The 55597-nt window shown below is 60.7% G+C and carries 53 protein-coding genes (1 of these 53 cut by a window edge); 21 read left to right on the top strand and 32 right to left on the bottom strand.

Annotation, left to right across the window (positions count from 1 at the left end; all coding sequences use genetic code 11):
* The 4 genes from ACP7BN_RS21990 to ACP7BN_RS21975 all read left to right on the top strand — a co-directional run.
* On the top strand, positions 1–302 hold the 3' end of the coding sequence (locus ACP7BN_RS21990) for a methyltransferase (protein WP_426206058.1). It extends 448 nt beyond the left edge of the window; 302 of the gene's 750 nt are visible here — the last part of the coding sequence; the start codon falls outside the window, past its left edge; it ends in the stop codon at positions 300–302.
* 12 nt (positions 303–314) lie between these two features.
* The gene (locus tag ACP7BN_RS21985) at positions 315–941 is read left to right on the top strand and encodes a DUF4136 domain-containing protein (protein ID WP_420647112.1); all 627 of its coding nucleotides are present in this window, start codon (positions 315–317) and stop codon (positions 939–941) included.
* A 27-nt stretch (positions 942–968) separates the two neighbouring features.
* Positions 969–1526, top strand: coding sequence for a DUF4136 domain-containing protein (locus tag ACP7BN_RS21980; RefSeq protein ID WP_426206057.1), 558 nt, complete (start codon positions 969–971; stop codon positions 1524–1526).
* A gap of 73 nt (positions 1527–1599) precedes the next feature.
* The gene (locus ACP7BN_RS21975) at positions 1600–3582 is read left to right on the top strand and encodes a pilus assembly protein TadG-related protein (RefSeq protein ID WP_426206056.1); all 1983 of its coding nucleotides are present in this window, start codon (positions 1600–1602) and stop codon (positions 3580–3582) included.
* On the opposite strand, the gene ACP7BN_RS21970 is transcribed toward ACP7BN_RS21975, so the two are convergent.
* On the bottom strand, positions 3552–6317 hold the full coding sequence (locus ACP7BN_RS21970; RefSeq protein WP_426206055.1) for an ATP-binding protein: 2766 nt from the start codon (positions 6315–6317) through the stop codon (positions 3552–3554). The two genes, ACP7BN_RS21975 and ACP7BN_RS21970, sit on opposite strands and share 31 nt — an antisense overlap.
* Positions 6314–6754: a TadE/TadG family type IV pilus assembly protein gene (locus ACP7BN_RS21965; protein WP_426206054.1), complete on the bottom strand. Its 441-nt coding sequence runs from the start codon at positions 6752–6754 to the stop codon at positions 6314–6316. Before ACP7BN_RS21965 ends, ACP7BN_RS21970 begins: the two co-directional genes overlap by 4 nt.
* A gap of 75 nt (positions 6755–6829) precedes the next feature.
* Here ACP7BN_RS21965 and ACP7BN_RS21960 point away from each other — a divergent pair, with 75 nt between their 5' ends.
* Both ACP7BN_RS21960 and ACP7BN_RS21955 read left to right on the top strand, forming a co-directional pair.
* The gene (locus ACP7BN_RS21960) at positions 6830–7300 is read left to right on the top strand and encodes an A24 family peptidase (RefSeq protein ID WP_426206053.1); all 471 of its coding nucleotides are present in this window, start codon (positions 6830–6832) and stop codon (positions 7298–7300) included.
* Positions 7301–7391: 91 nt separating this feature from the next.
* Complete coding sequence (locus tag ACP7BN_RS21955) at positions 7392–8186, top strand: response regulator transcription factor (RefSeq protein WP_426206052.1); 795 nt, start codon at positions 7392–7394, stop codon at positions 8184–8186.
* Positions 8187–8681: 495 nt separating this feature from the next.
* Here ACP7BN_RS21955 and ACP7BN_RS21950 read toward each other — a convergent pair whose 3' ends face one another.
* The 8 genes from ACP7BN_RS21950 to cpaB are packed head-to-tail and all read right to left on the bottom strand — an operon-like array spanning position 8682 to position 16149.
* Positions 8682–8954, bottom strand: coding sequence for a DUF3613 domain-containing protein (locus ACP7BN_RS21950; RefSeq protein ID WP_426206051.1), 273 nt, complete (start codon positions 8952–8954; stop codon positions 8682–8684).
* Positions 8955–8965: 11 nt separating this feature from the next.
* A complete protein-coding gene (locus tag ACP7BN_RS21945; RefSeq protein ID WP_426206050.1) occupies positions 8966–9655 on the bottom strand; it encodes a hypothetical protein in 690 nt (229 codons plus the stop codon).
* 10 nt (positions 9656–9665) lie between these two features.
* Complete coding sequence (locus ACP7BN_RS21940) at positions 9666–10556, bottom strand: type II secretion system F family protein (protein ID WP_420647121.1); 891 nt, start codon at positions 10554–10556, stop codon at positions 9666–9668.
* Positions 10553–11437, bottom strand: coding sequence for a type II secretion system F family protein (locus tag ACP7BN_RS21935; protein WP_420647122.1), 885 nt, complete (start codon positions 11435–11437; stop codon positions 10553–10555). The genes ACP7BN_RS21940 and ACP7BN_RS21935 overlap by 4 nt, the downstream gene beginning before the upstream one ends.
* Before the next feature lie 10 nt (positions 11438–11447).
* Positions 11448–12719, bottom strand: coding sequence for a CpaF family protein (locus tag ACP7BN_RS21930; protein ID WP_420647123.1), 1272 nt, complete (start codon positions 12717–12719; stop codon positions 11448–11450).
* Positions 12716–13906, bottom strand: coding sequence for a pilus assembly protein (locus ACP7BN_RS21925; RefSeq protein ID WP_420647124.1), 1191 nt, complete (start codon positions 13904–13906; stop codon positions 12716–12718). Before ACP7BN_RS21925 ends, ACP7BN_RS21930 begins: the two co-directional genes overlap by 4 nt.
* The gene (locus ACP7BN_RS21920; RefSeq protein WP_426206049.1) at positions 13903–15177 is read right to left on the bottom strand and encodes a type II and III secretion system protein family protein; all 1275 of its coding nucleotides are present in this window, start codon (positions 15175–15177) and stop codon (positions 13903–13905) included. Before ACP7BN_RS21920 ends, ACP7BN_RS21925 begins: the two co-directional genes overlap by 4 nt.
* 21 nt (positions 15178–15198) lie before the next feature.
* Positions 15199–16149, bottom strand: a complete 951-nt coding sequence (gene cpaB / locus ACP7BN_RS21915; protein ID WP_426206048.1) for a Flp pilus assembly protein CpaB — start codon at positions 16147–16149, stop codon at positions 15199–15201.
* A gap of 337 nt (positions 16150–16486) precedes the next feature.
* On the opposite strand from cpaB, the gene ACP7BN_RS21910 reads away from it, so the two are divergent.
* The 3 genes from ACP7BN_RS21910 to ACP7BN_RS21900 all read left to right on the top strand — a co-directional run bounded on the left by ACP7BN_RS21910 (position 16487) and on the right by ACP7BN_RS21900 (position 18344).
* A complete protein-coding gene (locus ACP7BN_RS21910) occupies positions 16487–16687 on the top strand; it encodes a Flp family type IVb pilin (protein WP_420647127.1) in 201 nt (66 codons plus the stop codon).
* An 84-nt stretch (positions 16688–16771) separates the two neighbouring features.
* Positions 16772–17164 carry a response regulator gene (locus ACP7BN_RS21905; RefSeq protein WP_420647128.1) on the top strand — a complete coding sequence of 131 codons (393 nt, stop codon included), beginning with the start codon at positions 16772–16774 and terminating at the stop codon, positions 17162–17164.
* An 817-nt stretch (positions 17165–17981) separates the two neighbouring features.
* A complete protein-coding gene (locus ACP7BN_RS21900) occupies positions 17982–18344 on the top strand; it encodes a DUF6124 family protein (RefSeq protein WP_426206047.1) in 363 nt (120 codons plus the stop codon).
* A 133-nt stretch (positions 18345–18477) separates the two neighbouring features.
* On the opposite strand, the gene ACP7BN_RS21895 is transcribed toward ACP7BN_RS21900, so the two are convergent.
* From ACP7BN_RS21895 to ACP7BN_RS21880, 4 genes are all read right to left on the bottom strand, one after another.
* Positions 18478–20145, bottom strand: a complete 1668-nt coding sequence (locus ACP7BN_RS21895; protein ID WP_426206046.1) for a ShlB/FhaC/HecB family hemolysin secretion/activation protein — start codon at positions 20143–20145, stop codon at positions 18478–18480.
* A 133-nt stretch (positions 20146–20278) separates the two neighbouring features.
* Positions 20279–21913, bottom strand: coding sequence for a collagen-like triple helix repeat-containing protein (locus tag ACP7BN_RS21890; RefSeq protein ID WP_426206045.1), 1635 nt, complete (start codon positions 21911–21913; stop codon positions 20279–20281).
* Between the two features lie 305 nt (positions 21914–22218).
* Positions 22219–23073, bottom strand: a complete 855-nt coding sequence (locus tag ACP7BN_RS21885; protein WP_426206044.1) for a MaoC family dehydratase — start codon at positions 23071–23073, stop codon at positions 22219–22221.
* Between the two features lie 2 nt (positions 23074–23075).
* Positions 23076–24428 carry a 3-oxoacyl-ACP reductase gene (locus ACP7BN_RS21880; RefSeq protein ID WP_426206043.1) on the bottom strand — a complete coding sequence of 451 codons (1353 nt, stop codon included), beginning with the start codon at positions 24426–24428 and terminating at the stop codon, positions 23076–23078.
* A 315-nt stretch (positions 24429–24743) separates the two neighbouring features.
* On the opposite strand from ACP7BN_RS21880, the gene ACP7BN_RS21875 reads away from it, so the two are divergent.
* From ACP7BN_RS21875 to ACP7BN_RS21860, 4 genes are all read left to right on the top strand, one after another.
* Positions 24744–26021, top strand: coding sequence for an acetyl-CoA C-acetyltransferase (locus ACP7BN_RS21875; protein WP_426206042.1), 1278 nt, complete (start codon positions 24744–24746; stop codon positions 26019–26021).
* A 291-nt stretch (positions 26022–26312) separates the two neighbouring features.
* Entirely contained in the window at positions 26313–26612 is a 300-nt protein-coding gene (locus ACP7BN_RS21870; protein ID WP_426206041.1) for a hypothetical protein, read from the top strand.
* A 433-nt stretch (positions 26613–27045) separates the two neighbouring features.
* Complete coding sequence (locus ACP7BN_RS21865) at positions 27046–27942, top strand: PA4780 family RIO1-like protein kinase (protein ID WP_426206040.1); 897 nt, start codon at positions 27046–27048, stop codon at positions 27940–27942.
* 384 nt (positions 27943–28326) lie between these two features.
* Complete coding sequence (locus ACP7BN_RS21860) at positions 28327–29541, top strand: MFS transporter (RefSeq protein WP_426206039.1); 1215 nt, start codon at positions 28327–28329, stop codon at positions 29539–29541.
* On the opposite strand, the gene cueR is transcribed toward ACP7BN_RS21860, so the two are convergent.
* The 3 genes from cueR to ACP7BN_RS21845 all read right to left on the bottom strand — a co-directional run bounded on the left by cueR (position 29495) and on the right by ACP7BN_RS21845 (position 32555).
* Complete coding sequence (cueR, locus tag ACP7BN_RS21855) at positions 29495–29908, bottom strand: Cu(I)-responsive transcriptional regulator (RefSeq protein ID WP_426206038.1); 414 nt, start codon at positions 29906–29908, stop codon at positions 29495–29497. The genes ACP7BN_RS21860 and cueR overlap by 47 nt on opposite strands.
* Positions 29905–32100 carry a heavy metal translocating P-type ATPase gene (locus tag ACP7BN_RS21850; RefSeq protein WP_426206037.1) on the bottom strand — a complete coding sequence of 732 codons (2196 nt, stop codon included), beginning with the start codon at positions 32098–32100 and terminating at the stop codon, positions 29905–29907. Before ACP7BN_RS21850 ends, cueR begins: the two co-directional genes overlap by 4 nt.
* Positions 32101–32171: 71 nt before the next feature.
* Entirely contained in the window at positions 32172–32555 is a 384-nt protein-coding gene (locus ACP7BN_RS21845) for a hypothetical protein (protein ID WP_426206036.1), read from the bottom strand.
* Between the two features lie 146 nt (positions 32556–32701).
* On the opposite strand from ACP7BN_RS21845, the gene ACP7BN_RS21840 reads away from it, so the two are divergent.
* Positions 32702–32899 (top strand): heavy-metal-associated domain-containing protein, encoded by a 198-nt coding sequence (locus tag ACP7BN_RS21840; RefSeq protein ID WP_426206035.1) that lies wholly within the window; start codon positions 32702–32704, stop codon positions 32897–32899.
* A 99-nt stretch (positions 32900–32998) separates the two neighbouring features.
* The gene (locus tag ACP7BN_RS21835) at positions 32999–34201 is read left to right on the top strand and encodes a multidrug effflux MFS transporter (RefSeq protein WP_426206034.1); all 1203 of its coding nucleotides are present in this window, start codon (positions 32999–33001) and stop codon (positions 34199–34201) included.
* 5 nt (positions 34202–34206) lie between these two features.
* Here ACP7BN_RS21835 and ACP7BN_RS21830 read toward each other — a convergent pair whose 3' ends face one another.
* The 3 genes from ACP7BN_RS21830 to ACP7BN_RS21820 all read right to left on the bottom strand — a co-directional run bounded on the left by ACP7BN_RS21830 (position 34207) and on the right by ACP7BN_RS21820 (position 35885).
* Entirely contained in the window at positions 34207–34380 is a 174-nt protein-coding gene (locus ACP7BN_RS21830; protein ID WP_426206033.1) for a hypothetical protein, read from the bottom strand.
* Positions 34381–34545: 165 nt separating this feature from the next.
* Positions 34546–35559, bottom strand: coding sequence for a zinc-binding alcohol dehydrogenase family protein (locus ACP7BN_RS21825; RefSeq protein ID WP_426206032.1), 1014 nt, complete (start codon positions 35557–35559; stop codon positions 34546–34548).
* 32 nt (positions 35560–35591) lie between these two features.
* Positions 35592–35885: a putative quinol monooxygenase gene (locus ACP7BN_RS21820; RefSeq protein WP_420647143.1), complete on the bottom strand. Its 294-nt coding sequence runs from the start codon at positions 35883–35885 to the stop codon at positions 35592–35594.
* A gap of 117 nt (positions 35886–36002) precedes the next feature.
* Here ACP7BN_RS21820 and ACP7BN_RS21815 point away from each other — a divergent pair, with 117 nt between their 5' ends.
* Together ACP7BN_RS21815 and ACP7BN_RS21810 are read left to right on the top strand one after the other, a co-directional pair.
* Positions 36003–36932 carry a LysR family transcriptional regulator gene (locus ACP7BN_RS21815; protein ID WP_426206031.1) on the top strand — a complete coding sequence of 310 codons (930 nt, stop codon included), beginning with the start codon at positions 36003–36005 and terminating at the stop codon, positions 36930–36932.
* A 317-nt stretch (positions 36933–37249) separates the two neighbouring features.
* The gene (locus ACP7BN_RS21810) at positions 37250–37984 is read left to right on the top strand and encodes an ArsR/SmtB family transcription factor (protein ID WP_420647145.1); all 735 of its coding nucleotides are present in this window, start codon (positions 37250–37252) and stop codon (positions 37982–37984) included.
* Positions 37985–37994: 10 nt separating this feature from the next.
* Here ACP7BN_RS21810 and ACP7BN_RS21805 read toward each other — a convergent pair whose 3' ends face one another.
* The 3 genes from ACP7BN_RS21805 to ACP7BN_RS21795 all read right to left on the bottom strand — a co-directional run bounded on the left by ACP7BN_RS21805 (position 37995) and on the right by ACP7BN_RS21795 (position 41244).
* Entirely contained in the window at positions 37995–38948 is a 954-nt protein-coding gene (locus ACP7BN_RS21805; RefSeq protein WP_426206030.1) for an adenosine deaminase, read from the bottom strand.
* Positions 38949–39030: 82 nt separating this feature from the next.
* Entirely contained in the window at positions 39031–39996 is a 966-nt protein-coding gene (locus ACP7BN_RS21800) for a 2-oxoglutarate and iron-dependent oxygenase domain-containing protein (protein WP_426206029.1), read from the bottom strand.
* 174 nt (positions 39997–40170) lie between these two features.
* On the bottom strand, positions 40171–41244 hold the full coding sequence (locus ACP7BN_RS21795; protein ID WP_426206028.1) for a BMP family ABC transporter substrate-binding protein: 1074 nt from the start codon (positions 41242–41244) through the stop codon (positions 40171–40173).
* A 242-nt stretch (positions 41245–41486) separates the two neighbouring features.
* Between ACP7BN_RS21795 and ACP7BN_RS21790 the strand changes: the two genes are divergently transcribed.
* Positions 41487–42578 carry a calcium:proton antiporter gene (locus ACP7BN_RS21790; protein WP_420647149.1) on the top strand — a complete coding sequence of 364 codons (1092 nt, stop codon included), beginning with the start codon at positions 41487–41489 and terminating at the stop codon, positions 42576–42578.
* A gap of 103 nt (positions 42579–42681) precedes the next feature.
* Here ACP7BN_RS21790 and ACP7BN_RS21785 read toward each other — a convergent pair whose 3' ends face one another.
* From ACP7BN_RS21785 to ACP7BN_RS21775, 3 genes are all read right to left on the bottom strand, one after another.
* On the bottom strand, positions 42682–44040 hold the full coding sequence (locus tag ACP7BN_RS21785) for an 8-oxoguanine deaminase (RefSeq protein WP_420647150.1): 1359 nt from the start codon (positions 44038–44040) through the stop codon (positions 42682–42684).
* A 139-nt stretch (positions 44041–44179) separates the two neighbouring features.
* Positions 44180–44863, bottom strand: coding sequence for an SDR family oxidoreductase (locus tag ACP7BN_RS21780; RefSeq protein ID WP_426206027.1), 684 nt, complete (start codon positions 44861–44863; stop codon positions 44180–44182).
* 25 nt (positions 44864–44888) lie between these two features.
* Positions 44889–45239 carry a MerR family transcriptional regulator gene (locus ACP7BN_RS21775; protein ID WP_426206119.1) on the bottom strand — a complete coding sequence of 117 codons (351 nt, stop codon included), beginning with the start codon at positions 45237–45239 and terminating at the stop codon, positions 44889–44891.
* Between the two features lie 83 nt (positions 45240–45322).
* On the opposite strand from ACP7BN_RS21775, the gene ACP7BN_RS21770 reads away from it, so the two are divergent.
* On the top strand, positions 45323–45769 hold the full coding sequence (locus ACP7BN_RS21770) for a hypothetical protein (RefSeq protein ID WP_426206026.1): 447 nt from the start codon (positions 45323–45325) through the stop codon (positions 45767–45769).
* A 58-nt stretch (positions 45770–45827) separates the two neighbouring features.
* On the opposite strand, the gene ACP7BN_RS21765 is transcribed toward ACP7BN_RS21770, so the two are convergent.
* From ACP7BN_RS21765 to ACP7BN_RS21740, 6 genes are all read right to left on the bottom strand, one after another.
* Positions 45828–46754 (bottom strand): ABC transporter permease, encoded by a 927-nt coding sequence (locus ACP7BN_RS21765; protein ID WP_420647152.1) that lies wholly within the window; start codon positions 46752–46754, stop codon positions 45828–45830.
* The gene (locus tag ACP7BN_RS21760; protein WP_426206025.1) at positions 46754–47860 is read right to left on the bottom strand and encodes an ABC transporter permease; all 1107 of its coding nucleotides are present in this window, start codon (positions 47858–47860) and stop codon (positions 46754–46756) included. Before ACP7BN_RS21760 ends, ACP7BN_RS21765 begins: the two co-directional genes overlap by 1 nt.
* 11 nt (positions 47861–47871) lie before the next feature.
* On the bottom strand, positions 47872–49431 hold the full coding sequence (locus tag ACP7BN_RS21755) for an ABC transporter ATP-binding protein (protein WP_426206024.1): 1560 nt from the start codon (positions 49429–49431) through the stop codon (positions 47872–47874).
* 537 nt (positions 49432–49968) lie between these two features.
* Entirely contained in the window at positions 49969–50550 is a 582-nt protein-coding gene (locus ACP7BN_RS21750) for an IMPACT family protein (protein ID WP_426206023.1), read from the bottom strand.
* Positions 50551–50558: 8 nt separating this feature from the next.
* Positions 50559–51209, bottom strand: coding sequence for a TetR/AcrR family transcriptional regulator (locus tag ACP7BN_RS21745; RefSeq protein ID WP_426206022.1), 651 nt, complete (start codon positions 51207–51209; stop codon positions 50559–50561).
* 107 nt (positions 51210–51316) lie between these two features.
* The gene (locus ACP7BN_RS21740; protein ID WP_420647157.1) at positions 51317–52237 is read right to left on the bottom strand and encodes a LysR family transcriptional regulator; all 921 of its coding nucleotides are present in this window, start codon (positions 52235–52237) and stop codon (positions 51317–51319) included.
* Positions 52238–52376: 139 nt separating this feature from the next.
* Here ACP7BN_RS21740 and ACP7BN_RS21735 point away from each other — a divergent pair, with 139 nt between their 5' ends.
* On the top strand, positions 52377–53726 hold the full coding sequence (locus ACP7BN_RS21735) for an aspartate aminotransferase family protein (protein WP_426206021.1): 1350 nt from the start codon (positions 52377–52379) through the stop codon (positions 53724–53726).
* A gap of 75 nt (positions 53727–53801) precedes the next feature.
* Positions 53802–55295 (top strand): CoA-acylating methylmalonate-semialdehyde dehydrogenase, encoded by a 1494-nt coding sequence (locus tag ACP7BN_RS21730; RefSeq protein WP_426206020.1) that lies wholly within the window; start codon positions 53802–53804, stop codon positions 55293–55295.
* Positions 55296–55597: the final 302 nt, after the last annotated feature.

Genomic DNA, 55597 nt, shown 5'->3' with positions numbered 1-55597 from the left:
TGATTTACCGCAATCTGCTCAAAGGCCATTTCAAGAAAATGCGCAAAAACGACATGGCCGGCGAGAAGCAAAGCCTGACCCCGCAGCAGCCACTTGATCCGCGTGAATTGGCAACGCAACTCGCAGGGTTGTGGCAGGTCGAAAGCCAAAGCGGGGTGCGGGTTTTCCACGATTACATGCCGGTGGAATTCCAGAACCGCGTCGAACTGGCGGATTTGCTGGAGATGGAGCTCGCTCACCGTCGCCACCCAAGCTTCGCCGGGCTTGGGCGTTACTTGCACTGGATCTGCCGGCCGATCTGATCGGAGCGCGAAATGAAAGCTCATGCTGGATTGTTGCTGATCTGTCTGGGGTTGGCTGCCTGCCAGGGCAGCAACCCCTATGTCGCGCAGTCCCGGCCATTGCCGCCGGCACCGCCGCAAGCCGCGAACACCTTCGACCGCAGCGCCTACCCGGCACCGCCCCGCGATTACGGGCGCTATCGCAGCTGGGCGTGGCTCAACGGACGCATGCCGCCGGGCACGGCGTGGGCGGATTCGGCGCAAGTCGCCGAGGCGGTCAGCAGTGCCCTCGATCAACGCGGCTTGCGCCCGCTGCATGACAATCGTCCGGCCGACCTGTTCGTCAGCGCCAACCTGCGGCTGGAAACCCGTATGCGTCAGGTGCAGGACGATTACGGTTACGGCGGCGGGTACTACGGCGGCGGTTATGGCGGCTATGATCGTTATGGCCGCGGTTACGGCATGTACAACTCGGTGCCGATCGTGCGCACTTACCAAGAGCAGGTCGTGGTGGTGCAGGTCGATCTGTTCGATGCCGGCACCGGCCAGCCGGTCTGGAGTTCGAGCGCTGAAACCGCCAACAAGGGCAGCCAGACTGATCGTACCGATGCGATTCGTGAGGCTGTGGAAAAGGCGATGTCGGCGTATCCTCCGAGTTAGCTTCCCGCCTGTGAGTGGAGAAAAACCATGTTCCGCCGTCTCGCTTTACTGGCTCTGGCCGCGCTGCTCAGCGCTTGCGCCTCCAACCAGGTCAATCACGACTTCGACGCCAGCCGCGACTTTGCTGCGTATCGCAGCTGGAGCTGGAAAGACCCCGCCCTGCAATATCGCCCTGATGATCCGCGGATCAAGAGTGATCTGACCGAACAACGCATCCGCCAGGCCGTGGCCGATCAACTCGACCAGCGCGGTTTGCGCCCGGCAACCAACGGCGCCAAGGGGGATCTGAATGTGCAGACCTACCTGATCGTCGAGGATCGCCAGCAACAGGTGACCACCAACTACGGCGGTGGGTGGGGCGGTCCATGGAACGGCTACTACGGCGCGCCGATGTACAACGAAACCCGCAACATCACCTACAAAGTCGCGACCATTCAGGTCGACCTGCTCGACGGCAAGGACGGCAAACTGGTATGGCGCGGCAGCGATGAACAGATCATGAGCAGTTCGCCGAACCCTGCAGATCGCAGCAATGCCGTTCGCGAAACGGTGGGGCGGATCCTCGCGAACTATCCACCGCGTTAATTCGCAACCGTGTCTACACTCAACTGCACCAATGGAGGTAGCGCTCGGCTGTGCGCCGGCAAAGGAGTGCGCGATGTCGCCTCGTTCTCGATTTTGCGGCCCGGCTCGGCAACGTGGGGCGATCGGCTTGACCGCCGCGTTGACCCTCGGGATGGCCCTGATGTTCATCCTCGTGGTAGTCGACAGCGGCCGTTTGTACCTGGAAAAACGCAACCTGCAACGGGTCGCCGACGTGGCTGCCCTTGAAGCCGCGACCCGTGGCGGCAATTGCAGCGCTGGCGCCACGGCCAATGCCTATGCCCTTGCCAGCGTCATCCGCAACGGCTTTGCGATTCCCGGCGCTGGCCGTACGTTGGCCGTGGCTTGCGGCGGACTGACGCTGGATGCGAGTAATTTTCGTGTGTTCACCGCCAACGCCGCCAGCACGCAAGCGATCCGCGTGATCGTCACGCACGCCGTGACACAAAGCGTCGCCGGCGGGATTGGCGCGCTGTTCGGCGGGGCAGGGCGCAGCGCGACCGTCACCCTCAGCGCCACTGCGGTCGCCGCGTTGCCGCCGCCGCTCGCCTCATTGACCATCCGCAGCACCGCGCTGAGTGTCGATACCGCCAAATCCGCCGCGCTGAATGCGTTGTTCGGTGGATTGCTCGGCGGCAACCTCAATCTCAGCGCCGTGAGCTGGAACGGCATGGTCAACACCAACATCAATCTGCTGGGCTATCTGGACCGGTTGAAGGTCGATATCGGCTTGAGTGCCGGCGGCTACGATCAAGTGCTCGGCAACACGATCGCCGTCAGCCAGTTGATCCAGACTGCGATCAACGTCCTCGACCCCAACGGCACGCTCGGCGCCACGGCGACCATCATCGGGTTGCAGGCGATCAAAGCCGCGGCCGGTGCAACGCAAGTGGTGCTGGGCAAACTGCTGAATGTGCAGGCCGGCACTCAGGCCTCGGCGCTGGCGGTGGACCTGAAAGTGTTCGACCTGATCGAAGGCTTCGTGCAACTGGCCAATAAGCAGAACGGCCTGGTGGCCAATCTGCCGATCAACCTCGCCGGGCTGGCGCAGATCACCGCGCGGGTGCAGGTGCTGGAACCGCCACAACTGTCGGCGATCGGTGATCCACGGTTGGCCGTGCAAAACCCCTTGGGACCCAACCGGATCTATGTGAAAACCGCGCAGGTGCGCACGCTGCTGTCGATCAATCTGCCGATCCTCGATTCGATCCTGAACCTGGTCAACGCGGTCACGGATCTGGCGGCGCCTTTGACCAACACCCTCAATGCTCTGTTGCATCTGAATCTGGTCGGCGTGATCGATTCTCTGGGCTGCGCTCTTGGCGCGCCGTGCGAGACGCCCTCGATTGTGCTGTTGCCGGGACCGATACGCCTCGACGTGGCGCTGGATGTGGCGGCGGCCAATAGTTATGTCACGGCGTTCAGTTGCCTGACCCCGACCAACAAAACCCTGACCACCAACACCACAACCGCCGTGGCCAATCTGCGCATCGGCAATATCGATCCCGCCACCGCGTTCGGCAACAACGTCACGCCACCGAATATCGTGGTACAGCCGTTGAAGATCATCGACATCGGCGTAAAGACCTGCCGACGCTTTCTGATCCTGCCGGTCAGTTGCGACCCGCGCATCCCCAGCGTGGGCGGAGGGCTGGATATTTCCGCCGACACCACCATCGGCCAGAACGCCAATACGCCTCATGTCTACTCCGCGCCGCCTGCTGCCAGCCTGCCGGAAATCAATCAGGCGCCGTTCTACTACTCGTTCAGTACCACTAATGTGGTCAGCAGCCTGGGTGACACCTTGAGCAATATCAATCTCAACATGCACGGGCCGACCGGCAGTCTGGTCGGTGGGCTGGGGGCGATTCTGACCACGGTGAAAAACCTGCTGGTGACCGCGATCAACACCGTGCTCGGGCCGTTGCTGGATACCTTGATCAACACCTTGCTGGTCAGCCTGGGTATCGACCTGAACAAGGTCGACGTCGGCGCCAACCTCAGTTGTCAGTCGGGTCGGGCGACGCTGGTGATCTGATCATCGACGGCCATTGGTAGCTCGATACAGAACCGCGCACCGTCGTCGCCGTTGCGCACGCTCAGACGTCCGCCCATGTTTTCGACGATGCCGTAACTCACCGACAAGCCGAGACCGGTGCCGACGCCCACCGGTTTGGTGGTGAAGAACGGCTCGAAAATCCGCTCCAGCAAGCGCGGATCGATGCCGCCGCCATTGTCTTCGACCCACAGGCGTACGACGTGCTCGTCATGTTCGGCGCGCACACCGATCCATGGCTGGAAGTCGCGATTCGCCTCGCGTTTGCTCAGCAGCGCGTCGCGCGCATTGACCATCAGGTTGATCAGCACTTGCTCGAGTTGATCGACGTAACCGCGAACCTGCACCTGAAAATTCGCTTCACTGACGCGCAGCTCGACACCTTTGCCACGCAGTCCCTCGGACAGCAGCGACAGGGTGCCTTCAATCGCATCGAGGGGATTGAACGGCTGCTGTTCGATTTCCGAACGCCGGCCAAACACGCGCATGTGATCGACCACCCGCGCCGCTCTTTGCACTTGAGCGTCGATGCGGTTGAGCTTGTCGGTCAGGTAGTCGATCTCCACCTCGCCTCTGCCCAGGCGTTTGAGCACGTTGACGATGGCCATGCGCATCACGTTCAGCGGCTGATTGATTTCGTGGGCCAGTCCGGTGGCCATCTCGCCGAGGGTGGCCATTTTCGCGCTCTGGGTCAGTTGCTGTTGCGAGCGCCGCACTTCCGTGTTGTCGCGGCCCACCGCCTGTATTTCAAGCAAGCGGCCCTGTTTGTCGAATATCCCGCGATCCGACCAGATCCACCAGGCATGTTCGCGACCCGGCAGCCGCAGACTGATTTCGGCGCTGCTCACTGGCACTTCCGGAGTGAGTTGCGCAAGGCGCTGGACGAATGTTTGGCGCTGCTCGTCCGACATCCAGCTGCCCAGATTGACCCCCGGCAATTGTTCCGGCGCGCACTCCAGATACGCTGCCAACGGCCGGTTGCCGAAGGTCAGAGTCAGATCCGGGTAGTAGCGACAGATCATCGCCGGTGAGTCCTCTACCAGAATCCGGTAGCGTTCCTCACTGGTCTTGATTTGCTCGGCGGCGAGGGTCGCTTCGGTAACGTCCAGCCACAGCCCGACGGCTTCCACTGGCAGCCCGAGGTCGTCACGCAGCAGCTTGGCCTCATCCAGCAACCAGTGCGCCTGCCCCTGAGCATCGAGCACGCGATAGCGTGCGCTCACTGAACCTTCGCGCAGCAGTTGCCGCGTGCGCTCGAAGTAGCGCGCACGATCATCCGGGTGCACGTGCTCGACCAGCGCACCATCCACGCAATCGGCAAGACTCCAGCCCAGCAGCGGTTGCAGGCTGGCGCTGAAAAAACTCGGTTGCAGTGCACCTTCGACATAGCGCTGCACATAGATCACCGCCGGTGAACTGGCGATCAGGTTGTCCAGCCGCGCATGGGCGGCGGCGGCTTGCTGTTGCTGATTCTTGATGTCGCTGATATCCAGCATGAAGCCGACCAGGCGCCGCTCGGCGCCAATCCCCAGCGACTGGCCCTGCACGCGATACCACAATGCCTGCGGCTGCTCGGTGCGTTGCAGGCGCACACACAATTCCAGCGCCAGCCCTTCGTCCTGCAAGGCTTGCAGACGACTGCGCAACTCCTCGCGGTCGGCCGGATGCACGTGGGTGAACCAGTCCTGAACCGGCAGTCGAGCGGTGCTCAGGCCAAGATTCTCGGCGAGGGCGGGGGCGAGCAAAACTTCGCCGCTGTCGCGGAACAATTCCCACCAGCCGGTGCCGAGCAGGCTTTGCAGAATCTCCAGACGTTGTTGCTGCAGATGATGTTGATGTTCGCGCAGCCGCTCCAGCAGCGGCGCGGCCACGGCAGCTGCCAGTTGCAGCCAGTCCTGGTCACTCAGATCTGCCGCATGCTGCTGCGCATCGAAGCATCCGCAGAGCAACCACGCGGCCACGCCGTGAGCATCGCGGTAGGGCGTGGCCAAGCCTTCGCTGAGGCCGAATACGCCGCTCAGCAGGTGATGCTCGCCCGGCAGCACGCGTTGTGCTGCCGCGCCGTTCAAGCTATCGAGTCCGCTGCCCAGACGTTGCGCCGGGCGCCACAACTGCGGCGCCTCAGGCGCATGGTAATGCTGATGAATCTGCCAGCCTTGGGCCTGCTCATCGAGCAGCGCTACCGCCATGCAGGGGATGTGCAGCTGCTGACTCAGGCGCTGCAACTGCTCGCCGAGTACCTCCGGCAAACGTGCGAAGCTGCACAGACGCAGTTGATCGCGGATCTGCCCGGCCAGCCATTGGCATTGCTCGCGACTGCGCGCCTGTCGCCGCTCGTCCAGCAGATCGCCGATGTCCAGCAGTTGCAGAAGCCAGCCGTGCGCCTGCCGTTGCACCCAGCCACGCAGGTGCAGGGGCGGGCCGACGAGGCTGAAAAAATCCAGATCGAGCGATTGCCCCTGCCATTCAGCGGGCTGGCCTTCGACCGCAAGGCTGCTGTGCGGCAGCAGATAATCCAGCAGATGCGCGTTGCCGGCAGCCGACAGCGGTTGCGCCAGCAGATGGCGCAATGGCCCGGTCAAGTGCATGACCTCGCCGCCGTCATTCAGATGCAGCTGCAAACCGACACTCTGCACGCCGGGGACGTCCACAAGCTCGGCGGGTGTGGACGGTTGACGGTTGAGCAAACGGTCGAACAGCTTGTCACCGGCACTCAAAATTGCAGGCTCGAACTGGCAGTGAGATTGGCCGGCAGACGTGGCACTGCGCCGATGCCGGGCAGCACCAGAAACGGCAGCGCCTGATTGAGCTTGCTGGTCGGGTAATTGATGCGCACCGTCAGCAAGCCGCCGACATACGTCACGGTGGCGTCGGTAGTCGCATTGAAATTCAACGACGCAGGCAGCCACGCCAGGCGACGGGCCAGCTCGGTTCTGGCGACTGTCTGGACGGCGGTCGCGTAGTTGGCGGTCGATGGATCCAGCGCCACACTGCGACGCACGGCTTCCGAGGTCGATTGGGTGAACGCCTGCATCAGCAGCATCGGCAGGCTGTAGCTGACGATTCCGTAGAACACCGCGAAGAAGATCACGAATACCAACGCGAACTCGATCGCGACGGCACCTTTTTGTTTGCGCGGGAGGGCGGTTTTCATGAGTGCGTCTACCCTGACTATCACTACGTAATGTCAGCATAGAATCATTCAGCCAAAACGGACGTTTTTTACCGGATGCACAGCTTGGTCCTCTTGCTCTGGCTGACGCTTTGCGCGGCACAGGACGCCCGCGAACGCCATATCGGCAACAGCCTGACGCTGGGCATTGGCGGGTTGGCGTTGATTTATCTGCTGGTCACCGGCAGCACCTGGCTGGGCGCCAACGCTGGACAGGCTGCCTGGGCCGTGCTGTTGGCGTTGGCATTGACATTACCCGGTTACGCGTTGCGCCGATTGGGCGGCGGCGATGTGAAATTAATGACAGCACTGGCTCTCGCGACGGACGGTCAACACCTGCTCGGCGCCTTTATCGGCGCCGCGCTGGCGAGTGCAGTGTGGATGCTGCTTGTGCCAAAACTCTGGCTGCATGCAAGTCAACGGCTTAGAGAACATTTACGAAATTTCAGCCCTGAACTGTCAAAAAAGCTGCCATTTGCGCCGTTCGTGCTGATTGGCACGCTCCTGACTGTGTTGTGGATCCATTAGTCGCCAGTCGCCACTACTGCTATGTACATAGTCGGAAAGTACGTCTACTTTCAAATGAGCAGTTATACAGCTATCGACTGGCAGTACAGGAATGGTCAGCTTTGGCCTGGGCATGGAGTGGCACGTGAACAAGTTTACGTCGGCAGTAAAAGTCTTGGTGGTCGACGATCAACCGTTGATCGTCGAGGAACTGTGTGAATTTCTGGAAAGCAGCGGTTATCGCTGCGTCCCTTGCGAATCCAGCAAGCAGGCGATCGAGCGTTTCAGCGAAGACGCAACGATTGGTCTGGTGCTGTGCGATCTGCATATGCCGGACATGGACGGCATCGAGCTGGTGCAGGCGTTGCAGCGCCTGGCCGGTAAACAGCGGGTGTTCGAGGCGATCATGCTCACTGGTCGCGCTGACAAGCAGGACGTGATCAAGGCGTTGCGTGCGGGGATTGCCGACTATTACCAGAAACCGGTCAATCTGGATGAATTGCTCGAAGGCTTGCAGCGTCAGGAAGTGGTGTTGCAGGAGCGGCACAAGACTTTGCAATTGGGACACTTGAATCAGAAGCTGCAGGATCTTTCGTCGTCGATCGATGATTTGTATCAGGATCTGGACAAGGTTCGGCGCGGGCCTGCGCCTTCCGAACAAATGCAGGGTGAAGGTGGTGAGATGCCGGCGATCTTTGCGCAGTTGTCGCCGCGTCAGCTGGATGTGGCGCGGTTGGTGGGCAAGGGGCAGACCAATTATCAGATTGCCTGTGAGTTGGGGATTACCGAGAACACGGTGAAGTTGTATGTGTCGCAGGTTTTGCGTTTGACGCATATGCATAATCGGACGCAGTTGGCTTTGGCTTTGTCGCCTTCTTCGGCTCGGCAGCGGGTTACGGCGCATTAGACTCGGCGGCTTTTGGGGTTTTGGGGGTATATCCGTTGCTGCGGGTGTTGCTGCTGACGGTTTCGCCCTGACGGTCGACTCCCTTTGGCAGACGCCCCAAAGGAAGCAAAGGTCTTTACCCTGACGTTCGGCCCGCTCGCTGGGGCTCGGGGTTCCTTCGCTCCGGGATTCATCCGGGGGCATCGCCTCCGGTTTGCTGCGCTGCACCTCCTCTCGATGTGTTTGGCTTCGCCAAACGGCGCTACGCGCCTGCCCCGGATGAATCCCTCCACTCAGCCTGCCGATGGGCGCTTGAGATCAAAAGCGGTACTTGAGCTAACGCTCATCGTGTTGAGTGGTGGTGGGGCAAGATCTGGAGCGGATTGGGTGGCTTTTGAAATTCGAATTCACATCGGTATTTCACGTCGGCGTACCTCTTCCAAACACCTCGGTCAGTCCCCTCTCCCTCCGGGAGAGGGTTAGGGTGAGGGGCTTTTGACTGTGGCGTAATCTCCGTTATCCCCCCGAGCCGCTATCCACTTCCCCACCCTGATCCTGATCAAAAAACTCCGGAATTTCGTGCGTGTAGCTCTTCAACCAACGTTGCATGCTCAGCTCGCGCTCGGTTGGGGTGCTGGTCTGCGGTTTGGGTGATGCAACTTTGTTGCGGCTTTGCAGCAGTAGCCAACCTTCGGTTTCCTGTTGTTGCGCGGAGGCGGGGCCGGGGTCGATGGCGTGGGCGGTCAGGGGCAGGGTGAGCAGGGTGAGACAGAGCGCGGCGGCTTTCATGGCGGGCCTCGTTATTGGAGCATCGCGGTGGCGGCTGCGGTGGTTGGGCTTGGGTTTTTGAGTTTTTCGGCGCGGGTCTGGGCTTCGCTGAATTGTTCGGGACTGAGGTTCAGGCGGCTGACCAGTTCGGCGGCGCGGGTCCAGTCGTCCTGGTACAGCAGCAACGTCACCAGGTTCAGTGCGGCCAGTTGATCGCCTTGCTTGAGTTCCATCGCGGTGAGGAATTCGAAGCGTGCGTCTTCGAGGCGCAGTTGGTTGAGGTAGACCACGCCGAGGTCGTTGCGGATTTTTTCGTCGGTCGGTGCCAGGCGTGCGGCGCGTTGCAGGTGGGCCTGAGCCAGACCGTAGTCGGATCGGGCGGCGGCGAGTTGGCCGAGGCCGTGTTCGGCTTCGGCGGCCAGGCAACTGCCGAGCAGGCTGCGATACAAAGGTTCGGCTTCGCTGCGTCCGAGCAGGCGGTAGACCTTGGCTTTGCGCAGGCGCACGTCGGCAAGGTTGTCCGGCAGGCTTTGCAGGTTGGCCAGGCTGGCGTGCAATTTGCCGTCCTTGGCCATGTCATCGGCAAGGGTCAGCGACAGTTGTTGCTCCTGGCTCAGTTGGCCGCAACTGACGTTTTGCGTCAGGGCTTGCCAAGGCGCTTGTCCGTTGGTGGCGCAGCCACCGAGCAGCAGCAGGGTCACACCGGCAATCATTGTTTTCATCACGATCCCTCTAGGAGCCCAACGCGCGCGCCAGGGCACTGAAGCCCGGGCCGGCGAGGACGATCAACAGTGCCGGGAAGAGAAATATCATCATCACGACGGACATTTTGGCGGACATTTTCGAGATGTATTCCTGCAGCCGTGTCAGGCGCCGGTCATCGAGCAACTGCTTGAGCGCGAGCAGCGATTTCATTGCGCCGCCGCCCTGCTGCAGCAGTTGCTGGAGGATCACGCAGGTGTCGGTGAATTCATCCACCGCGAGCAGGCGGGTGGCCTTGTTCAGTTCTTCGCCCAGCTCCAGCCCTGAATCGACGCGGGCCAGCACCAGGCGCAACTCCTCGGTCAGCACCGGCAGCAGCGACCGCGCTTCATGGCTGAGTACGCGCAGTGCCTGTTCCACCGCCATGCCTGATTCGAACAGGATGCGCAGTAATGGAATGAAGGTCGAAATCTCCGTGGCCAGTTGTTGCTGGCGGCGATTGGCGGCCCACGCCAGCAGGCGTTTGGGCAGCAAGTAGCCAATGCCGACCGCGAACAGCGGCGCGATCCACTGGCGTTCGGCGTTTGCAAACAGCACCCCTTGCACGAGCACCGCCACGGTCAGCAACAACAGCGGCGAGCCGATCTGGCAGGCGGCGAACAGCGAGCGCTGGCGGGCGCTGCGCCAGCCGAGGCGGTTGAGCAGCGTCTGGGTTTCGTTGTCGAGTTTCACTGCACGCTGGCCGAGGTTGCTGTCGCCGAGCACTCGCAGCAAGTTGCCGAAACGGTTGTCGCGCAGCAGGTCGCCTTCCAGGCGCCGGTTGACCTGTCTTGTGCGGCGGCGTTGATCGAGCAGGCCGCTGATCAGCAGCAGCGCTGCACCGAGCATCAACAGGGCGCTGATCATCAAGGGCATGGTCATAGGCTACGCAACATCCGCCAGAGCATCAGGCTGCCGAACACCTGCAAGCCGAACGCAGTAGCGAGCATCATCTGCCCGGAATGGTCGTTCCACATCGCGATCAGATAGCGCGGATTGGACAGTAGAAAATACCCGGCCAGCCCGACTGGCAGCAGCCCCAGAACCCACGCGGTGATCCGGGTTTCGCCGGTCATGGCGCGCAGTTGCCGCGAGGCCTGATCGCGTTCGCGGATCATCTTGATCAGGTTCTCCAGCAGTTCGCTGGCGTTGCCGCCGTAGCGGTGATTGACCTTCAGGCCGACCGCGAACAGGCGCAGTTCATCCTTCTCGTACAGCTCCGCCAGATCGGCCACCGCCTCCGGCAGACTCACGCCCAACTGCACGTTGCGCTGCACCCGGCCCATGGCGTTTTTCAGCGGATCTTCGCTGGCGTCGATGGCGCCCAGCACTGCGTCGGCCAGGGTGCGTCCGGACTTCAGGCTGCGCACCGTGTGGTCGAGCAGTTGCGGCAGTTGTTCGATCATCCGCCGCAGCCGCCGCTGGTAACGCCAGCTGATGTACAGCCGCAACCCCAACGGCGGAATCACCAACAACAGCAGCAAACCGATCCAGCCACCGAGGATCAGCCCGAGCAAAATACCCAGCCCCCACAGTAGCAACCACAGCCCCAGGCGCTCTGTCGGACGGCCGAGGCCGGCGCGCAGGAAGGCTCGTTCCAGACCGGCCCAGCGCTGGCTTTGTGTAGTGAGTTGCGGTTGCCCCTGATTCAAACGATCGAGTACGCGCTCGGTGCCGTTCTGGCGCCAGCCGTTGTAGAACAGGCGCAGTGACAGGCCCAGCAGCGCGAGGCAGATCAGGATCAGCAGCAGCGGTTTGAGCATGCGTCGGCCCTCAATGCGGCAGCGTCGGTTCGCGACGCAATTTGTCGCCGGCCGGGTTGATCGCCTCGCGCAGGAAGCCGAAGCCGCTGCGCCGGTCAAGCCGGAACAAGGTGTTGGTGACGTACACGTCGTCGCGCACACCGACCACTTCCACCACTTCGCTGACGCAGCGCCGGCCATCAGGCATGCGCGTCAGTTGAATGATCACGTCGAGCGCGGCGCAGATCATCTGGCGCAAGGTACGTTCGGCGATGGTGCGCCCGGTCAGGCCCACCAGCGTCTCCAGGCGCAGCAAGGCATCTTGAGCATTGTTGGCGTGCACGGTGCTCATCGAACCGTCGTGGCCGGTGTTCATCGCGGTCAGCACATCGACCACTTCAACCCCGCGAATCTCGCCGAGGATGATCCGGTCAGGGCGCATGCGCAGGGCGTTGCGGATCAGGTCGCTGGACTTCACTTCACCGTGGCCCTCGGCATTCGGCGGGCGGGTTTCCAGGCGTACGACGTGCGGATGACCGAGCTGCAATTCGGCGACGTCTTCGATGGTCACCAGCCGCTCATGCGGATTGATCAACTGGCTGAGAATGTTCAACAGCGTGGTTTTGCCGGTGCCGGTGCCGCCGCTGATCAAAATATTGCAGCGTTTGCCGACCGCTTCTTCGATGAAGTCGAAGATCGCCTGATCGATGGTCTGCATCGCCATCAGGTCGGTGCTTTTGAGCATGTCCTTGCGAAATTTGCGAATCGACAGGCACGGCCCGTCGAGGGCAATCGGCGGGATGATTGCGTTGACGCGGCTGCCATCCGGCAGGCGTGCATCGACCATCGGCGACGACTCGTCGAGGCGCCGGCCGAGCGGGGCGAGGATGCGTTGCATGACGCGCTCGACGTGATGCGCATCGATGAAACGCAGGTCGCTCAGGTGCAGCACGCCGTCACGTTCGATGAACACCCGGTGCGGGCCGTTGACCAGAATCTCGGTCACGGCCGTGTCGCGCAGCAGCACTTCCAGTGGGCCGAATCCGGTCAGCTCATCGACGATTTCTTCGGCCAGGCGCTCCATTTCGTAACGCGAAATCGCCAGGTGCAGACGCGCGATGTATTCGGCGACCTTGTCGATGACAAATTGCGCCAGCACCTGCCGCGAACCTTCCAGCAGGTTTTTTCCCGACTCTTCGATGGCGTCGATGATGTAGCGATGCAGCACCAGTTTCAGGCCATCGTGATCGGTGTTGCCGGTCACGGGGCGCTGCGGGCCGCCGAACAATTGCTCGCCGCTCATGAGGTGCCCCGCAAGCGGTTGAACCAGTTGACCTTGGGTTTGGCCAGACCTTCGGAGCGTTTCGCCAGACGTTCGCCGAGGGTACGCAGGCTCTGGCTGAGGGCTTCACGCGGCGCCAGCTCGAACAGACTCACGCCCTGATTTTTGGCGTTGAGGCGAATCTCCGGGCTGTAAGCGAGCACTGCGATGACTTCCAGACCGAAGGTTTTGCCGAGGGTGTCGGAATCCGGCGCAACGTTGCGCAGATAGCGATCGACCAGTAATCGGCCGTGGTCGAGTTTCATGCCTTTTTCGCGCCACAGATTGAGCACCGCCAGATTGCGTCGGCAGTCGAGCACGCTTTGATCGGTGTACCACAGCAACTTGTCGCAATGGCTGACGAAGGTGCGCAATGCATCGCTGTCGGGTTGCCCGGTGAGGTTCACCACGATGTGCTGAAAATGCTGCCGCAAGGCACTGAGCAACATGTACAGCTCGGCTGCGCTGGTGCGCTCCAGCGGTTCGTCGCCGGGCGCATAGGCGAGAATGCGCAGGCCGGCCTCGGCACTGGTGAAGGCGCTGTCAATCAGCGTCGCGTCGAGGCGGCGCAAGTGGCGCAGCGCGTCGCCGAAGAAAAACGAACTCTCCAGCCCCAGCAACGCGAGACTGTCGCCGCGCGGCAGGCCAAGGTCGAGCAGCAACGTCTGCTGGCCGCTCTTCTGCACCACCAGCGCCATGTGATTGGCGAGCAGTGCGCCATCGGCATTGCTCTGGATGCCATAGAGCACGGTCAGACCGCCCAGTTGGGCATTCTGCGCCACCGCTGGCAGGCGTTTGCTCAGCCGTCGCACCAGTCCGGCGACTTCACTGGAGCGCGATCCATAAGCGACAAAATCCCGCGCCCCGGCACGCATTGCGTTGAGTACCAACTGGTTGTCCATGCCGTCACCGAGGGCGACGATCGCCAGCATCGGCTTGGCTTCGAGCACGCCTTCAATCAGTGCACTTTGCGCCACCAGATGCTCACGATCCAGACCGACAAACACCAGGCTGGCGAAGGTCACATCAACCAGTGCGAGCAACTCGTCGAGGCTGCCACTGTCGGCATTGACCACTTGGCCGAGCGGCGCGAGGGCGCCTTGCAACCACTCAAGATCAGTGTTGTTGCGGGTGATGGCGAGGAAGGTCTGACTCAGGCTCTGGCTCATTGCGATAACCCGCTGCGTTTATCGAAGTTGCCGTTTTCCAGGAAGTACAGTCGATACCAGTTCGGGTCGTAATTGCGCAGTTTTTCCCCAGGCAGCGATGGCAGCGGTGCGTTGGCGGCCAGCGGTTGCACCAGGTGCGGGGTGACGATCATCAGCAGTTCGCGCTCCTCGCGGTTGATCGACGAGTTGCGGAAAAACGCGCCGAGCACCGGGATGTCGCCCAGTCCCGGAAACTTGTTCACCTCAGATGCGTTGCGGGTGCTGATCAAACCGCTGATGACGAAGCTTTCGCCATCGGCCAGGGAGATGCTGGTGTCGGTGCGGCGGATGGTGAACGCCGGCACTTTGGTGCCGCCAATGGTCACGCCATTGTTGTAATCCAGTTCACTGACTTCCGGAGCAACCTTGAGCGCGATGCGGTTCTGGCTGACTACCGTTGGCGTCAGCGTCAGGCGAATGCCGAACTCTTTGTATTCGATCGAATAGCTGTTGCTGTTGGCACTCGGCACCGGGATCGGCACTTCGCCACCTGCGAGGAAACTCGCGCTCTGGCCACTGATTGCCACCAGACTTGGTCGCGCCAGGGTGTAGGCGAAGCCGCTGCCCTCCAGTGCGTTGACGATGCCGAGGAATTTGCTGCTGCCGCCGCCCCAGACAATGTTGAACATGTCGTTGGCCAACGGAATGCTCGGTACCGCGATGCGCGGATCGGGCAGGTTGCGCAACGGCACAAACCCGGGGGTGACAGCCGTATTCGGGACGGTGCCCGGCCCGCCGAACAGAAAGTTGTTCGAACCCTTGCCATAAATCGATGTGCCGGCCTCCTTGAGTTTGGTGCGGCTGACTTCGACGAAGCGAATGTCGGTCTGCACCTGCGACGGCAGGATGTCCTCGACGCTGGCCGGGGTGGCCACGGCCGTCATCGCCGCGGTGGCCTTGCCTTGCACGAACACCATGCTCTGGCGTGGCGTGCTGGAACAGGCGCTCCAGATCATCAATGTGGTGGCGCCGGGGCCGACGCCGGTGAGTAACACCCCTTGATCGCCGGTCACGCGCACATCGGCAATCTTCGGATCACCGACCGCCACGCGGGTGATCGCCACTGGCGATTGCACTGCCTGTTGCAGGCCTTCTCCGACTTGCAGCACCGCCGGCAACGGCGTGAGCGCGGCACAGTTACTGGCGGCAGCGAGGACGCTGCCGGTTGAAGCAACGCTCAACAGCGAGACCCGGAGCAAGCCGAGGATCAGGGGCGTGAAGCTTTTGCGCATGAATGTGCGTCCTTGCTCGATTCAGGGAGTTGGGGCAACGGATTCAGTGCCGCGGATCACTTCCACGGCGGTTTTGCGCGGGGCCGGTTGACTGGCCACGCTGAGCGGTTTGGGCGGCGATGTGAGTGACAGTTGATTGAATTCGATCAGTGCGCGGCGCGGTGTATCGAGGCCTGCGGCGACGTTGTTGTCGCCGGCCCAGTATTTCGCCAGTTGTTGCTCATCGGCGCTGCGCACCGCGAGACGCAACACCCCGGCGCTGGAGGCCAGCATCAAGCGGTTGAGCAACGCTTCAGGCACCGCCAGCACCACGCTGCGTGCGGCGTTGCGCAGTTGTTCCTGCTTGAGTTTTTCTTCTTCGCTGCGGGCGGGGTTGGCGGGTTGGCCGTTGTTGGTCAGGCCCATCTGATTGCCCACGCTCAATACACGAACCGCAGGTACCACCAATTGCGCGGACGGCTGCGGGTTGCTCTCGTCCTTGCGCAGAAACAGCAGCACATCGACGTAGTCCCCCGGCGCCAGTTGGCCGCCAGCGTTGATCACTTCATCAACCGAAACCGCGAGCGCGCGTTCGCCTGGGCGGATCATCCGTGACAGCGGGCTGCCGGCTGCAAAACTTTCATCGGTCAACCAGGTGCCGGCGCTGAGGGCGCGCCATGGCGTGCGGCCGATCACTTGCTCGACGCTGCCCAGACTGCCGGCAGGCGCGGCGCGCAACTTTTCTACGGTGACGTCGGCGGCGCTGATTTTTACGAACGGGGCGATGTCGCGGAGCAGCACCACGACCGGTTGACGGGTCGGATCCTCCACCGGTAACGCGGCAGTGATGGGGGGGGCTGCGGGTTCAGCGGCGACGGTGACGACAGGTTCGGCAGGCGGAGTCTGGCGACTCAGTGTCAGGCCCCAGTAACCGGCAATGATGGCACCGAGCAGCAAGGCACCAGCCAGGCCCAGCGTGACGCGACTGTTCATGATGGCTCTCCCTTTCCCGCTGCACTGATGCTCATGTAAAAACCGTGACTACCAACGAGATGATTTCGCAATCAGACAGCTATGAATCAGTAACTATTTTGCTATTTGAAGGTAGCCCAGCCCGAACAAAACGCCATTAGCAACAGTGAAATATCCTCCGAAAGTAGGGGGCTAAAGCGCCAAACATGGTTTTTTGCGGATGTTTGGCGCGCTACTACTTTGGTGTTAATCCGTTCTTACAGTTGTCGGTCCGGGCATTGCCGACAATGCTGATGCTGGCACAGGGGAATCATGTTGCGAGCACGCAACACCCGGTGTCTTTCAAGGAGAAGTCGCTATGTCCCTTTCGAAAAAAGTCGTGCAGACAATCAAATCCCAAGTCGCTTTTTACAAAGGTCTGGTCAAGGACACCGAGGGCGCCTCGGGTATCGAATACGCAATCATTGCCGGTATGGTGGCGGTGGCGCTGGCGGTGTTTGTGACGCCGATTTCGGCTGCCATCACCACCATGTTCACCACCATTCAAAACGCACTCTGACCGGATGCTGATCATCGGCCGGCAACTTGCGAATGCGCCCAAGGGGTTCTAACGTCAGCGCTAAGTCCATCGCAGGGTTTGCCCATGTCTTCCTCACGTCCGCTCCGCCAGCAGTTGCTTCTTGTCGATGATGAGGAAGATGCACTGCTGGAACTGGCGGAGTTGCTCGAGGGGGAGGACTTCGTCTGTCATACCGCGACGTCGGTGAAACTGGCGTTGCGGCATCTGACTCAGCATCCGGATATTGCGCTGGTGATCACGGATTTGCGCATGCCGGAGGAGAGTGGCATGTCGTTGATCAAGCGGCTGCGTGAGCATACTTCGCGTGCGCATTTGCCGGTGATCGTGACGTCGGGGCATGCGGATATGGAAGATGTGAGCGATATGTTGCGGTTGCAGGTGCTGGATCTTTTTCGCAAGCCGATTTATCACGTTCGGTTGTTGGAGACGCTTGATAATTTGTTTCCCAAGGGGTGAGGGTTTGTGGTGTTGCTGATGGTGGTTCCGCCCTGACGGTCGGGTCACTTTGGCAAAAGCCCCAAAGTAACCAAAGGTCTTTACCCTGACGTTCGGCCCGCTCGCTGGGGCTCGGGGTTCCTTCGCTCCGGGTTTCATCCGGGGGCATCGCCTCCGGTTTGCTGCGCTGCACCTCCTCTCGATGTGTTCGACTTCGTCGAACGGTCGCTGCGCTCCCACCCCCGAATAAATCCCTCCACTCAGCCTGCCGATGGGCGTTTGAGATCAAAAGCTGCACTCGAGCTAACGCTCATTGTGTTGAGTGGTGGTGGGGCAAAATCTGGAGCGGGACTTTGCAGAATTTGAATTCACCTCGGTGGGGCACGTCGGCGTACATCTTCCAAACACCTCGGTCAGTCCCCTCTACCTCTGGGAGGGCTAGGGTGAGGGCCAGCTCTTAAGGCCGATCAAAGATCCCTCGAAACCCGCAATCCGCTCTGCATTCCATCCGCTTGCGTTTAAAAATGTTTTGAATTTGCCGAACCTTCCCACAGGGTTTTCAGGTTGTCCGTCGGACGTGCGCTCTCTAGTCTTTGGCTGTCGCTGCCTATCAGCGAGCAGGTGTGGAAACCTGAATTTCAAGTAGATGCATTGCAGCGCTACCGTAATCGTTGCCGACGTTGTCTTTCGTCTGCAAACTGCGTCGCGGCGGCTGTGCGTGGGCAGACTTCGGTCTGGCCGGTTGCCTACTTATCGGTTTTCCACCCTGCGTACAGCTGCCACCTTTTTGTCGTGTGGAAACGACGGAAGGTGGCTTCACAGCCAAGTAGGAGTTTTTATGGACAAGCTGATTCCCGATCCACCCGAAGACCCCACCACCCCCCTCGAAGAAGCCCTGCGCATCGAAGACCTCGCCCGCAACCGCGAGGCCATCAAACGCGCCCTCGATTTCTACCTCTGCCCAAGCCTTTCCAAACCCCGGAAGCCGAGCACCATGTTCATGGTCACGCCGAATATCGATACCGAAAGTCTGCTGGCCCACGCCTGTGAATCCCTGGCTTCGGCCAGTACGCTGGCGAGTAATTTTGCCAATCAGTTGAGCGGCGAGCAGCGGCATTCGGTCCTGGCGATTCAGCAGATCATCATGCTGGCGGAGTTGGCGGTGAATCGGGCGCTGGATCGGGTTGATCCGCAGACTTAAACATTCAGTCAGTCTTACCGCGTTATCGTTCATCGCTGGCAAGTCGGATCGCCGCCCGCAGCTCCCACAAGGTCATGCGCCATTTTGAAATACGCGCGATTCCTGTGGGAGCTGGCTTGCCAGCGATAGCGGTTTAAAGTTGGTAGCTGAAACTGATGCTGTAACGCGGCCGCCGGTTAAACGTGTCCAGCGCCTCATCCGACATTGGCTTCGCCGCTTCCAACGCCACGTTGTAGTACTTGGCATCACCAAACCGCAGCCCGATCGCTGCCGAGGACAGGTCGTTGTCCTGCACGGCGAGTTTGTTGAACCAGGATTTCGAGCGGTCGAGCACGAAGTACGGTTGCAGGATGCGTACCCAGTTGCCGTCGCGGTTGAAGCTGTAGTTGATCTCGTATGCCACGCCCCAACCCTTGTCGCCGGACGCTTGATCATCGGGGTAGCCACGGCCGAAATTCTGTCCCCCGAACACGGCGCGTTCGCTGTCGGGCAGGCTGTCGTTGCTCCAGTAGAGCGCCGCCGAGAGCACGCCTTGCCAGTTGTCGAAGAACTTGTCGCTTTGTACCCCGGAGACACGTACGCGGAAGAAGTCCAGATCCAGTGCGCTGTTGTTGGTTTTCGCGCCCATGCTGTCGAGGCCTTGATAGACGCCGCCGCTGAGGATGCGCAGTTGCCGCGCGTCAGCCTTGCGCCAGTCACTCTCGAAGGCGAGGGCGCGGACGTCGGTGCGCTCTTCGACACTCAAGGGGTAGCCAACGACTTTGTAGCGGGTCTTGTCGTTGACGGCGTACAGGCGTGATCCGGCAGTCAGCAGTTCATTCGAGGCGGCAATCAGCGGCAGGCTGAAACCGATTGAGTAGCGATCATTCTCGCGGTGCGGTTTCAGCTCCAGGCCATTGGCGAGCCGCACGTTGGTGCCGGGGTCGGCGCGGTAGCGCGAGGCCGACAGACTCAGCTGTGTGCCTTCGGCGTCGATGAACTGGTTGTAGTCCGCCCGGTAGTAATGCTCGTCATCATCACCCGGCGGAAACAGACCGCTGAGTGACAGTTGTTCGCCCATCGAAGTTTGCGAATTACTGCTGACGCCGAACAGGGCCTGGGTGCCGTTGCGGTTGTCCTCGGTGGTGCTCATGCTGCTGGTAAACGCTTTGCGGCTGGCCTGGGCGATCAGCGTCGTCGCACCATCGGTGGTGCCGGGTGGCGGCACCTGGGCCTGCACGGTGACGCCGGGAATGCGTGTCATCAGCGTGGTGTAGCGCTCGAACGTCTTGCGCGTCAGCGGCCGTTCGGCCTGCATTTTCGCCACCAGTTTATCCAGCAGACTTTTCACCCGGCCGACGTCGCCCTGCAACTGGTAATCCTTGACGTACCCCTCGACCAACACTACCCGCGCCACGCCGTCATCGAAGGTTTGTTGCGGCAAAAATGCGTAGGACAGCAGGTAGCCGTCTTGCTGGTAACGCCGGGTGATATTGCGCGTCGCTTCGATCAGGTCGGCGAGGCTGGTTTCGCGACCGATCAAGGGTTGGTAGATCGCCGCCAGCTCGTTGAGCGGATAGATCGTGCCGCCTTCGATCTGCACGGTTTTCAAATTGATTTTGGTGCCCATCATCAACGGCTCTGCGGCGGCACCCGGTTCCGGCACTTGCAGCGGTGCGGCGGTCGGGCGATAGGCGTCGGCAGGCAGGTTCGGCACTGGCAGGTTGCGGATGGTTTCGTTGCTGTTGAGAAAGCTCGGGAGGGTGTCGGCGAGGGCAGCGGAACTGAGACTGAGGAACAGCAGGGACGCCATAACGCGCATAGGACACTCCATGTTCAGGCCGCAGGAATTGGCGGGTTTCTCCAAAGAAAAAAGCGGAAGACTCGTAGGAATCTTCCGCCCTCAACCAAGCGTAGGCGCTGTAGGTGAGGCCGTCGAATCGGCCAGGTGCAATTCAGCGTTTGTTGCCGCCCAGGGCGCCAGTCAGGCCGCCGAGTACGCCGCCCAGTCCGCCACCGGTGCCGCCAGCAGTACCGCCGTTGACCAGCCCGCCGACAGCGGTGACGGTGTTACCGACTGTGGTGACCGTGTTGCCGACGGCGGTCACTACTGGATTGGCGTTGGTCCCGGCGATGGCACCACCGAGGTTGCCGACAGCGCCGCCGACCTGGCCGGTCAGGCTTGCGACCGGACTGCCGACGCCGGTAACCGCGCCGACGCTCTGAGTCAGGTTGGTGACGGTGGTGGTGACCGGGGCCAGCGCGCCGCCAACGTTAGTGGTGAGTGATGCCAGCGGGGCCGTGGTGGTGGTAATCGGCGTGCCTGAGCCGCCAAGTGCGGTGTTGAGCGAAGACACTACGTTGCCGGCCGAGGCCAGGACGTTGCCGGGCGCTGCGAGGGTGCTGTTGCCGGCGCTCAGGCCAGCGCCGACATTGACTGCCGCGCCACCCACGGTTTGCAGCAGACCCGTACCGCCAAGGCCACCGCCAATACCGCCTCCGGTGCCTGAACCTGTGCCGTTGGCCACCAGACCGCCAGCCTTGCCGACTGCCGTGCCGACATTGCTCAGCGCGCCGCCGACGGTGTTGGTCAGCGCGTTGCCGTTGCCGGCACCGGTGACTTTGTCGCCCACGCCGTCGACGGTCACGCCGACTTTCTGGATCAGACCATTGAGGGGCGCGCCGAGACCCGTGGCACTGCCGAGTTTGTCGGTGGTGCTCTCCACCATGGCGATCACCGGCACCAGTTTGCCGCTGACCTGGGTGGTCAACGAGCCGAGCGGCCCGGTGGTAGTGGCAGTGCTGAGGGTGTCGCCGAGCATCGTGACTTTTTCGCCTACGCCGTTAAGGACCGGTGCCACTTTTGTCACTACGCCGCCGACCACCGGGATGCTGTTAGTGGCGGTTGCCAGCTTGCCGCTGACGTCCGACACGCCGTTGCCGACATCCTGTACCACGCCGCCGACTGCTGATGCCGTGACGCCCACTCCATTGGGGGTGCTAGCCAGTTTGCCAATACCGTTGGCTACGCCGTCCCCCAGCGTGCTGACGACATTGCCAGCGGTGTTGGCGGCGCTTTGCACAACGCCGCCAACCACTGGAACCGTGCTGAGCGAGTCACCGATCTGCCCGACACCGTCGCCGACGCCGCTGACGGTATTGCCGACATCCTGTACGAGTGTCGTGGTAACCAGCGAAGGTGTAGTCGGATTGGTCGGGTTGGTCGGATCCGTAGGGTTGGTGGGGTTGGTCGGATTGGTAGGATTGGTGGGATTGGTTGGATTGGTAGTCCCACCGGTGCCTCCGGTTCCGCCAGTACCTGCAGTACCGTCGGTTCCGCCGGTGCCACCCGTGCCTCCGGTTCCGCCAGTGCCTGCCGTACCGTCGGTGCCACCGGTACTACCCGTTCCGCCGGTGCCGCCAGTCCCGGTCGTACCATCTGTACCGCCAGTGCCAGCCGTCGAATCGCTCGGCGAAGAGCTGCCTGAGCTGCTTTTATGGCCGCCACCGCCGCTGCTGCAACCGGTGAGGCCGAGGGAGAGGATCAATGCCAGAGCGATTGCCGATTTGCACCACACTTGAGTTTTCATGATTGAGATTCCTGCACCTTGTCACAACGTTCGTTGTATTCGATGGCTCGCCGATTCTGTTGGCGGCAATGCCTTCGTCCGTTGTGCTCATCTCATTCGCAAGGCTGGATCCAGACCATTCTCAAGTTGGTATTAACGCCTTTATATAGGGATGGGAAATTGCTGCCTAAGGACTAATACCGAGGATATAAACACGCAAAAAAAAGCCTTGAGAATCAAGGCTTGGAGTTGGTTTCAGTAATTTGCGATGCGCGAAAAAACTTAAGTGATATATACACAATTAACAGGCGTTTATTGTGTAGCCATCAGGCAATCGGCTGCCATTTGCCGACCATGTGCTCCAGCTCACCAGCGCCGATCAAGCGCAATTCACCGCTCGATCCGGCCGCGCTGGCGAACAGTGAAACTTCGCTCGGCAGGCGCACCGGTTTACGAAAATGCACGGCGATTTCCAGGTTGGCTTTGGGCAAGTGATCGCTCAATGCGGCAAGTGTCCGCGCCTTGTTCCACAAGCCGTGAGCAATCGCGCTGGGGAAACCGAACAGCTTGGCGCTGGCGGCGCTCAGGTGAATCGGGTTGTAGTCGCCGGAGACCTTGGCGTATTGCCGGCCGATGTCGGCCGGAGCTTGCCATTGCGCCACTTGCTGCAGTGGCAAGGTCGGCTCCCAGGTCTGCTCGACCGGCTCGCCTTCAAGTTTCACGCCGCGACAGAGCATCTGGCTTTCGGCTTCCCACAATGGCCCGAGCTGATCATCGAGAGTGGTCAGCAAATCGAAGGTCGCGCCTTTCGGATGCGCTTGCAGATTGCTCACGCGCACACTGACTTGCGCGCGGCTGATCCCGCCCATCGGCCGCAATACACGAATGCGGTTGCTCAAATGAATCAAGCCGAGCAGCGGAAAAGGAAACTCTTTGGCTGTGAGCAATTGCATCTGCAAGGCGAACGCGAGGATGTGTGGATAAGTTGGCGGCAGCAGGCCATCGTCGGCAAAGCCGCAGACCTTTCGATAGTCCGCCAGACGTTTGCCATCGACATTCACCAGGCAGCGCAGTGCGCTGTCGGGCAACGTGGTCCCGGTGATTTTGCGCCGGGACGCGGCCCGGACATACAAGCCGGGCAAGCTCGGTTCACGCGCTAATGTTTGCCATTCGATGCTCATGGTCAGGCCCCCAGAACGCTTTGGCCGCACACACGCAACGCCTGCCCGGTGAACGCGCCGGTGCCGGGTTGCGCCAGCCACGCCACAGCTTCGGCGACGTCCTGCGGCAGGCCACCCTGACCGAGCGAACTCATGCGTCGTCCGGCTTCACGCAGGCCGAACGGAACGCGTGCGGTCATCTGGGTTTCGATGAAGCCCGGCGCCACGGCATTGATGCTGATACCGCGTTCCAGCAGGGTTGGCGCCCAGGCTTGCGCTAGGCCAATCAACCCGGCCTTGCTCGCCGCATAGTTGGTCTGCCCGCGATTGCCGGCGATGCCGCTGATCGAAGCCAGCAGCACCACTCGCGCGTTGTCGCGCAGGGTGCCGCTGTCGAGCAGGGCTTTGGTCAGCACTTGCGGCGCGTTGAGATTGACCGCCAGCACCGCATCCCAGAATTCCGGGGTCATGTTGGCCAGGGTTTTATCGCGGGTGATCCCGGCGTTGTGCACCAGAATGTCGAGACCTTCCGGCAGTTGTTCGATCAATTGCGCGGCGGCGTCTTCGGCGCAGATATCGAGGGTGATGCTGCGCCCGCCAAGTCGCGCGGCGAGGGCGTCGAGATCGGTTTTGGCCGGTGGCACGTCGAGCAGAATGACCTCGGCGCCATCGCGGGCCAGGGTTTCGGCAATCGAGGCGCCGATGCCGCGTGCGGCGCCGGTGACCAGCGCTTTGCGGCCGGCCAGGGGGCGCGTCCAGTCAGTCACAGGTGTGGCGCAAGCCGTCAGACGAATCACTTGTCCGGAGACAAACGCGCTTTTCGGCGACAGGAAAAACCGCAACGGGCCTTCCAGTTGCTCCTCGGCACCTTCGCCGACATAGATCAATTGCAGCGTGCCGCCGCTGCGCAGTTCTTTGGCCAACGAACGCGAAAAACCTTCCAGCGCCCGTTGAGCACTGGCGGCAAACGGCTCGCTGAGGGTTTCCGGCGCACGACCGAGAATCACCAGATGCGCGCTGCTGTCGAGGTTCTTCATCAGCGGCTGAAAGAACTCACGCAGCTGTTTGAGTTGATCGGTGTGCTGCAAATCGCTGGCGTCGAACACCACGGCTTTGAGCTTGGGGCCGAGGCCGGGAATCCATTGCGTGGCGCCCGCAGGCTCGTCGCCGTAGCGATAAATCCCGTCGGTCAGGCGATTGGCGAAGCTGCTGACCTGCGCGGCCAGCGGTCCGCCCCCGATCAGCAGCGCGCCGTCCACTGGCCGCAGGCGCCCAGCCTCCCAGCGTTCCAGCCGCACCGGCGACGGCAGGCCCAAGGCACCGACCAGACGGTGGCCGATGGACGAGTTGGCGAAGTCGATATACCGGTCAGACATGGAACGCTCTCCAGAAGATGGGGTTCAAAGTGTGGACTGCGTGGGGCAATCAATCGTTCGATCCGCGCAATAAGGCCTACGCTAGAACACTGAGGTTTAGCAGGTCTTGCAGATAAATGCGGAAACTGTGGGTGCGAACCTGTGGCGAGGGGATTTATCCCCGTTGGGTGGCGAAGCCGCCCCAAATCCGCAATCGCAGTGAATCTGGCAAAACGCATGCACAGATTTCACGACTGCTGCGCAGCCGAACGGGGATAAATCCCCTCGCCACAAGGACCGCGTATTGGGTTTCAGATCACAATTAAGGAGCTTTTCATGAGTCAGCCGCGCCGCGTCGCGATTATCGGCGGTAACCGTATCCCTTTCGCCCGCTCCAACGGGCCGTACGCCACTGCCAGCAATCAGGCGATGCTCACCGCCGCACTGGAAGGCCTGATCGAACGCTACAACCTGCACGGCCAGCGCATCGGCGAAGTGGTCGCAGGCGCGGTACTGAAATTGTCACGGGATATGAATCTGACCCGCGAGTGCGTGCTTGGCTCGCGTCTGTCTCCATCGACACCGGCGTATGACATTCAGCAGGCTTGCGGCACCGGTCTGGAAGCTGCGCTGCTGGTGGCAAACAAAATTGCCCTCGGCCAGATCGAATGCGGCATCGCCGGCGGCGTCGACACCACCTCGGACGCACCGATCAGTGTGAGTGAAGGTCTGCGCAGAATTCTTCTGCAAGCCAACCGCGCGAAAACTACCGGTGACAAGCTCAAGGCCTTTCTGCAACTGCGCCCCAAACACCTGATCCCCGACTTGCCGCGCATTGGCGAAGCGCGCACCGGCCTGTCGATGGGCGAACACTGCGAATTGATGGCGCAGACCTGGAACATCCCCCGCGAAGCACAGGATCAACTCACCTTCGAAAGCCACCACAAACTCGCCGAGTCTTACAGCGAGGGCTGGCACAACGACCTGATGACGCCGTTCCTCGGCCTGACCCGCGACAATAATCTGCGCCCGGACCTGACCCTGGAAAAACTCGCCACGCTCAAACCGGCCTTCGAGAAAAGCGCCAAGGGCACGCTGACCGCCGGCAACTCGACACCGCTGACCGATGGCGCGGCCGTGGTGCTGCTCGGCAGCGAGGAATGGGCCAGGGAGCGCGGCTTGCCGATTCTCGCGTATTTGCGCGACGGCGAAACCGCGGCGGTGGATTTCGTGAACGGCGCTGAAGGTCTGCTGATGGCTCCGGTGTATGCCGTCCCACGCTTGCTGGCGCGCAACGGTCTGACCCTGCAGGATTTCGACTACTACGAGATTCACGAAGCATTTGCCGCGCAAGTGTTGTGCACGTTGAAGGCCTGGGAAGACGCGGAGTACTGCAAGACCCGTCTGGGGCTGGATGCGCCGTTGGGCTCGATTGATCGCAGTCGGCTGAACGTGAAGGGCAGTTCGCTGGCGGCCGGGCATCCGTTCGCCGCGACGGGTGGGCGGATTGTGGCGAATCTGGCGAAGTTGCTGGATGCAGCGGGGCGCGGGCGCGGGTTGATTTCGATCTGTGCGGCTGGGGGGCAAGGTGTTACTGCGATTATCGAACGCTGAACACGGCCCTCTTGCACACCCGAAATAATCCCGTTGGTCTGACCTCGATCAACCTCAGCCACTGCCAATGCAGTGGGCTGTCAGTTTTTGTCTGTTGGTGGGCGCGCTGTAGGACGCGCCCGTCAGCCAGTACGACAAATCCTGTAAGCCACTTCCTGAAATCCTCCGGGCAATTGTAGCCACCGGTTCGGCCTCATAAACTCCTGATTCACAAGGAATCGTCTTCGCGCGCCATTGGCCCGTGTGGACCGAGAAGCGGCTTTCTGCCCGTCACGAAAAGGAACGCTACTGATGACCAATACTCGCTCCGCTTTTTTACTGTTGATGTTGACCGCGACGTTGAGCGGTTGCGCGACCAATCCCAACGTATTGCAGATGCATAAAGTCACGGCCGAAACCCTGGGTCTGGCGTCCACCGACGAACTGACCATGGGACCAGTGACCAAAGGCACGCCAGACTTCCTCGGCGGCACGCCACTGACCTTCGAAGCCACCACGGCCAAGGGCCGCAAGTTCAACTGCTCGACTTACATGACGCCAGGCATTCTGTTGGAACCCCCTAAATACTCGCGCCTGACCTGCACGAAATAAGCACTAGAAGCGCGTCACCCGTGGCGCGCTTTGATCAGTCTTGAACTGCTGCACAGTTGCATCCAGCTCATTCGCTCTCAATTTCCCTCCCCAGCAGCCGAATTCCTTTGTGTAGAGAGGGATTTGTCCGACAATCGCTCTAACCACTCTCGATGGCGCTCCCTTCCCGGTAAAACGGAGACCAAAACCATTTTCGGTTGTCGATGAGTCGTGAGCCCTCTGTACTGCGTGTCAGATTCTGTCGCAAATGCCCTCAACGCCGGTTGCCAACATTTTGCGCCGGCTCAGCTATGATTCGCAGCGGTCGATTTTTCCGGCACAGTGTGTGCATCCACAGGTTCACAGGTCGGCAACCCCTCCCCGAGACGCGAGGATTGCCGTATAACGAGTGACATTCGCGTGTTTGGCAATACAGGACCCACAATAAAAGCTGATGAAGACTCCAAAACGCATTGAACCCCTGATCGAGGACGGTCTGGTCGACGAAGTGCTGCGCCCACTCATGAGTGGTAAAGAAGCAGCTGTTTATGTGGTGCGCTGCGGTAATCAGTTACGTTGCGCAAAGGTCTACAAGGAGGCGAACAAACGCAGTTTCCGCCAGGCGTCCGAGTATCAGGAAGGGCGCAAGGTACGTAACAGCCGACAGGCCCGGGCCATGGCCAAGGGCTCGAAGTTCGGCAAGAAAGAAACCGAGGACGCGTGGCAGAACGCCGAAGTCGCGGCGCTGTTCCGGCTGGCCGGCGCTGGTGTCCGGGTTCCGCAACCGTACGACTTCCTTGAAGGCGTGCTGTTGATGGAACTGGTAGCCGACGAGTATGGCGATGCCGCGCCGCGTCTGAACGACGTGGTGCTGGAACCGGATCAGGCGCGCGAATATCACGCGTTCCTGATTTCGCAGATCGTGCTGATGTTGTGTACCGGTCTGGTACACGGTGACCTCTCGGAGTTCAACGTGCTGCTGACGCCAACCGGCCCGGTCATCATTGACCTGCCGCAGGCAGTGGACGCGGCGGGCAACAACCACGCGTTCACCATGCTCGAACGTGACGTTGGCAACATGGCTTCGTATTTCGGTCGCTTTGCACCGGAGTTGAAGACGACCAAGTACGCCAAGGAAATGTGGGCGTTGTACGAAGCCGGCACCTTGCACCCGAACAGCGTGCTGACCGGCGAGTTCGACGATCCGGAAGAGCAGGCCGACGTCGGCGGGATTCTGCGCGAGATCGAAGCGGCGCGACTCGATGAAGAGCGCAAGCAGGCGATCCGTGCGGCAGATGACGAGCCCAAGGGCAAGTCGGACGAACCGCCGCCGCCACCGTGGATGCAGTGATTGTGTGAAATGAGAGACCCGGCTTCGGCCGGGTTTTTTGTGGGTGGTTGATTTGGTGGTGGTGTCAGTGGGATTTTTACCCTCACCCCAGCCCTCCCGAAACGTCGGACCGCCCGGAGGGAGAGGGGGCCGATCGAGTTGTTCTTTCCGGGTACATCGACCTGAAAGTACGCGTTGAACTTGAGTTTGTTTTACTGCCAAGGCTCACACGTCACTCATTCTGGAGTTCACCCGGAAAATTTCAGGTCGATGTACCCCGTAAGAACACATCATTCAGTACCCTCTACCCCTGGGAGAGGGCTAGGGTGAGGGCACGGCTTCCGGATCCATACAAATTAGCGTCTACTGTCCACCGCCCCCAAAACCCACACTCAAGGACTGAATGTGCTCCCACCCCGCAACGCCCACCTGATCATCACCGCCCGCTTGATCTCCGACTTCGGCGCGTTCCTCAACATGGTCGCGCTGGCCACCTACGTCTATCTGCTGAGCAACAGCGCCATGAGCGTCGGGATCTTCCTTGCCAGCCGGGTCGGCGGCGGTATTTTCGCCAGCCTGATCGGCACCGCGTTCTACCGCCGTTGGAGCGGACGCATTCCGCTGATTGCGTTTGATCTGCTGCGCGCGGCGGTCCTCGGCTTGTTGCTGATTCTGCCGGTCAGCCAGCAGGCGCTGTGGTTGCCGGTGATCGCATTCGGCTTGGGTTTCGGCAATTCGATGTTCGCCATCGGCCTCAACAGCCAGTTGCCGCGACTGATCGAACCGGCACAGTTGCTCAAGACCAACGCCTGGATCACTTCGGCGTCGTCGCTGGCGATGGTTGGCGGCAGTCTGGTCTCGGGTTTGCTGGTCGCAGGCTTCGGTTTTGAAACGGTGTTCGCGCTGAACGCGCTGACTTATCTGCTGGCGGCGTTGCTGATTGTGCCGCTGCGTTTCAGCAAACCTGAGCCGGTTGCCGAGGAAAAATCTGAACGCGGCGAATGGTCAGCGCTGATGCAAGGCCTGCGCAGTGCGCCAGTGATTGCCGCAATGCTCGCCGTGACGATGGCCGACACCCTGGGCAGCGCGGCGCATAACGTCGGTTTCCCGATCATCTCGAAACTGCTCACGCCGGATTCAGCCAGCACCACGCTGGGCCTGATGCTGGCAGTCTGGGCGTTGGGAAAACTGCTCGGCGCGCGGATTGCCAGTCGTCTCAAAGGCTCGGAAAACATCAATCTGGAACGGCGGTTTTTCTGCGGTGTGCTGCTGATGTCCTGCGGTTTCATTCTGATGTTCCAGCAACAGAGCCTTTACGGTTTGCTGCTGTTTTCGCTGCCGGCGGGATTGGGTGATGGTTTTTCCGAAGTCGGCCTGATGTCGCGCCTGCAACGTGAACCTGAGCAACTGCGCCTGCCGATTTTCAGCTTTCTGACGCTGTTGCAAATGACCGGGTTCGGCGTCGGCATGCTGATCGCTGCGCCGTTCTATGCGTGGTGGGCGCCGGGTGCCGTGGTCGCGCTGTTCCACGGCATTCCCCTCGGCACGTTGCTACTGATGAAGCTGCTGGCAATCAGGCGCGGGCAGGTTGCGCGCAGCAGCCCGACGCCAATTCCTTGAGGATCGGGCAGTCGGGGCGATGGTCGCCCTGGCAGTGCTCGACCAGGTCCTGCAAGGTGTCGCGCAGTTCGCCGAGCTCGCGGATCTTCTGATTCAACTCATCGATATGCTGGCGCGCCAATGCCTTCACATCGGCACTCGCGCGCTGGCGATCCTGCCACAGGGTCAGCAGCTTTCCGACTTCCTCCAGCGAAAAGCCCAGATCACGCGAGCGCTTGATGAACGCCAGTGTATGCAGGTCGTCATCGCCGTAGATCCGGTAGCCACTGTCGGTGCGATGGGCTGCCTTGAGCAGGCCTATCGATTCGTAATACCGAATCATCTTCGCGCTCAGGCCACTGTGGCGGGCCGCTTGGCCGATGTTCATTGCTCGTCCTCCAGATCCTTGGGTTTCCAGGTTTTCAACAGTAGCGCATTGCTCACTACGCTGACGCTCGACAGCGCCATCGCCGCGCCGGCCAGCACCGGGTTGAGGAAGCCGAACGCCGCTAGTGGAATGCCGATCAGGTTGTAGACGAAGGCCCAAAACAGGTTCTGACGAATCTTCGCGTAGGTCTTGCGGCTGATCTCCAGCGCCGCCGGCACCAGTCGTGGATCACCGCGCATCAGGGTGATCCCGGCCGCGTGCATGGCCACGTCAGTGCCGCCGCCCATGGCGATGCCGATGTCGGCGGCGGCCAAGGCCGGGGCGTCGTTGATGCCGTCACCGACCATGGCGACGACGCCGGTTTTCTTCAGTTCGGCGACGGTGGCGGCTTTGTCGGCGGGCAGGACTTCGGCGTGCACGCTGGTGATGCCCAGCGCTTCAGCAACCACGCGGGCGCTGCCACGGTTGTCGCCGGTCAGCAAATGGCTGTGGATATCGCGTTTGGCCAGTTGTTGCACAGCGTGCAAAGCGCCGGGTTTGAGCGTGTCACCGAAAGCGAACAGGCCGAGCACACGCTGCTCGGGGCTTTGTTCGATCAGCCATGACAGCGTGCGGCCCTCGGTTTCCCAGTCCTTGGCGGACTCGGCCAAGGCACCGGCGCTCAAACCGTTCTCGTCCAGCATCCGCCGATTGCCCAGCGCCAGACGCCGACCGTCGAGCGTGCCGGCGATGCCGCGACCGGTCAGCGATTGGCTGTCAGTGACATCGGCCACGCTCAATTCACGCTCGCTGCACGCATCGAGCACGGCTTTGGCCAGTGGATGTTCGCTGCCGCGTTGCAGTGCGCCGGCCAGTTGCAGCAAGGTGTTTTCATCACCGTCGACAGCGCTGAAGTGCGCGATGCGCGGAGTGCCGGAGGTCAGGGTGCCGGTCTTGTCGAACACCACCGTGCTGACTTCATGCGCGCGTTCCAGTGCTTCGGCATCCTTGATCAGAATCCCGTAGCGCGCCGCCACGCCGGTGCCGGCCATGATCGCTGTCGGTGTGGCCAGACCAAGGGCGCATGGGCATGCGATCACCAGCACGGCGACGGCGTTGATCAATGCCACTTCGATGGGCGCGCCGTACAGCCACCAGCCGATCAGTGTCGCGAGGGCGATCACCAGCACGGTCGGCACGAAGACCTGACTGACTTTATCTACCAGTTTCTGGATCGGTGCTTTCGCCGCTTGGGCGTCTTCCACCAGGCGGATGATCCGCGCCAGCACGCTTTCCGCGCCGAGCGCGGTCGTGCGCACCAGCAAGCGACCTTCGCCATTGATCGCGCCACCGGTCACTTTGTCGCCGGGTTGTTTCGGCACTGGCAGGCTCTCGCCGCTGATCAAAGCCTCGTCGGCATGGCTCTGGCCTTCGACGACTTCGCCGTCCACCGGGAAGCGTTCGCCGGGTTTGACCAGCACCATGTCTTCAAGACGCAGGGCTGTGATCGCGACATCTTGCTCGCGGCCATCGATAACTTGAATCGCTCGTTCCGGCCGTAACGCTTCAAGCGCGCGAATGGCGCTGGCAGTCTGGCGTTTGGCGCGGCTTTCCAGATATTTCCCGAGCAGCACCAGCGCGATGACCACCGCCGAAGCTTCGAAATACAGATGCGGCATGCGCCCGGCGGCGGTGGCCCATTCGTAAATGCTCAGGCCGTAACCGGCGCTGGTGCCGAGGGCGACCAGCAAGTCCATGTTACCGGCCCCGGCGCGCACGGCTTTCCATGCGGCCACGTAAAACCGTGCGCCGAGGATGAATTGCACCGGAGTGGCGAGGGCAAATTGCGCCCAGGCCGGGAGCATCCAGTGAATGCCGAATGGCGCGAGCAACATAGGCAGCACCAGCGGCAAGGCGAGGACGATGGCGCAGATCACCGCCCAGCGTTCATGTTGCAGGCGCTGTGGCTGGTCATCGGTTGGCGGGTTTTCGAGGGCAAATTCGCTGGCCGAGTAGCCAGCCTTGGTCACGGCGCCGATCAGAATCTGCGGCGCGACCTCATTGAGCAATTCAACGTGCGCCCGTTCATTGGCGAGGTTGACGCTGACACTTTTCACCCCCGGCACTTTGCTCAAGGCCCGTTCGACCCGACCGGCGCAGGAGGCGCAGGTCATGCCGGCAATCGACAGATCGAAGGTGCTGGAATCGGACATCGGTCTTACTCCCTGTAGAAGATGTCCACAGGATCAACCTTGCCATGCAGGCAAGGTCAAGCATCAAAAACTCAATACCCCAGATCAGCACGCTTGAGGTACATGCCTTCCTGCGTCATGGCGATCCGGTACTTCTGCACATCACCCGCTTGCAGTTTGATTTCCTGCGAGCCCGGCGCCAGCAATCCCGGACTGCAACCGGCGACTTGTCCCGGCAGCAATTTCAGGCGCAGCGAGACAGTGCCCGGCGGCAGATTGAATGAAGTGCTCTGTTCCTGGAACAGCCGCGCCGAGAGTTGATCCTGGATATACACGCCGATCTCGCAGTTGGTCGCCACTTCGAGGCGCTCGCGGGAAATGATCAGCACGCCGTAATCTTCCCCGGCGGCATGCACCGAAGGAATAGCGGCAAACAGGCTGAGGAAGCCAAACAGGCTGAAAGCTGACCAGCGCATGCTGAATCTCCTGAGTTTAGGTCATTGATGCACGCAGCTTGGCCGAGCGCGGCGCCGATTGCCAGCCCGGCAGTTTTTTGCAGAACTTGACCTTGCCATCGTGGCAAGCTCGAAACTGCCGGCAACCTCACTCAAGGAGTCATTCCATGCAAGTGTTCAACGTTGAAGGCATGTCCTGCGGTCACTGCGTCAAAGCCGTCACTCAAGCCGTGCAGAGCCTCGATCCTGCCGCCAGTGTGCGAGTCGATCTGGCGGCAAAAGAGGTCGGCGTCGAAAGCGCATTGAGCGCCGAGCAGGTAATCGCCGCGATCAGCGAAGAAGGCTACAACGTCAAACTCGCCTGATTGATTTGATTGTTAGCGAGCTATCGGAATGTTCAAGGCGTCCTCGCGCGGCTAGACTGTCGGGCTGTGGCCCAACTGTCTGCCCAACCTGGACGCCTGATGAACTTCCGTACGATTTTGATTCTCGGTGCCTTGAGCGCCTTCGGCCCGCTGGCGATTGACTTCTATCTGCCGGCATTTCCATCGATGGCACTGGCCTTCGGCACCGATGAAAAGCACGTTCAGCTGACGCTGGCGGCTTACTTTTTGGGTCTGTCCATCGGCCAACTGTTGTACGGCCCGGTGGCTGACCGCTTTGGTCGACGCATTCCACTGCTGACGGGCGTCGGCTTGTTCACCGTCGCGTCGCTGGCCTGCGCGTATGCGCCGGACCTCGAATGGCTGATCGGCGCGCGCTTCGTCCAGGCCTTGGGCGGCTGCGCGGGCATGGTGATCGCGCGGGCGGTGGTCAGCGACAAATGCGATGCAGTGGGTTCGGCGAAAGTATTTTCTCAGTTGATGCTGGTGATGGGCCTGGCGCCGATTCTCGCGCCGATGCTCGGCGGTCTGCTGGTCAACACCACGGGCTGGCAGTCGATCTTCCTGGTGCTCACCGGTTTCAGCGCGCTGGCCGGACTGGCCGTGGCGTCGGGCCTGCCGGAAAGCCTGCCGGCGCATGTGCCGCGCCAACCATTGTCCGGTGCGCTGCGCCAATATGGCCGGTTGATCAAGGATCCGATTTTCATGGGCCACGCCCTGACTGGCGGTATCGCGGTTGCCGGGATGTTTTCCTATATCGCCGGCTCGCCGTTCGTCTTTATCAAACTCTACGGCGTACCCGCTGAGCATTTCGGCTGGTTGTTCGGCACCAACGCGGCGGGTTTCATTCTGGTGGCGCAGGTCAATGCAAGACTGCTGGCCAAGCGTGGCCCGGCGTATCTGCTGTCGCGTGCGGTGTGGGTGTATCTGGCGGCAGGTCTGGCGTTATTGGCAGTCAGCGCGATGCACACCTATGCGTTGTGGCCGCTGCTGATTCCGCTGTTTATCTGCATCGCCAGCCTCGGCTGCATCCTGCCCAATGCCTCGGCCTGTGCGATGAACGGCCAGGGCGCTCGGGCAGGCAGTGCTTCGGCGCTGCTCGGTTGCCTGCAATTCAGCGTGGCGGCCGGCGCGGCGGCGTTGGTCGGGGTGTTGCACGACGGCACGGCCATGCCGATGGCAATGGTTATCAGCCTGTGCGGCATATTGGTGGTGAGCGTCGCGATGCTCACCCGACGTTTGCAGAACGCGCGTGCGTTGGCTAAAGCGCAGGCCGAAGCCTGAAGCCTTCAGCCGGCAGCGCGCTGCTGGTTGGGATCGGGAATCTGATGGGGCGCGTGCAGACGCGCTTCGAGGGTGCGAGTGAAGGCCAAGGCTTCGGCTTCACTGCGGAATGTCACGGCGTGCTGGTCAAGGCGAACTTGCCATTGGGACTTTGCCATTTCTTTTATCAGGATCTTCATTGCTGACCTCCCAAACGTAAAAGATGCACCGCAGAGGTCTGGATTGTAGTCCTGAATACGATCGCAATTGTGACAAGGATCAACTCTCGGACTGACGGCACAATCATCTCGCAGGCCCCGCGCCAGACTCGTTGAGGACTGGCGCAGGCTGCGATTTTCAATTCGTCAGAAACCTTCTAATACAATTTTGCCCTTGGCTGTGCCGCTTTCCAGCAGCTCATGCGCGCGACGCAGATTGGCCGCGTTGATCGTGCCAAAGTGCTCTCCGACCGTGGTTTTCAATGTGCCGGCGTCAATCAGCTCGGCCACCCGGTTGAGCAGTTTGTGCTGCTCGATCATGTCCGCCGTTTCGAACAGTGAGCGGGTGTACATGAACTCCCAGTGCAGCGACAGGCTCTTGCGCTTGAGCTTGGTTACGTCGAGCGCTTTCGGATCGTCGATCAACGCCAGTTTGCCTTGCGGGGCCAACGCTTCGACCAGTTGATCCAGATGCTGATCGGTCTGGGTCAGGCTGGCGACGTGGGTCACTTGCTGGATGCCGGCGCGCTTCAGTTCTTCGCTCAATGGCTGGCTGTGGTCGATCACCAGATCAGCGCCGAGTCCGGTCACCCAGTCGCGGGTTTGCGCGCGAGATGCGGTGCCGATGACTTTCAGACTGGTCAGTTGGCTGGCGAGTTGGGTCAGAATCGAACCAACCCCACCGGCCGCGCCAACGATCAGCAGGCTCTGGCCTTCGTCCTTTTTACCCTCGCTGATATGCAAGCGCTCGAACAGCAACTCCCACGCGGTGATGGCGGTCAGCGGCAGGGCGGCAGCTTCGGCGAAATCCAGCGACTTGGGCATATGCCCGACGATCCGCTCATCCACCACGTGCAGTTCGCTGTTGCCGCCAGCGCGAGTGATCGAACCGGCATAGAACACCTTGTCGCCAGCCTTGAACAACGTCACTTCGCTGCCGACAGCCTTGACCACACCGGCCACGTCCCAGCCCAGCACTTTCGCCACGCCGGCCTCAGGCGCGACGTTCTGCCGAACCTTGGTGTCGACCGGATTCACCGAAATGGCTTTGACTTCCACCAACAGGTCGCGCGGGCCGGTGACCGGCTCCGGCAGTTCGATGTCCTGCAGGGATTTGGCGTCGCTGATCGGCAATGAGGCGAAATAGGCGATGGCTTTCATGGATGACTCCAAAAAGTTGATAGAAGAAGGATTCAGGCGATAGTGCGCAGGCGCTTGAGTTCGAAGTGCTCAAGGAAGTCACCGGCCTTGGCGCGGAAGTTCTGCACATGCGCGCTGGCGTCGTGGGCTTGCAAGGCTTCGTCGCTGGCCCAGTGTTCGATCATGTAGAACGCCAGCGGGTTGGCCAGGTCCTGATGCAAATCGTATTGACCGCAACCGGCCTCGACGCGAGTCGGCTCGATCAGCGCACGCAGCGCGTGTTCGAGCGCATCTTGCTGGCCGGGTTTGGCGATCAGGGTGGCGATGGCGGTGAATGGCTGGGACATGCTCGACTCCAAAAACGGGTGGATTACGTTGGGACGGATGATTGGCTATTTCTCTGCAAGATAAAACCGGCTAAAAGAGCAGGCTCTTTCAATATTTTTTTGATAATCGAGGCTGAGATGCTGCGCTTTGACGATTTGCAGTTGTTTGTCCGGGCGGCTGATCTGGGCAGCCTGTCGGCGGCGGCGCGGGTGATGGACATGTCCGCCGCAGTGGCCAGCGCAGCGCTCAAACGCATCGAAGAGCAACTCGGCGCGCGTTTGTTGGCGCGTTCCACGCGCAGCCTGCGCCTGACTGCCGAAGGCGAGGGTTTCCTCGAATACGCACGGGCGGCACTGGGCAGTCTGGATGAAGGCCGGCGTTTGCTCGCCAGCGGTCAGGATCAGGTCAGCGGCATTCTGCAGCTTTCGGCGCCTTCGGATTTCGGGCGCAATCAGTTGCTGCCATGGCTCGACGACTTTCAGCGAGAACACCCCAAGCTTTCAGTGCGGCTGTTATTGGGCGACCGCATCGCTGACCTGTTCCGCCAACCGGTGGACATCGCCCTGCGTTACGGCGAGCCGGAGGATTCCAGCCTGGTGGCCATGCCAATCGTTCCGAACAATCGCCGGGTGCTGTGCGCTTCGCCCGCCTATCTGACCAGGCATGGTGAGCCGACACAGCTGGAACAACTGGCCCAGCACAATTGCCTGTTGTACATGCTCGGCAGCCGGGTTCACGACTATTGGAGTTTTCACGATGGCAAGCGCGAGGTCGGCCTGACCGTCAGTGGTGACCGCTTCAGCGATGACGCCGATGTGGTGCGGCTATGGGCGGTCGCTGGTGCGGGTATCGCCTACAAATCCTGGCTCGACGTCGCCGAAGATGTGCTCGCCGGGCGCCTGAAAGTGCTGCTGCCGGAGCTGCTGTGCGAGCGCGCTCCACTGAATCTGCTGTGCGCCCATCGCGCTCAATTGAGTAAGCCGGTGAACCTTCTGAGGGAGATGCTTGCCAGCCGATGCGCTGATTTAAGTAGTCATTTTCCCGTTTTCTCGAAAGCTGATCATTAGTCGCAGGTAAATAGCGAAATTTCTCTCAGGAACAATCACCACCCACGCCGGCTCGGACGCAGGACGCGGCGAGCAACCCGCTTATACTAGCGCCCGCCTCATGCCTGCACTGGTACCTTGGCCCGGGCACGCTCAGACCGAGCCGCCCGGGTGTGATCGAGGGTCGCGCCAGTGCTGCTGATTGTTGCGCACAGTCCGCTGCGTCAGCGGTCTGCCTTGCCTGGGGTGATGGCGATTTCCGCGTCTTGGCCGAGGACTGATTACTGGTCAAGATGTCTGCGAGCAGCAGACGATACGATCCAACAGGGAGTGAATACATGGAACATGCACCTTGCATCAGCCAGATCGCCGCGTTGCTGGCCGATCCCAAACGGAGCGCGATGATGTGGGCGCTGATGGATGGCTCGGCCCGGCAGACCGAAGAGCTGGCCTTGCTGGCGGGGCTGTCGCCGTCTTCGGCCAGCGCGCATCTGGGGCGTCTGTCCGCTGGCGGTCTGCTGAAAGTCGAGGCCCGTGGGCGCAAACGCTTCTTTCGTCTGGCGGCTCCCGAGATCGGCGCAGCCATCGAAGCGCTGGCCAGTGCCACGATCGCCAGCGCGCCGCGAGAGGTTCCCGAAATGTACAAACGCAGCACGCCGATTGCCCGACCGCAGGCGGCGCCTTCCTCATTGTTGCGTGCGCGGTTTTGCGATGACCATTTAGGGGGGACGCTGGCAGCTGACCTTTACCAGCGCCTGCTTGACTCCAGGTGGATCGAGCAGCTCGAGCATCGAGTGGTAGTCACGCACAAGGGGTCGACGCAACTGGCCAAGCGTGGGGTGTTCATTCAGGCGTTGGCGCACCGTAATGCACAGGTGGCTTGCGCCTGCCCGGACTGGAGCGAGCGCCGCCCGCACATGGGGGGCTCGCTGGGCGCGGCACTGTTGCAGCTGTTCATGCAATCGGGATGGTTGATGCTGCCCAATGATTCTCGCGCCTTGCAGCTGACAGATGCCGGGCAGCGCGAGATTCATCGTTTCGCCAAGGAAACCGAACTGGAAATGGCGCTGTAACGCGCCGTGCTTACGGCTTGACCAGTCGCGCATCCAGGCTGTTCTGTGCCAGGCGTCTGGCCTGATCCTGGGTCATGCCCAAGTGCGTGTGCAGCGCGTGGAAGTTCTCGGTGACGTAACCGCCGAAGTACGCCGGGTCATCGGAGTTGACCGTGACTTTCACACCGCGATCGAGCATGTCGAGGATGTTGTGCTGGGACATGTGATCGAACACGCAAAGCTTGGTGTTCGACAGCGGGCACACGGTCAGCGGAATCTGCTCGTCGATGATGCGCTGCATCAGGCGTTCGTCTTCTATGGCGCGCACGCCATGGTCGATACGCTGGATTTTCAGCAGGTCGATGGCTTCCCAGATGTATTCCGGCGGGCCTTCTTCGCCTGCGTGAGCCACGGTCAGGAAGCCTTCGTGACGAGCGCGATCGAACACACGCTGGAACTTGCTCGGCGGATGGCCCATCTCGGAGCTGTCGAGGCCGACGGCAACAAACGCATCGCGGAACGGCAGCGCCTGGTCGAGGGTTTTCTGTGCTTCGTCTTCGCTCAAATGGCGCAGGAAACTCAGGATCAAACCGCTGGTAATCCCCAGTTGCTGCTCGCCATCCTTCAGTGCAGCGGCGATACCGTTGAGCACCACTTCGAACGGAATGCCACGGTCGGTGTGGGTCTGCGGATCGAAGAACGGTTCGGTGTGGATCACGTTCTGTTCTTTACAGCGCAGCAGGTATGCCCAGGTCAGGTCGTAGAAATCCTGCGAGGTACGCAGCACGTCGGCGCCCTTGTAGTACAGGTCGAGAAACTCTTGCAGGTTGTTGAAGGCGTACGCCTTGCGCAGGGTTTCGACGTCGTCCCAAGGCAGGGCGATCTTGTTACGTTCGGCCAGAGCGAACAGCAGCTCTGGCTCGAGCGAGCCTTCGAGGTGCAGGTGCAGTTCAGCCTTGGGCAGGGCGTTCAGCCAGTCGTACATATTCTTTTCTCATCAGGTGCAGATGGCGGTCATTCTACAGATGCGCGCCGAAACAATTGGCAAAACCTGACCAGACGATCCATCACGATGCTTGCTGCTCACGGCGATAGGCGTAGGTATCGGCGAAACGTGACAGCAGGAATTCAGCGCAGGTAGTGGTCGGATATTTCGCCGGATGCTCTGAGTCCTGGCAACCGGGCAGGCATTCTATGCGGGTGTCCGGATGCGGTTCGGCGAAGAACGGCATCGAGTAGCGGTCCACGCCCAGCGGGCTGATCACCCGATGCGGGGTCGAACGATATCGGTCGTTGCTCCAGCGCGCCATCATGTCGCCGAGGTTGACCACGAACGTGCCGTCGATCGGTGGTGCGTCGATCCACTGATCGTTCACGTTCTTCACTTGCAGACCTCCGGCGCTGTCCTGATACAGCAGCGTGATGCAGCCGTAATCAGTGTGCGCGCCGGCGCCTTGTTGTTCGGCGGAACTTGCGGTGTGGCGTGGCGGGTAATGGATCATGCGCAGGACGCTGACGGGTTCATTGAAGCGCGTGTCGAAGAAGTCTCGCTCGATGTTCAGCGCCAGGGTCATGGCCCGTAGCAAGGTTTGCGCGAGGGCCTGCATGTCGAGGTAATGCTGTTCCATCAGCGCTTTCCAGCCTTCTTGGGCCGGGTGACGGTTGGGGCCGCGCAACGGTTTTTCCGCCAGCACTTCGGGATGATCGGCCGGCAAGTGCAGGCCCATGTCGAAGGTTTCTTTCAGATCGCTGGGTTTGTCCGGGTCGAGCTGCTCGGTGGCGATGGCGCCGTAGCCACGGTGATGGCGGGTCTGGGTGATGTCGATCTTGAGTTTTTCATCGGCAGGCAGTGCGAAGAAGCGTTGCGCGTGGTCGAGCAGGGCGGTGATGCGCTGCGCTGAGATCGGGTGGCCCTTGATATAGAAGAAGCCCCATTCGCTGCAGGCGTGATCGATTTGGCTGGCGACTGTTTGCCAGGCGTTTTCGTCGTCGCTGTAAAGCGGGGCGATGTCGATGATGGGAAGACTGTTCATACGTTTTCCTGAAGAAACACAGACTGAAGAACGCTAAAGACCCCTGTGGGAGCTGGCTTGCCAGCGATGGCGGTCTACCAGACAACAATGATGTCGAATGTGATTGCCTCATCGCTGGCAAGTCGAATCGTCGCACCGCAGCTCCCACAGGGTCGAGGTGTGTTTTGGGGAGATTTACTTCGGCATCTCAGCCTTCATCCCTTCCACGTAATAGTTCATCGACGCCAGCTCCGCATTCGTTGCACTCACGCCCGCGGGGATTTTCTCGACCCCGGCCTGATCCTTGATCGGCCCGGTAAACGGTTGCAACGCGCCACTTTTGATATCGGCAATCATCTGCTCGGCCTCGGCTTTCACCGGCGCCGGCACCAGATCGCTGATCGGCAGTTCAACCGTACCTTCCTTCAGTCCGCCCCAGTAATCCTGGGATTTCCAGCTGTGGTCGATCACGCTTTGCGTCGCCTGAATGTAGTGCGGCGCCCAGTCGTTGACGATCGAAGTCAGCACCGCTTTCGGCCCGAAGTGCGCCATGTCCGAGGCGTAACCCACCGCGTACACGCCGCGCCGTTCGGCGGCCTGAATCGGCGCCGGGCTATCGGTGTGCTGGAACACCACGTCCACGCCTTGATCGATCAGCGCATTCGCGGCGTCGGCTTCCTTGCCCGGATCGAACCACGAGTTGACCCACACCACTTTGATCTCGGTGCCGGGGTTGTATTTGTTCAGGGCCAGTTGAATGGCGTTGATGTCGCGGATCACTTCCGGGATCGGGAACGAGGCGACGTAGCCGATCTTCTTGGTCTTGGTCATCTTCGCCGCGAGGAAACCTCCGACGTATCGGCCCTCGTAAGTGCGCGCCAGATAAGTGCCGAGGTTCTTGTCCTGTTTGTAGCCAGTGGCGTGCTCGAAGGTGACTTTGGGAAATTGTTTCGCGACTTTCAGCGTCGGGTTCATGTAGCCGAAAGACGTGGTGAAGATCAGATCGTACTTATCCTTGGCCATGTTGCGGATCACCCGCTCGGCATCCGCGCCTTCGGCGACGTTCTCCACATAATTGGTGGTGATCTGCGTGCCGAATTTCTCCGCCAGCGCCTTGCGCCCCTGTTCATGCTGATACGTCCAGCCGTGATCGCCGATGGGGCCGATGTACACGAAGCCGACTTTCAGCGGGTCGGCGGCAGCGGCGCTCAGACTTATCCCCAGGCCAATGGCGGCGCACAGCAGTTTGTGCAGCGGACGTATTTGCATGAAATCGAACTCCCTTTTTTTGTGTGTGGACAGGGCAATGCAAATTGCTGACCAACAGGACAACAAACTTTCCGACACCGAGGTGCGGCCATCGCTAGCCTGCTAGCGATGAGGCCGGTAAGGCCAATAAAAGTGCATCTGTCGAAAACGCTGCCATTGACTGGTGCGCTAATGTGTAACGAAACGTTAGCGCCGCGCCGCAGTCAGTAGCTCATTCCTCTTCTCGGCAAAAAAGGCCCGCCATGTTCTCGATTCTCAAGCAAGAAAGCTTTCTGTTGCTGGCCCTGCTAGCCGCCATCGTTGCCTATCCACTGGAACACTGGTTGCTGCACACCGGCCAGATCGTTGCGCTGACCGGCGGCCTGGTGCTGATCGCCTTCATCGTCGCCGCATCGATGCGCGTCGCCCACCACGCCGAACTGCTCGCGGAAAAAGTCGGCGACCCCTACGGCACGATGATCCTGACCCTCGCCGCCGTACTGGTGGAAGTGGTGATCCTGGCGATCATGATGAGCAACGAAGCTTCACCGACGCTGGTCCGCGATACGATCTACTCGGCAGTGATGCTCGACATCAACGGCATCCTCGGCCTCGCGGCGTTGATGGGCGGGATCAAGCACGGTGAACAGTCTTACAACGACGATTCGGCGCGCAGCTATAGCGTGATGATCCTCACCGCCATGGGCGTGTCGATGGTTGTGCCGGAATTTATTCCCGAGGCCAACTGGAAGATTTATTCCGCGTTCACCATTGGTGCAATGGTCGTGCTTTACGCGTTGTTTCTGCGCATGCAGGTCGGGCCGCACAGCTACTTTTTCAGCTACAGCTACCCGGACAAACGCCGCAAGAAAGAGCCGCAAGACGCTGAGCAGAAATCACCCAGTATTGGTCTGTCGATCGGCATTCTTGTGTTTGGCATTGTGGTGATCGGCGCATTGGCCGAGGTGATGTCCAAGACCCTCGATCTGGGTCTGGAAGGTACGGGTGCTCCGCCGGTGATCACGGCGATTCTGGTGGCGGCGATCTCGGCAGCACCGGAGATTCTCACGGCATTGCGCGCAGCCTTGGCCAACCGCATGCAATCGGTGGTCAATATCGCCATGGGCGCGTCATTGTCGACGGTGATTCTGACGGTGCCGGTGATGGAAGCGATGGCGTTGTACACCGGCCAGCCGTTTCAAATGGCGATGACCCCGGTGCAGACGGTGATGATCTTCCTGACGTTGATCGTCAGCGCAATCAACTTGAATGACGGCGAGACCAATGCCATCGAAGGCATGACGCACTTCGTGTTGTTTGCGACGTTTATCATGTTGTCGCTTTTAGGTTTGTAAAAGCATCGCGGGCAAGCCCGCTCCCACAGGGGGCTGTGTTAACCACAAATTTTGTAATCGACGCGGACACTGTGGGAGCGGGCTTGCCCGCGATGGCGTCAGATCAGTCGCCTGCGATCAACTGTCGAGCAGCCTGGCTGTGATCAGCAATCAACCCTTTCAGATCCAGCCCTTCAACCTGCCCGTCAACCACGCGCCACTTACCGCCAATCATCACCCGATCCGCACGATCCGCGCCGCACAGCAGCAGCGCCGAAATCGGGTCATGGCTGCCGGAGAAGCGCAGCTCATCCAGCTTGAACAACGCCAGATCCGCCTGCTTCCCGACCGCCAGTTCACCGATATCGGTGCGGCCCAGCAGACTCGCCGAACCTTTGGTCGCCCAGCCAAGCACACGTTCTGGAGTGATTTTTTCAGCACCGTAACGCAGGCGCTGGATGTACAACGCCTGGCGCGCTTCGAGGATCATGTTCGACGCATCGTTCGACGCCGAACCGTCCACACCCAACCCGAACAACGCACCGGCGTCGGTCAGATCAATGCTCGGGCAGATGCCGGAAGCGAGGCGCATGTTCGAACTCGGGCAATGGCAGATGCCGGTGCCGGCGGCGCCGAGGCGGGCGATTTCGTCGGGGTTGAAGTGGATGCCGTGGGCCAGCCAGGTGCGCGGGCCGAGCCAGCCGACGCTGTCCAGGTAATCCACGGTACGCAGGCCGAAGCGTTGCAGGCAGAAATCTTCCTCGTCGAGGGTTTCGGCGAGATGGGTGTGCAGGCGCACATCGAGCTTGTTTGCCAGTTCGGCGCTGGCCGACATGATTTCCGGAGTCACCGAGAACGGCGAGCACGGTGCCAGAGCGATCTGGATTTGCGCGCCGTCGCCGCGCTCGTGGTACTCGTGAATCAGCCGCTGGCTGTCGTCGAGAATCACCGAACCTTCCTGCACGGTTTGCTGCGGTGGCAGGCCGCCGTCCTTCTCGCCGAGGCTCATTGAGCCACGGGTGAGCATGGCGCGCATGCCCAGTTCACGCACGGTTTCGACTTGCACGTCGATGGCGTTTTCCAGACCGTCCGGGAACAGGTAATGGTGGTCGGCCGCGGTGGTGCAGCCGGACAGCAGCAATTCGGCCAGAGCGACTTTGGTGGCGAGGGCAAGTTTTTCCGGGGTCAGCCGTGCCCACACCGGGTACAGGGTTTTCAGCCACGGGAACAACGGCTGATTGACCACCGGCGCCCAGGCGCGGGTCAGGGTTTGATAGAAGTGGTGATGGGTGTTGATCAGGCCGGGCAGGATCACATGCTCGCGGGCATCGAACACTGCGTTGCACGGCGCGGACGGTTGTTGACCGAGGCCGAGCACTTCGACGATCACACCATCTTGCACAACCAGACCGCCACGGGCATCGAGCGCGTTGGCCGTAAAAATGGCGAGGGGATTTTTTAACCAGGTACGGGTCGCAGGCATTGTGGCCGACTCCTCTGAAAGTTGGGTTCAGGGTTGCCAGCTCAGTGTTGCCCTGTCTGCTGATCCAGGGTCGCCGCGAAGGACGAGGCGCGCAGTTTCAAACAAATCGCCATCGCGGGCAAGCCCAACCCGACCGGTGTTACCAGGGAATGGTTTCGCCTTTGTAATTGACGAAGTGATGGCCGCCCTTGCCGGCATACGCATTCACCTGATCGACCAGACCGCGGGTGCTGGTCTCGACGTCGATGTCTGCACCTTCACCGCCCATATCGGTCTTCACCCAGCCCGGATGCAGCGACAGCACAGTGAGTTTCTGCTCGCCCAACTGCGTGACGAAACTGTTGGTCATCGAATTCAGTGCAGCCTTGCTTGCCTTGTACAGCGCCAGTTCCGGGGCGTCGGGCATTGTCACGCTGCCGAGCACCGAACTCATGAACGCCAGCACACCGCTGCCTTCACGAATTTGCCCGGCAAAGCGCTGTGCCAGATTGATCGGCGCCACCGCGTTGGTGAAAAACAACTGGCCGACTTCTGCCAGTGTTGCACCGCCCGGCGTCTGTACGTCCGGGCCTTTGACTCCGGCGTTGACGAACAGCAGGTCAAAGGTTTCGCTTTTGAGTTGTTGGGCGAGGGCGATCACCGCTTGCTGATCGTCCATGTCGAGTTTCTCGATCTGCACCTTGCCCAGCGCTTGCAGCGCCTCGGCGTGCGCAGGGTTGCGCACCGTGGCGGTGACTCGCCAGCCGTCGGCGAGCAAGGTTTTCACCAGACCCAGGCCAAGGCCCCGCGAGGCGCCGATGATCAATGCATGCTTTGGAGACATGAGGGGATTCCTTGAAAGTGAACGATCATGGATTCAATGGACAGCGTTGCCCGAGCCGTTGTTGCAACTCATGACGCAGCTCGCCGAGTTCTGTCATGCGGGCTTCGATCAGTTTGAGCTTGTCTTGCAGCAATTGCGTGACGGCGCTGTCCGGGTTCGGTGACTGCCACAGCTCGCCGACGCTGCTGCCGATCTCGCCGAGGGTAAAGCCCAGGCGCTGCGCAGTTTTGATGTAGAGCACCAGTTGCACCATCTCCGGCGGGTAGTCGCGATAACCGTTGGCCGAGCGCTGCGCCGCGATCAGTCCGCGCTGCTCATAAAAACGCAAAGTATCGCGGCTGACGGCGCTGGCCTGGGCTAACTCACCGATGCGCATGCTGGACATCTCGAAAGTGTTTGACCTTGGAGCATACTCCAGGCTTTAGCGTTGGTGCTCCTTGAATTTCTGGAGCATGGACGATGTGGACATCAACGCAATACCGCAATCTGGTGCGCGGCAGTGCCTGGTATGACTTACTCGTGACGGCGGCGTTCGTCACGCCTTGGAGTTTTGCTGCGTTGCATGGGGTATTGACTGCGGTCAGTCAGGCGCTGGATCTGCCCGGTGAATTGCCCGCGTTCGAGCCGCTGCACATGTTGATGGCCAATCTTTTGGGTTCGTTGGTGTGTGTTTGGGCGCTGCTGCGGATTCGTGATCCGCAGCAGGTTTTTGGGCGGTATGACGCGGTGGCGCGGTTTCTGTTCGCTGCTTGGCAAGCGTATGCGCTGGCCCATGGCGCTAGTTCATTGCTGGCGGTTTTCCTGTTGTTTGAACTGGCGTGGGGCATTGCACAGGTGTTGCCTGTCAGGTCCCCATCGCTGGCAAGCCAGCTCCCACAGTGTCCGAGTCGTACACAAAACTTGTGATCACCGCTGTACCTGTGGGAGCTGGCTTGCCAGCGATGGGGCCAGTGAAATCAACGCCCTAACGCCCGGACTGCCACGGCTGCCCCAACGACACCGGTGCATACAACCGGGTGCGCAACGCATCGCGCGACAACAGCACCAGCACCAGAATAGTCGCGACATACGGCAGCATCGCCAGCAGACTCGACGGAATCGCCAGCCCCAACCCCTGCGCCACAAGGTGCAGGATGCTGGCGAGTCCAAACAGATACGCCCCGAGCAACAAACGCCCGACACGCCAACTGGCAAACACCACCAGCGCCAAGGCAATCCAGCCACGCCCGGCAGTCATGTTCTCGGCCCACATCGGCGTGTAGGCCAGCGACAGATACGCCCCGGCCAACCCGGCCATCGCCCCGCCAAACAACACCGCCAAGGTGCGCACCAGCAGCACCGGCAAACCCATGGCACTCGCCGCATCCGGATTTTCACCGACCGCTTGAATAATCAGCCCGACACGGCTTTTCACCACCACCCACGCCACCAGCGCAAACAGCGCGAACGACAGATACACCAGCAGATCCTGCGCAAACAGCATCCGCCCGATCAGCGGGATCTCACTCAACAAAGGAATCGCGATTGGCTCAAACCCGGCCAGCGGTTTACCCACCCACGCCGCGCCGACAAAAGTCGACAGCCCGACGCCAAAAATTGTCAGCGCCAGCCCGGTGGCGACTTGATTGGCATTGAAAACCAGCGCGACCAAGGCAAACAGCGACGACAAGAGCATTCCGGCCAACATCGCCAACAACACGCCGAGCCACAGATTGCCGCTGCTGAACGCGACGATAAAACCGATCACCGCGCCAAACAGCATCATCCCTTCCTGACCGAGGTTGAGCACGCCGCTCTTTTCGCAGATCAATTCACCCAGCGCCACCAACAACAGCGGCGTGCCGCAACGCACCATGGCGTAGAAAATATTACTCAACAGGTCGATATCCATCACAGCGCTCCGGCGGTTACGGCAGGGGTAGCAGGGCGGCGAGCCCAACGCAGGTTCAGGCGCGGGCGATAGACAATCAGCACGTCACACGCGAGCAGGAAAAACAGCATCATTCCCTGAAACAATTGGGTGATCGCTTGCGGCAGATTCAAGGTCATCTGCGCGTTCTCGCCGCCGATGTACAGCAGCGCCATCAACAGACTGGAAAACAGAATGCCGATCGGATTGAGCCTGCCGAGAAACGCCACGGTGATCGCCGCGTAGCCATAGCCCGGCGAAACCTGCGGCACCAACTGACCTATCGGTCCGGTGACTTCGCAGACCCCGGCCAATCCCGCTAAACCACCGCTGATCAACAGCGCCAGCCAGATCAGACGCTTCTCGCGAAAGCCGACAAACCCCGCTGCGCGTTTATCCAGCCCGAGTACTTTGATCTGGAAACCGACAAAGCTTTTCTGCAACAACACCCACACCGCGACCAGCGCGAGCAGGGCGAAATACACCCCGGCGTGCACCCGGCCATCCTCCATCAGCAGCGGTAAACGGCTTGCGTCACCAAACATCGCCGACTCGGGAAAATTGAACCCGGCCGGATCTTTCAACGGCCCGTGTACGCAGAACAGCAACAGGTTCAGCGCGATGTAATTGAGCATGATGCTGGTGAGGATTTCATTGGCGTTGAAGCGTGTGCGAAGCCATGCGGTCAGCCCGGCCCACGCGGCACCGGCGAAGGTGCCGGTGAGCAGGATCAACACCAGCGCCCAGCGGCTTTGCATGTCGATGATGTTCACCGCCAGCGCACTTCCGGCCAATGCGCCAAGGAGTAACTGGCCTTCGGCGCCGATGTTCCAGATGCGCGCCTGATACGCCACCGCCAGTCCCAACGCGCACAGCAGAATCGGCAACGCCTTGACCAACAATTCCGAGACGCCATACAGATCGCTGACCGGCGCGATCAACAAGGTGTGCAAGGTTTGCAGCGGATCGTGACCGAGGGCGATAAACAGCAGCGAGCCGCAACCAAGTGTCAGCAGCGCCGCGAGCAGGGGTGAGCACCAGAGCATCAGGCGCGATTGACGGCCACGGGGTTCGAGGGAAAGCAGCATGGGAAACTCCGTTACACCGTCGCGTGGGATTGAGGACTGTCGAACTGACCGGCCATCCAGCCGCCGACATCGCTGAGTTGCGTATCCGTCGTGGCCTGTAATGCTGACAGGCGCCCGCCGCACAGCGCGCCGAGGCGGTCGCTGATCTGGAACAGTTCGTCGAGGTCTTCGGAGATCACCAGAATCGCCGCGCCAGCATCGCGCAGGGCGATCAGTGCGCGGTGAATGGTCGCCGCCGCTCCAACATCCACGCCCCAGGTAGGATGCGCGGCGATCAGCAATTTCGGTTGCTGGAGGATTTCCCGGCCAAGGATGAATTTCTGCAAGTTGCCACCGGACAGACTGCGCGCAGCGGTTTGTGTGTCCGGAGTCTTCACGCCGAAGCGCTGGATAATCTGTTCGGCGAGCGATTCGACCCTGCCGCGCTGGATCAGGCCGTGGCTGACCAGTCCTTGTTGAAAAGCCGTGAGCAGAGCGTTGTCGGCCAGGCTCAATTCCGGCACTGCGCCGTGGCCGAGGCGCTCGGCGGGGACGAACGCCAGACCGAGTTTGCGCCGCGCATCCGGGCGTAAATTGCCCGCTGCCTGGCCATTGAAATTGATGGTCGCCGCCGCTTCGCGTGGCAGGGTTTGTTCACCGCTGAGCAGCGCAAGCAATTCGTCCTGCCCATTGCCCGCGACACCAGCGATGCCGACGATTTCGCCGCTACGCACCTGCAAGTCGACATCGCTGAGCGAGCAGCCGAACGAATCCGGGTTGTGCCAGCTCAATCCACTGACCTGCAAAAACGGCGCGCCACCGTCGACCTTCGGAAAGTCACCAATCATCGCCGCCGCTTCACCAACCATCATTTGCGCCAGCTCACGATCCGAGCAATCAGATGGCACGCAATGCCCTGCGACCCGCCCGCCGCGCAGCACCGTGGCGCTGTGGCACAAAGCGCGCACTTCACCAAGCTTGTGGCTGATAAACAGGATGCTGCAACCCTCGGCCGCGACTCGGCGCAGGGTGATGAACAATTCGTCGGCCTCTTGTGGCGTCAGCACCGAGGTCGGTTCGTCGAGGATCAGCAGACGAATGTCCTGCATCAGGCAGCGAATGATTTCCACCCGTTGCCGTTCGCCGATCGACAGGCTGTGGACAAGTCGCTCAGGCTCCAGCGCCATGCCGTAGCGCCGCGAGACTTCGCGAATTTTTGGTTCAAGCTGTTTCGGCGTACCGGCCGCCGCGCCCATTGCCAGCGCAATGTTCTGCGCCACGCTCAAGGTTTCGAACAGCGAGAAATGCTGGAACACCATGCCGATCCCCAACTGCCGCGCCTGGGCCGGATTGCGCATGTTCACCCGTTGGCCCTGCCAGAGCATTTCGCCGGCATCGGCTTGAGTGACGCCGTAGATGATCTTCATCAGCGTACTTTTTCCCGCACCGTTTTCGCCGAGCAGGGCGTGGATTTCACCGGGCGCGATGCTCAGGTCGATGGCGTCGTTGGCCAAGCAACCGGGGTAGCGTTTGCTGATATGGCGCAGTTGCAGACGTGGGGTCGGGTCGGGATTTGTAAAGGGGATCGGCATGACAGGCTCGGCTGCTTGGAGTTATGCCTGTGGATAAAGCAATTTCCTGGCCATTGAGTCAGGAACACCTGCAGACGCTGATCGCCTGCGCCTGATGCAGAGCTCTCGCGGTTAATTGCGCACGACACCGAGCACCACTTGAGGGCGAAGCCGTTGATCAGGCTCCAGTTTTGCCCGCGTGCAACTGATCAAAAAACGAGCAACTGCGCCGGAGCTATACACAACCTGCGACTGCGCCAGTCATGAACGGGTTATCCACAGGTTGCTCCACAGTATTTGTGCGCAACATGAACCACCGGGTATAAGCGCTATGGTGCTTTCTTCTAATGGTGCTAAAGCAGGTTAACTTATTGTTTTTACGCAAAAAATACACGTGAGTGGGGCGATTGCACAAAAAATGAGCAAATCGCTCAAAGCCGCATGACAGAAGGGTTACAGCGGTATGTGCTCAGGTTATCCACAGCCGGGTGCACAACAGATGTGGGCAACTCATGGGCGTAAAAATACACAGGGTTGCCCCAAAACGTCGCAGGTGGTTTATCGCTGCAGCAAAATCCGCCCACGGCTCAAATCGGCCAATTGGCTCTGTAGCAATTCGATGTGCGCCTCACCCACCGCCAACTGCAACTCGACGCCATTCGCTGTGAATTTTTCCTCCACCACCAACCCACCCAAATCCGCGACCCGCAACTTGACCAACGGCAGCTCGGCGAACCCACACGCGCAACTCAACGGCACCCGACTGATCAACTCGACCTTTGCCGCCGCTTGCAGGCACTTGTTGGCCCCGCCGCCATATGCCCGGGCCAACCCGCCGGTGCCCAGTTGAATGCCGCCATACCAGCGAATCACCAGCACCGCGACCTGATCGCAATCCTGCGCTTCGATAGCCGCCAGAATCGGCCGGCCCGCTGTGCCACCGGGTTCGCCGTCGTCGCTGCTGCGGTATTGCGCACCGAGTTTCCACGCCCAGCAATTGTGCGTGGCGTTCAGATCGCTGTGCTGATCGAAAAACGCCTGCGCATCGGCAGGGCTGCCGATCGGCGCGGCGAAAGTGATGAAGCGGCTTTTGCGAATCTCTTCGCGGTATTCACAAAAGTCGCTGAGGGTGAATGGCATAACGCGTCTTATATAGAAGGATTGAGGCCGCAGCCTTTGAGGATGATGCGGATCAGGTTGTCGCCAGCGTCTTGCATGTCCTGCTTGGTCAACTTGCTGCGACCGCTGACGCGGCATATCTGCGTGGCGAAGTCGGCGTAATGCTGAGTGCTGCCCCACAGCAGAAAGATCAGGTGCATCGGGTCGACCGGGTCCATTTTGCCTGCGTCGATCCACGCCTGAAACACACCGGCGCGGCCCTGGAACCAGGCGCGGTAGTCCTGATTGAAATATTCTGTCAGGCATTCGCCGCCGCTGATCACTTCCATCGCGAAAATGCGCGAGGCTTGCGGCTGACGCCGGGAGAATTCCATCTTGGCGCGGATGTAGCGGCTCAGCGCTTCGGCTGGATCGTCCTCGGCGGTGAGGGTGTTGAAGGTGCTGTCCCACAACTCGATGATGTTGCTCAGCACCGCCACGTACAACCCGAGTTTGTTGGTGAAGTAATAATGCAGGTTCGCCTTGGGCAACCCGGCCTTCACGGCGATGGTGTTCATGCTGGTGCCTTTGTACCCGTGACGAGCGAACTCGTCTTCGGCGGCTTTGATGATGGTCTCTTCGTTCTTCTGACGAATGCGGCTGGCGGGTTTGCCGCCGTGGGCTGGGACTTCAAAGGTCATAGGCACTTCCGGGTTTGTCTGTGGGTGCAACCAGATGCGTTGATAGCGCACCCACCGTTTTACGACAAGTCCCGATACGATAAATCGTTACGCCTGTTCGATCTTGTTCAGCGAGTGGCCGCCAGACTCTCCAGAAAACTTTCCAGCACCAAATGTGGGCGTCGGCCCTTGCGTGTGACCGATGCGAGGCTCAGATCATAAAACCGCGTATTCGCCTTGAGCGCACGCAAGCGCCCCTGTTGCACCCAGAGGCTGGCGTAGTGGTCCGGCAGATAGCCGATGTAGCGCCCGGTCAGAATCAGAAACGCCATGCCTTCGCGGTCAGAGGCACTGGCGGTGCAGTTCAGCGCCTGATAGTGCGCCTGAATATCCGCCGGCAACCGGAAGGTCGGCGCGATGGCGTCCTGACTGTTTAGGCGCTCGTCATCGAGTTGCTTATCGTCTACGTAGAACAACGGATGACCCACAGCGCAGTACAGCAGCGAGCGCTCGCTATACAACGGCTGGTATTCCAGGCCCGAAAGCGCACTGGCCTGCGGCACTACGCCTACATGCAGGCGACCGTCGAGCACGCCTTGCTCGACTTCATTCGGCGCGATCATGCGGATCTGGATCTGCACATCCGGCCCGCGCTCCTTCAACTGGGCGAGGGCGTGGGTGATGCGCATGTGCGGCAGGGTGACCAGGTTATCGGTGAGGCCGATGATCAACTCGCCGCGCAAATGCTGGTGCAGACCGTTGACCTCGGTGCGGAAACTTTCCAGCGCACTTAATAGTTGCAGCGCCGATTGGTAAACCTCACGACCTTCCTCGGTCAGGGAAAAACCGGCGCGCCCGCGCTGGCACAGGCGCAGACCGAGACGCTGTTCCAGATCGCTCATTTGCTGGCTGATCGCCGAACGGCCGATGCCGAGCACGGTTTCCGCCGCCGAGAAGCCGCCGCTTTCCACCACGCTGCGAAAGATCCGCAGCAAGCGGATATCAAAGTCGCTGACCTGGGCCAGTGGATCGGGGCGGCGGGTGCTCATGATTTATCGGCTCAAAGTTTAGTGCAGATCGAACTGAAGGTTAGAAGAGTTGGATTTCACCGACTTTATCGGCGTGGCAACTTAGCTGCAACAACGACTTTTATCTCCCTGCCGCTTTCTGCCCTTCGAGGTTTTGTAAATGAACATGCCCGAGAACGCTCCGTCTTCACTGGCCAGCCAATTGAAACTGGACGCGCACTGGATGCCGTACACCGCGAACCGCAACTTCCAGCGCGATCCGCGACTGATTGTGGGTGCCGAGGGCAGTTGGTTGATCGACGACAAGGGCCGTCGGGTTTATGACTCGCTGTCCGGTCTGTGGACTTGCGGCGCCGGGCACACGCGCAAGGAAATTCAGGAAGCGGTCTCTAAGCAACTGGGCACGCTGGATTACTCTCCGGGCTTCCAGTACGGCCATCCGCTGTCATTCCAGTTGGCTGAGAAAATCACCGACCTGACGCCGGGCAATCTGAATCACGTGTTCTTCACCGACTCCGGCTCCGAGTGCGCCGACACCGCGGTGAAAATGGTCCGCGCCTACTGGCGTCTGAAAGGCCAGGCGACCAAAACCAAAATGATCGGTCGTGCTCGTGGTTATCACGGCGTGAACATCGCCGGCACCAGCCTCGGCGGTGTCAACGGCAACCGCAAGCTGTTCGGTCAGTCGATGATGGATGTCGATCACCTGCCGCACACCTTGCTGGCGAGCAATGCGTTCTCCCGTGGCATGCCGGAGCAGGGCGGTATCGCTTTGGCCGATGAGCTGCTGAAGCTGATCGAGCTGCATGACGCGTCGAACATCGCAGCTGTATTCGTTGAACCGATGGCCGGTTCGGCGGGCGTGCTGGTTCCGCCACAGGGTTACCTCAAGCGTCTGCGCGAGATCTGTGATCAGCACAACATCCTGCTGGTGTTCGACGAAGTGATCACCGGGTTCGGCCGTACCGGCTCGATGTTCGGCGCCGACAGCTTTGGCGTGACCCCGGACCTGATGTGCATCGCCAAGCAAGTCACCAACGGCGCGATCCCGATGGGCGCGGTGATTGCCAGCTCCGAGATCTACCAGACCTTCATGAATCAGCCGACGCCTGAATACGCAGTGGAATTTCCCCACGGCTACACCTATTCCGCGCACCCAGTGGCCTGCGCCGCTGGCCTGGCTGCACTCGACCTGCTGCAAAAAGAAAACCTGGTGCAGAGCGTGGCCGAAGTCGCGCCGCATTTCGAAAATGCGCTGCACGGTCTGAAAGGCTCGAAGAACGTTGTCGACATTCGTAACTACGGCCTGGCCGGTGCGATCCAGATTGCCGGCCGTGATGGCGACGCGATCGTGCGTCCATTCGAAGCCGGTATGGCGCTGTGGAAGGCCGGGTTCTACGTGCGTTTCGGCGGTGACACCCTGCAGTTCGGCCCAACTTTCAACAGCAAGCCGCAAGACCTGGATCGTCTGTTCGACGCGGTCGGCGAAGTGCTGAACAAGATCGACTGATTTTCCTTCTATATATACCTACAAAAACGGGCACTCCCTGACGGGTGCCCGTGGACAAGAATTCAGGAGTTTTCGATGAGCGTTATCCCGCATTTGATCAATGGCGAACTGGTGACCGAGAACGGTCGCTCGGTTGATGTATTCAACCCGTCTACCGGTCAAGCGATCCACAAGTTGCCGCTGGCCAGTCGCGAAACCATCCAGAGCGCCATTGATGCTGCCAAGGCTGCGTTCCCTGCCTGGCGCAACACACCGCCGGCCAAACGTGCGCAGGTGATGTTCCGCTTCAAACAACTGCTGGAGCAGAACGAAGCGCGCATCGCGCAATTGATCAGCGAAGAACACGGCAAGACACTGGAAGATGCTGCTGGTGAATTGAAGCGCGGCATCGAGAACGTCGAGTTCGCTTGCGCTGCCCCGGAAATCCTCAAGGGCGAGTACAGCCGCAACGTCGGCCCGAACATCGATGCCTGGTCGGACTTCCAGCCGTTGGGCGTGGTTGCCGGTATCACCCCGTTCAATTTCCCGGCGATGGTGCCGTTGTGGATGTATCCACTGGCAATCGTCTGCGGTAACTGCTTCATCCTCAAGCCGTCCGAGCGAGATCCAAGTTCGACGCTGCTGATCGCACAGCTGCTGATCGAGGCTGGTCTGCCCAAAGGCGTGATGAGCGTGGTGCACGGCGACAAGACTGCAGTGGACGCGCTGATCGAAGCGCCGGAAGTCAAAGCGCTGAGCTTCGTTGGCTCGACGCCGATTGCCGAGTACATCTACGCCGAAGGCACCAAGCGCGGCAAACGCGTGCAGGCACTGGGCGGCGCGAAGAACCATGCGGTGCTGATGCCGGATGCGGATCTGGATAATGCGGTCAGCGCGCTGATGGGTGCGGCTTACGGTTCTTGTGGTGAGCGCTGCATGGCGATCTCGGTGGCCGTGTGTGTTGGCGACCAAGTGGCTGACGCGCTGGTGGCGAAACTGGTGCCGCAGATCAAGGCGCTGAAAATCGGTGCGGGCACTTCCTGTGGTCTGGACATGGGGCCGTTGGTTACCGGCCAGGCGCGGGACAAGGTCAGCGGTTATGTCGAAGACGGCGTGACGGCGGGCGCGACCCTGGTGGTCGACGGTCGTGGCTTGAGTGTGCCGGGGCATGAAGAAGGCTTCTTCCTCGGTGGCTGCCTGTTCGACAACGTCACCCCTGAGATGCGCATCTATAAAGAAGAGATCTTCGGGCCAGTGCTGTGCATCGTTCGGGTGAATAGCCTGGAAGAGGCGATGCAACTGATCAACGATCACGAATACGGTAATGGCACCTGCATCTTTACCCGTGATGGTGAGGCGGCGCGGTTGTTCTGTGACGAGATCGAAGTCGGCATGGTCGGCGTTAACGTACCGTTGCCAGTGCCAGTGGCTTATCACAGCTTTGGTGGCTGGAAGCGCTCGCTGTTCGGCGATCTGCACGCTTATGGCCCGGATGGCGTGCGCTTCTACACCCGTCGCAAGGCGATCACCCAGCGCTGGCCCCAGCGCGCGAGCCATGAGGCTTCGCAGTTCGCATTTCCTTCTCTATAAGTAGAGGAGGGCAGAAGGCCGACCTTATGGTCGGCCTTCGTGTTTTCGGGGGTTTTTAACCTTTGTGACAGAAATATGAAAATAGCGGTTGACGGCAGATTCTGGAAGTCTATAATTCGCCCCACTTCCGGCGCAGTCGAAACGGAAAACTCCTTGAGATTCAATGAGTTATGTAGGTTTCGGCAGTGCAGGGCTTCAGTTTATCGAAGTTGGGAAGTGGCTGAAAAAGAGGTGTTGACAGCAGCGTGTAACGCTGTAGAATTCGCCTCCCGCTGACGAGAGATCGGAAGCGCAAGTGGTTG

Source organism: Pseudomonas sp. TWP3-1 (assembly GCF_049896625.1).
Taxonomy (GTDB): Bacteria; Pseudomonadota; Gammaproteobacteria; order Pseudomonadales; family Pseudomonadaceae; genus Aquipseudomonas.
This window is presented reverse-complemented; position numbering and strand designations above follow the sequence as displayed.

Bases quoted from the DNA above. Each gene is read 5' to 3' on its own strand.
- ACP7BN_RS21985 (WP_420647112.1), top strand. From the start codon at position 315: ATGAAAGCTCATGCTGGATTGTTGCTGATCTGTCTGGGGTTGGCTGCC.
- ACP7BN_RS21980 (WP_426206057.1), top strand. From the start codon at position 969: ATGTTCCGCCGTCTCGCTTTACTGGCTCTGGCCGCGCTGCTCAGCGCT.
- ACP7BN_RS21975 (WP_426206056.1), top strand. From the start codon at position 1,600: ATGTCGCCTCGTTCTCGATTTTGCGGCCCGGCTCGGCAACGTGGGGCG.
- ACP7BN_RS21965 (WP_426206054.1), bottom strand. From the start codon at position 6,754: ATGAAAACCGCCCTCCCGCGCAAACAAAAAGGTGCCGTCGCGATCGAG.
- ACP7BN_RS21960 (WP_426206053.1), top strand. From the start codon at position 6,830: ATGCACAGCTTGGTCCTCTTGCTCTGGCTGACGCTTTGCGCGGCACAG.
- ACP7BN_RS21955 (WP_426206052.1), top strand. From the start codon at position 7,392: ATGGTCAGCTTTGGCCTGGGCATGGAGTGGCACGTGAACAAGTTTACG.
- ACP7BN_RS21950 (WP_426206051.1), bottom strand. From the start codon at position 8,954: ATGAAAGCCGCCGCGCTCTGTCTCACCCTGCTCACCCTGCCCCTGACC.
- ACP7BN_RS21945 (WP_426206050.1), bottom strand. From the start codon at position 9,655: ATGAAAACAATGATTGCCGGTGTGACCCTGCTGCTGCTCGGTGGCTGC.
- ACP7BN_RS21940 (WP_420647121.1), bottom strand. From the start codon at position 10,556: ATGACCATGCCCTTGATGATCAGCGCCCTGTTGATGCTCGGTGCAGCG.
- ACP7BN_RS21935 (WP_420647122.1), bottom strand. From the start codon at position 11,437: ATGCTCAAACCGCTGCTGCTGATCCTGATCTGCCTCGCGCTGCTGGGC.
- ACP7BN_RS21930 (WP_420647123.1), bottom strand. From the start codon at position 12,719: ATGAGCGGCGAGCAATTGTTCGGCGGCCCGCAGCGCCCCGTGACCGGC.
- ACP7BN_RS21925 (WP_420647124.1), bottom strand. From the start codon at position 13,906: ATGAGCCAGAGCCTGAGTCAGACCTTCCTCGCCATCACCCGCAACAAC.
- ACP7BN_RS21920 (WP_426206049.1), bottom strand. From the start codon at position 15,177: ATGCGCAAAAGCTTCACGCCCCTGATCCTCGGCTTGCTCCGGGTCTCG.
- cpaB (WP_426206048.1), bottom strand. From the start codon at position 16,149: ATGAACAGTCGCGTCACGCTGGGCCTGGCTGGTGCCTTGCTGCTCGGT.
- ACP7BN_RS21910 (WP_420647127.1), top strand. From the start codon at position 16,487: ATGTCCCTTTCGAAAAAAGTCGTGCAGACAATCAAATCCCAAGTCGCT.
- ACP7BN_RS21905 (WP_420647128.1), top strand. From the start codon at position 16,772: ATGTCTTCCTCACGTCCGCTCCGCCAGCAGTTGCTTCTTGTCGATGAT.
- ACP7BN_RS21900 (WP_426206047.1), top strand. From the start codon at position 17,982: ATGGACAAGCTGATTCCCGATCCACCCGAAGACCCCACCACCCCCCTC.
- ACP7BN_RS21895 (WP_426206046.1), bottom strand. From the start codon at position 20,145: ATGCGCGTTATGGCGTCCCTGCTGTTCCTCAGTCTCAGTTCCGCTGCC.
- ACP7BN_RS21890 (WP_426206045.1), bottom strand. From the start codon at position 21,913: ATGAAAACTCAAGTGTGGTGCAAATCGGCAATCGCTCTGGCATTGATC.
- ACP7BN_RS21885 (WP_426206044.1), bottom strand. From the start codon at position 23,073: ATGAGCATCGAATGGCAAACATTAGCGCGTGAACCGAGCTTGCCCGGC.
- ACP7BN_RS21880 (WP_426206043.1), bottom strand. From the start codon at position 24,428: ATGTCTGACCGGTATATCGACTTCGCCAACTCGTCCATCGGCCACCGT.
- ACP7BN_RS21875 (WP_426206042.1), top strand. From the start codon at position 24,744: ATGAGTCAGCCGCGCCGCGTCGCGATTATCGGCGGTAACCGTATCCCT.
- ACP7BN_RS21870 (WP_426206041.1), top strand. From the start codon at position 26,313: ATGACCAATACTCGCTCCGCTTTTTTACTGTTGATGTTGACCGCGACG.
- ACP7BN_RS21865 (WP_426206040.1), top strand. From the start codon at position 27,046: ATGAAGACTCCAAAACGCATTGAACCCCTGATCGAGGACGGTCTGGTC.
- cueR (WP_426206038.1), bottom strand. From the start codon at position 29,908: ATGAACATCGGCCAAGCGGCCCGCCACAGTGGCCTGAGCGCGAAGATG.
- ACP7BN_RS21850 (WP_426206037.1), bottom strand. From the start codon at position 32,100: ATGTCCGATTCCAGCACCTTCGATCTGTCGATTGCCGGCATGACCTGC.
- ACP7BN_RS21845 (WP_426206036.1), bottom strand. From the start codon at position 32,555: ATGCGCTGGTCAGCTTTCAGCCTGTTTGGCTTCCTCAGCCTGTTTGCC.
- ACP7BN_RS21840 (WP_426206035.1), top strand. From the start codon at position 32,702: ATGCAAGTGTTCAACGTTGAAGGCATGTCCTGCGGTCACTGCGTCAAA.
- ACP7BN_RS21835 (WP_426206034.1), top strand. From the start codon at position 32,999: ATGAACTTCCGTACGATTTTGATTCTCGGTGCCTTGAGCGCCTTCGGC.
- ACP7BN_RS21830 (WP_426206033.1), bottom strand. From the start codon at position 34,380: ATGAAGATCCTGATAAAAGAAATGGCAAAGTCCCAATGGCAAGTTCGC.
- ACP7BN_RS21825 (WP_426206032.1), bottom strand. From the start codon at position 35,559: ATGAAAGCCATCGCCTATTTCGCCTCATTGCCGATCAGCGACGCCAAA.
- ACP7BN_RS21820 (WP_420647143.1), bottom strand. From the start codon at position 35,885: ATGTCCCAGCCATTCACCGCCATCGCCACCCTGATCGCCAAACCCGGC.
- ACP7BN_RS21815 (WP_426206031.1), top strand. From the start codon at position 36,003: ATGCTGCGCTTTGACGATTTGCAGTTGTTTGTCCGGGCGGCTGATCTG.
- ACP7BN_RS21810 (WP_420647145.1), top strand. From the start codon at position 37,250: ATGGAACATGCACCTTGCATCAGCCAGATCGCCGCGTTGCTGGCCGAT.
- ACP7BN_RS21805 (WP_426206030.1), bottom strand. From the start codon at position 38,948: ATGTACGACTGGCTGAACGCCCTGCCCAAGGCTGAACTGCACCTGCAC.
- ACP7BN_RS21800 (WP_426206029.1), bottom strand. From the start codon at position 39,996: ATGAACAGTCTTCCCATCATCGACATCGCCCCGCTTTACAGCGACGAC.
- ACP7BN_RS21795 (WP_426206028.1), bottom strand. From the start codon at position 41,244: ATGCAAATACGTCCGCTGCACAAACTGCTGTGCGCCGCCATTGGCCTG.
- ACP7BN_RS21790 (WP_420647149.1), top strand. From the start codon at position 41,487: ATGTTCTCGATTCTCAAGCAAGAAAGCTTTCTGTTGCTGGCCCTGCTA.
- ACP7BN_RS21785 (WP_420647150.1), bottom strand. From the start codon at position 44,040: ATGCCTGCGACCCGTACCTGGTTAAAAAATCCCCTCGCCATTTTTACG.
- ACP7BN_RS21780 (WP_426206027.1), bottom strand. From the start codon at position 44,863: ATGTCTCCAAAGCATGCATTGATCATCGGCGCCTCGCGGGGCCTTGGC.
- ACP7BN_RS21775 (WP_426206119.1), bottom strand. From the start codon at position 45,239: ATGCGCATCGGTGAGTTAGCCCAGGCCAGCGCCGTCAGCCGCGATACT.
- ACP7BN_RS21770 (WP_426206026.1), top strand. From the start codon at position 45,323: ATGTGGACATCAACGCAATACCGCAATCTGGTGCGCGGCAGTGCCTGG.
- ACP7BN_RS21765 (WP_420647152.1), bottom strand. From the start codon at position 46,754: ATGGATATCGACCTGTTGAGTAATATTTTCTACGCCATGGTGCGTTGC.
- ACP7BN_RS21760 (WP_426206025.1), bottom strand. From the start codon at position 47,860: ATGCTGCTTTCCCTCGAACCCCGTGGCCGTCAATCGCGCCTGATGCTC.
- ACP7BN_RS21755 (WP_426206024.1), bottom strand. From the start codon at position 49,431: ATGCCGATCCCCTTTACAAATCCCGACCCGACCCCACGTCTGCAACTG.
- ACP7BN_RS21750 (WP_426206023.1), bottom strand. From the start codon at position 50,550: ATGCCATTCACCCTCAGCGACTTTTGTGAATACCGCGAAGAGATTCGC.
- ACP7BN_RS21745 (WP_426206022.1), bottom strand. From the start codon at position 51,209: ATGACCTTTGAAGTCCCAGCCCACGGCGGCAAACCCGCCAGCCGCATT.
- ACP7BN_RS21740 (WP_420647157.1), bottom strand. From the start codon at position 52,237: ATGAGCACCCGCCGCCCCGATCCACTGGCCCAGGTCAGCGACTTTGAT.
- ACP7BN_RS21735 (WP_426206021.1), top strand. From the start codon at position 52,377: ATGAACATGCCCGAGAACGCTCCGTCTTCACTGGCCAGCCAATTGAAA.
- ACP7BN_RS21730 (WP_426206020.1), top strand. From the start codon at position 53,802: ATGAGCGTTATCCCGCATTTGATCAATGGCGAACTGGTGACCGAGAAC.